Source organism: Mesorhizobium waimense, from assembly GCF_003601975.1.
GTDB lineage: Bacteria > Pseudomonadota > Alphaproteobacteria > Rhizobiales > Rhizobiaceae > Mesorhizobium > Mesorhizobium waimense.
Window position 1 is genome coordinate 1 of sequence record NZ_QZWZ01000041.1, and the last position, 52,493, is coordinate 52,493.

Below are 52,493 nucleotides of genomic sequence, written 5' to 3' on the forward strand. Positions count from 1 at the left end.
GGCTCAACTCGGCCATTTTATTGCTCCTGTTCTCAAGATTGCGCTTCAACAGCCGCAATCCTCCAAAACAGAAGCTTCACCCGCAAACCGACCCGCCAAATGCCGCGTCAGCGGCTTCGTTCAATCCTGAATGTCGATTGGTCCTAGTCCTGTTTCGACGCGCCGGCATTGAACTTGCGCCGGGCGTTTTCCAGATGCTTGCGCATGGCGCCGCCCGCCGCTTCCGGGTCGTGGCGCTCGATCGCCTCGAACACCGCCTGGTGGCCGGCAAAACTCTTACGGTTCTCCACTTCGGTGTTGGCCATGTGGATGCGCTGGTTGATCAGCCATTCCACCAGCGCCTCATGCGCGGCGAGGAAGATCGGGTTGCCGGGGATCTCGGTCAGCACGCGGTGGAAGGCGACGTCGGTGACGGCGAAGGCGCGGGCGCGGGGGATGGCGCGTTCGTTCTCGGCAAGGGCCGCCGCAAGTGCCGCGATCTGCGTGGATGTCGCCACCTCGGCGGCATGGCGCGCGATCGAGACTTCGAGGAACAGGCGCAACTGCTCGAAATGGCCGATGCCGTCCGGCTGGTCCATCAACAGATGCGCCGTTCCGGTCAGCTGCTCCAGCATGCTGCGCGGCGTCGGCCGCGTCACCTTGGGTTTTTCGCCGCTGTTGATGCGCACCAGCCCCATCTTCTCCAGCGCAAACAGCGCTTCGCGCACCGAGGGGCGGCCGACATCGAACATCGTCATCAGCTCGCGCTCGGACGGCAGCGAGCCGCCGACCGGATAGACCTCGTCACGGATCATCTCCTCCAGGCGCAGGCGAACCTCGTCCGACAATTTTTTTCGTACCGGCATATTGTGCATGGTCTACCTTTTAAGCTATTATACCAGTAGCCGCAAGTGAGGACTTGCGGAACCAAGGGTTGGAGGAGGCCGCCGCTGGCTGATGGCGCGGCGGCCGGTGCGACAGGCGAGGCCTGGCGCGGGAGCAGGCCCGGAGCAGGGGCATGGCCCCCGATCTCGGCCGCCGGAAAACAACGGGAGGAGAATTCCATGAGACGATTGTTGATGAGCCTTGTGCCGGCGCTGGCCATGATGTTTGCCGCAGGCTTCGCCAAGGCGGATGGTGGCACGTTCCGCTCGGCAATGCGTACCGGCTGCATCGAGATGGGCACGCTGCACACCACCTGCGGCCATAGGCTCGACGAGACGGTTCTGCAGGGCCTCGTCCACATCAAATGGACGGGCGACGACGTGCAGCCGATGCTGGCCGAAAGCTGGAAGACGCCGGACGGCGGCAAGACCTACATCTTCAACCTGCGCCACGGCGTCAAATGGCATGACGGCACGCCCTTCACCGCCAAGGACGTGGTGTTCAGCCTCAACCTCTACGCCAACCCCAAGGTCGGTTCGCCCTGGTCGCAGAAGCTTGGCGCGGTGGCCGGATACAAGGCGTTTCAGGATGGCTCCGCCTCCTCGCTTGCAGGGGTGAAAACACTTGACGACATGACCGTCCAGGTCGAGCTCGACAGCGCCAAGCCGCTCTGGGTCCAGTTGCAGCTTATCGCCATCAGCATCTTTCCCGAACACATTCTGGGCAAGGTCGCTCCGCAGGACATCAAGGGCAATGCCTTCTGGGTCAACCGCGTCGGCACCGGCCCGTTCATCTGGAAGAAATACGAGAGCGACCAGTATGTCGAGGTCGACCGCAATCCCGACTATTTCCTCGGTGCGCCCAAGCTCGACCGCATCATCTACCAGATCTACAAGGACGTGCCGCCGATCATCGCCGCGCTGGAGACGAAGGAGGTCGACGCCATGTCCTATGAGGGCGGCGGCGTCCCGATCTCCGAACTCGCCCGGCTGCAGAAGCTCGACTATCTGACGGTGCTGCCGAAATTTTCCGCCGGCTTGCCGACCTATCTGCAGTTCAACCTGGCCGACAAGCGCTTCGCCGATGTCAGGGTGCGCCAGGCGATGCTCTACGCCATCGACCGCAAGGCGATCATCGACACCGTCAAGCAGGGCGCCGGCGAACTGTCGAACACGCTGTTCCCGCAGGACTGGGCCCGCGCCAAGGACCTCGAACCCTATGACTACAATCCCGACAAGGCCAAGCAACTGCTTGCCGAAGCGGGCTGGGACGGCGGCCAGCCGGTCGATTTCATCTACTATTATTCCGACCAGATGAACGTCGATACCGTCACCGCCATCCAAAGCTATCTGGCCGCAGTCGGCGTCAACATCCAGCCGCGCCTGCTCGATCCGGCGGCCATCAACCAGGTCTATGCCGACGGCACTTTCCAGATGGGCTTTTTCGCCAACGGCATGGGGCTCGATCCCTCGCTCGGCTCGCCTTTGGTGGTCTGCGGCGCCAAGCCGCTCGGCTTCGGCTACTGCAATCAGAAGCTCGACGAACTGTTCAACAAGGGACTGGAATCGGCGGATCGTGAGGTGCGCGCCGAGGCGTACCAGGAAGCCTCGCGCATCCTGAACAAGGAATTGCCCAAGGCCTGGCTGTGGAACGAGGTGCGTCCGCTCGCCTTCAACAACCGCATCGTCGGCCTTGCCCAGCACTTCAAGGAGCAGCCGCTCGTGATATTCAACCACGCCGTCTACAACGAAGTCGAGAAGTGGGAGGTGGCCAAGTAGGCCGCCGAGCATGCTCGACTGCCATGGGGCTCCGGCCCAGCGGAGCCCCATGATTCCCCGCCTTCAACACTCGCGCTTGGCATAGGAGAGGCCGGTGCTCAGCTACCTCTTGCGCAAGCTCCTGCTCGGCGTGCCGGTGCTGTTCGGCGTCACGATCATCGTCTTCGCCATCGCGCATGCCATGCCGGGCGACGCCGTACTGGCGATGATCACGGCCGAGGCGCCGTCGAGCGAGGAACTGATCGCCATGCGGCGCGGCGAGCTCGGCCTCGACCAGCCGCTCTACATCCAATACCTCAACTGGATCGGCGAGATCCTGCACGGCAATCTCGGACGCTCCTTCGTCAATGGCCGCGGCGTCGCCGCGATCATCGGCGAACGCCTGCCGATGACGCTGGAACTGATGGGCGTGGCACTTCTCGCCGCCTTCGTCATCGGCACCACGCTGGGCGTCATCTCGGCGCTCCGGCAATACAGGCTGACTGACTATTCGCTGACGCTGGGCGGCTTCGTCGGCGTCTCGATCCCTGATTTCTTCATGGGCCTGCTCTTGGTCTATGTCTTTGCGCTGGAACTGCGCTGGCTGCCGTCTTCCGGCATCTCGACCGCGGGCGACAGTTTCTCGATCGCCGACAATCTCAGACACCTGATCCTGCCGGCGGCGGCGCTCGCTCTGTTCCGCGCCGCGATCTTCATGCGCTATGCCCGCGCCGGCATGCTCGAAGTGCTGAACCAGAGCTATATGCGCACCGCCAAAGCCAAGGGGCTGAGGCCCAGCATCATCGTGCTGCGCCATGGTCTGCGAAACGCGCTGATTCCGCTGGTCACCGTTTTTGGCCTCGCTCTGCCGACGCTGTTTGGCGGCTCGGTGGTGATCGAGACCATCTTCCAGTGGCCGGGCATCGGCCTGATGTTCATCGACGCGGTGGTCAACCGCGACAGCCCGGTAATCATGGGCTACGTGCTGATCACCGCCATCATCGTCATGTTGGCCAACCTTGCCACCGATCTCGCCTACAGCGTGCTCGATCCGAGGGTGAGCTATGACTGACGCCACCGCCATCGACGCCGGTATTGCCGCCGGCGCCTCGCGCGGCCTGTGGGGCGAGGCGGCGCGCCGCTTCCTGCACCACCGGCTGGCGACGATCGGGCTGGTGGTGCTCGCCATCATCGTGCTCGCCTGCATTTTCGCGCCGCTGATCGCCCATTACGGGCCGAACGACATCGACCTCAGGGGCCGCAACCAGCCGCCTGGCGGCGTCCATTGGCTTGGCACCGACGGCACTGGGCGCGACATCTTCGCCCGCATTCTCTACGGCGGCCGCATCTCGCTGACGGTCGGCTTCGTCGCGGTGTCGATCTCGGCGGCAATCGGCATCTTCATCGGGGCGGTCGCCGGCTATTTCGGCGGCAAGGTCGATCTCTTCCTTATGGGACTGATCGACATGGTGCTGACCTTTCCGCGCCTGGTCATCATCATCGCCTTTGTTGCCGTGGTCGGCCCCAGCATCCTCAACACCATGCTGGTGATCGGCCTGCTCAGCTGGCCGTCCATCGCCAGGCTGACGCGCGGCGAGATCCTTTCGCTGCGCAACCAGGAATTCATCCTCGCCGCACGCTCGCTCGGCACCTCGCCCTCGGTCATCATCCTCGAACATATCTTGCCCAATGTGTTGAGCCCGATCCTGGTGGCGATCACTCTCGACGTCGCGACCGTCATCCTGCTCGAAGCCTCGCTCTCCTTCCTCGGTCTCGGTGCGCAGGCGCCCGCCGCCAGCTGGGGCAACATGCTGCGCGACGCGCGCACCTTATCGATCCTGGAGAGCCAGCCCTGGATGTGGATCCCGCCCGGCGCCATGATCGCCGTCGCCGTGCTCAGCATCAACTTCGTCGGCGACGGCTTGCGTGATGCGCTCGACCCGCAGCACATCATGGGCCAAGGCAAATGAGGCGCACCGATACCTTGACCCGTGACAGGCCTGAGATGGTCGGGCAGGGGCCGCTGCTCTCCGTGCAGGGACTGAGCGTCGAGTTCGGTCCGAGCGGCAATTCCGTCTACGCCGTCAACGACGTCTCCTTCGACCTTGCCGAGGGCGAGTCACTGGCCATCGTTGGCGAGAGCGGCTCCGGCAAGTCGGTCACCGTGCAGACGCTGATGGGCCTGATCCGCAAGCCGCCAGGCCGGGTGACATCAGGCCGCGCGCTGTTTCGTGGCCGCGATCTTCTCACCATCCCCGACAGCGAGTTGCGGCACATCCGCGGCCGCGACATCGCCATGATCTTCCAGGACCCGATGTCGTCGCTGAACCCGGTGCTGACCATCGGCCTGCAATTGACCGAGGCGCTGCGCGAGCATCAGGGGCTCAGCGAAAAGCAAGCCGAGCGCCAGGCACTCGACATGCTGGACCTCGTCGGCATCGCCAATGCCGCGCAGCGCATGCAAGCCTTCCCGCACCAGTTTTCCGGCGGGCAATTGCAGCGCATCGGCATTGCCATGGCGCTCGTCTGCAAGCCCTCGATCCTGATCGCCGACGAGCCGACCACCGCGCTCGACGTCACCATCCAGGCGCAGATCGTCGAGCTGGTCGCCCGCCTGCAGAAAGAGCTCGGCATGGCGATCATCTGGATCAGCCATGACCTCAGCCTCGTCGCCGGCTTCGTCGAGCGCGTCGCGGTGATGTATGCCGGCAGCCTCGTCGAGACGGCACCGGTGGAGCGGCTGTTTGCAGCCCCCACCCATCCCTACACGATCGGCTTGCTCAACTCGATCCCGTCGCTGACGGCGGCAAACACCCGGCTGGTGCCGATCAAGGGGGCGCCGCCCAACGTTATGCTGCCGCCGACCTTCTGCGCCTTCGCGCCGCGCTGCGACCATGCCGTCTCACGATGCCGTGAGGCAAAGCCGGTGCTGGAGCCGGTCGTATCGGGCCATGCCGCCGCCTGCTGGCGCTGGCGCGAGCTGCACGGAGTGTCGCGCGTGCCGGCCGCTGCCGTGGCGACCGATCGGGCATCCAAAGCAGCGCCAAATGAGCCGCTGCTCACCGTCTTCGGCCTGAAGGTACATTTCCCGATCCGTCGCGGCGTACTGAGGCGCCAGGTCGGCGCGGTGCGCGCCGTCGACGGCGTCAGCTTCGAGGTGCTGCGCGGCGAGACGCTGGCGCTGGTCGGCGAAAGCGGCTGCGGCAAGTCGACGACGGGCCGCGCCGTGCTTGGCCTCGAACGGCCGAGCGAAGGCGAAATCCGGTTCGAGGGCAAGGACTATGCCGATGCGTCGGGCGAGCGGGCGAAAGAACGCCGTCGCGACATGCAGATGGTGTTCCAGAACCCGTTCGGTTCGCTCAACCCGCGCATGACCGTAGGCCGCATCATCGGCGAGGGCTTGCGCGCCCAGAAGATCGGCACCCGTGCCTCGCGCGAGGCGCGTGTCAGCGAGCTGCTGGCGCTGGTCGGTCTGCGCGAGCCCCTGCGCGACCGCTATCCGTTCGAGCTCTCTGGCGGCCAGCGCCAGCGCGTCGGCATCGCCCGCGCGCTTGCCGGGAGCCCGAAATTCATCATCGCCGACGAACCGATCTCGGCGCTCGACGTCTCCATCCAGGCGCAGATCGTCAACCTGCTCGACGATCTGAAGGCGCGGCTTGGCCTGACCTATCTGTTCATCGGCCACGATCTGTCGATGATCCGCTATCTCAGCGACCGTGTTGCGGTGATGTATCTTGGCCGCATCGTCGAGACCGGCACCACGGCTTCGGTATTCGGCACGCCGATGCATCCCTATACGCGGGCGCTGCTGTCGGCGATCCCCGTTCCCGATCCGAAGGCCGGCGGCACGCGCCGTCGCATTGTGCTCGGCGGTGGAGTGCCCGATCCGTCGAAGCCGCCATCCGGCTGCCATTTCCATCCGCGCTGCCCGAAGGCGACTGAGATCTGCGCCCGGGTTGCGCCCGAGCCGCGCGATTTCAGCTCATCCAACGCCGCGCAGCACATCGTCACCTGCCACCACGCAGGGGAGGCTTAGGAGATGCCACTGATGCGCAGCCGACTACCAGAAAAGATCGCGCCGGAACAAGACGATAGAGCCCGATCCGGAATCAGAGGATCAGGCTTAGATGATCCGGACAAAATTCTGAAAGCACCGAGGGTCCAACAATGACGAGAGAATTGGCCGGCATGTATGCCGCCCTGATGACCGGCCTCAGCGACGCGGGCGAGTTCGATCCGCAGCGCCAGCGCAACATCAACGACTATGTGCTGCGCCAGGGGCTGGCCGGACTCTATGTCGGCGGCAGCAGCGGCGAGTCAGGCCTGCTGACGGTCGACGAACTGCTGGCCCAGCAGGAACTGGTCGTCGCCCATGCGGCGGGGTCGGGCACCACGCTGATCGCCCATGTCGGCATGCCCAATCTGCGCGACTCCGTTCGCCTGGCGCGGCAGGCTGAAAAACTCGGCTACCATGCGCTGTCGGCGCTGCCGCCGCATTCCTACCCGTTCTCCGACGAAGAGGTGTTTGCCTATTACCAGGCGCTGGCGGCGGCCACCGACCTGCCGCTGATCGTCTACGAGATCCCCTTGCGCACCGGCCGGCCGCTGCCGCTGGCGCTTCTGGTGCGGCTGCTCGATCTCGCCAATGTCGTCGGTATCAAATACACCTCGACCGACCTGTTCAAATACTCGCTGCTGCGCAAGCGGCAGCCGCAAAAGCTGTTCTACTACGGTTTTGACGAGATCTACGCCGCCGCCGGAATGCTCGGCACCGAGGGCGGCATCGGCACCACCTACAATCTGCTGGGCAAGCTCTATGTGGCAGTCGACCGGGCAGTCCGCGCGGGTGACCTCGGCCGTGCCCGCGCCTTGCAGATGGTATCGCAGGATTTCGTCGAGGCGCTATTGGAAACCGGCGTGCTGCCCGGCATGAAGGCGGCCTTCCGCGTCATCGGCGTCGATTGCGGCCCGACCCGCGCGCCGATGGCGCTTGCTGTCGCCGACGCCGAAGCCCGCATGCGCGAGGTCCTGGCCCGCCCGGCGGTCCGGGAATGGCTGGCCTGAGCACTTGAGGCTCAGGCCGGGGCGTAGCGCAGCAGCGTCACGCCCTGCGAAAGGCTTTCCGTACCAAGCGGCGTTAGCCTAAGCGACAGGTCGGCGTGGAAGTACGGCTTGCCGCCGCCGAGCACCACCGGATGCATGTAGAGCCGATACTCGTCGATGAGGCCCGCGCGTGCCAGATACGCGGCAAGTTCGGCGCCGCCGACGACGATTTGGCCATCCGTCTCTGCCTTGAGATCCCTGGCCACGGTCTCGGCGTCACCGCTCGCCAGCCGGGCGTTCAAGCCGACCTCCCGCAGCGTCGTCGAAAACACGATCTTCGGCGTTTCCCGCCACGCGCGGGCAAAATCCCGCTCGACTTCGGCGCCGGTCTCGCGGTCCGGGCTGTCCCAGAAGTGCATCGCCTCATACAACCGCCGTCCGCAGAGCATGATCGAGGTCTGTCTCATCTCGTCGTTGAAATGCTGGTGCAATTCTTCTTCGGGCACCGGCAAGTCGATGTTTCCGTCCGCCCGGCAATGTAACCGTCCAGCGACATCAGCATGGAATAGATGATCTTGCCCATCGGGGTCTCCTTGTCTCACCAAGGATACAAAACAGATTGCATTTTGCAATCGGTTTCACAGAACGGATGGAAATCACCCGGCGCGGCGCAGCGCTGAAAGGAACAGCAAAAGCAGCGCCAGCGCATTGAGGCAGGCGGCGGCCGCATGCGAATATTCCCACTGCCGCCGCAGCATCTCCCAATTGTCGGGCAGCATGGTCCAGTTGCGCGTTGCCCGGTTGACCGGGAACGTGAACGTCCAGAAGGCGAGCTGCGTGGCGCCGATGGCGATGAAGGCGAGCGCGGCGAGGCCGAACGCGCCGCCCAAGCGGTAAAGCAGCACCGCAAGTGCTGCGGTCGACAGAAGCGCTCCCAGCACGACGATGCCGAACAGGCTCCAGCCGTCATAGGCGCGCTGCGCGGCAAGATAGCTCGTGCCGTCGAGCTTAAGCTTGTTGAACATCGCAAAGACATGCGCGCCTGCCGGTACGAAGGCGAGCGCCGCGAAGATGAAGCTCACCACTCTCAGACCATAGATCGCCATGCCGATCCTCCTGTCCCAGCGAAGCTAGGGCGGAGGGCAGGGATTGGGAAGCAGGCGAGGGAGTTGGCCGAACCGCCGAAGACGGAAACCGCCCGGTCGCCCCGCCGTTGTCCAGAAGTGTCCAGAAGCCAAGGAGATGCGTTATGAACAAGTTCGCCAAGGACAACATTCCGCGAGACGATCAGACCATCGACCCGGACAACGTGCTGGACGTCGAGGCGCTGGCGCTGCGAACCGGCATCACCGGCGATCAGGCGCAGGCGCTGGTCGACCGCATCGGCAATGACCGCGCCGCATTGGAACAGGCGGCACGAGAGCTGAAGCAGCAGGAAAGTGAAATATCGTGACGGCCAACCGCAAATCCGTACGCAAGCCGAAGACCGAAAGCGGGAAGCGGAAGGCAATGCGCTTGGCCGAGACCACCGATGTCTCGCCCAAGCAGGCCAGGGACCTGATGCGCGAGCACGGCAAGGACAGCGAAAAGGTCGACAAGGAGGCGAGGAATTTCAAGGCTGAAGGCTGAGCCTTCGACGCCGGTTCAGAAACCGAAGAACTGCTTGCCGACCATATAGCCGAGCGCCGCCACCGCCAGCGGGAACAGCGCCGGCGCCACCTTGCCGAAAGTCGACGGCCTTGTCTCGTTTGCAGGAGTATTGGGCTTGGCGTTGTTGAGGTTCTTGGTCATGGTTCGTGGCCTTTGATCTGTCTTATTAGCATTCGCTCATTAATTTTCTCCAAATGGCGACAGCCCGGGCCTTGCTCCGGGCAGGTAGGCCGGCTCATCGCCTCAATTCTCGGGCGAGCGAAACCTCTCGTGGCAGCCGTTGCAGATTTTCCGGATCTGTTCGAAAGAAGCCGCGAGCGCGTCCCTGTCGCCAAGAGGCGCGGTCGCGGCGAACTTCTCGGTCGCGTTGTGCAGTGCCTGCATCGCCTCCTGGAATGCCTCCGGCCTTTCCCAGATTGCCGGCAGGGCTTTGCTGTGGTGATCCGCGCTGCCAGGCGGAAACAGGATTGCGGTTCGGTGGCAATTGCTGTCGGCGTGCCGAGCCACGGCCGCCGCATCGAACGGCGCATGTCCTCCGAACATGTCTCCGATAGCCTTCAACTCGCGGCTCATGTCCTTCATCGCCGCCATGCGCTCAGCGACAATACCCGTCGCGCCCTTGTGGGCCAGAGCCGCACCTGCAGCAAGCACGGCTGCCAGCGTCACGGCCGCGAGCTTCAACAATCAGGCTTCCCGTCCACGAGAGTGACCTGCCGCCACTAGGTGGCAGGTTCTGGACTATTTGACCGGTATCATCAGGTGCGCATAGGGCGTGTCGGGGAACATGACATAGGGCTGAGACGGGTCTGGTTCATGGGGATACAGGGCCATAATGGCCGGCGCGTTCATGACCATCACGTGGGGACCGTCATGCAGCCAGTCGGCCCCTTCCGGCGGCTTGGTTGCAAAGGGGTCGGTATTGCTGGCCGCGGCCCCTCCCTTCAGCATATAGGCGAAAGCAACCTTGCCTTCCGGCGGCGCGCTCTTGGACATGATCGCGTGCATCCACGCCATTCCGTTCTCATCCGTGCACATCGGGTCGTCGACCGGAGTACCGGGGTCGTCGGGAATGCACGTGAAGCCGTTCGTACCCTTCCGCAACGTCTTCATCTCCCAATTCACCACAGCGGCATTTTTGCCGACAGCCTCCGGTGCCGCGGACACCGCATTCTCGATCAGCTTCTCGTTGCTCGTATCGGCAGCAGGTGCCGCCGATGCCCAGGCGACGGCGATAACTGCCAGGAAAATAGGGCTGGAATGGATGCGCATTGCCTCCTCCTTTACGAGCGTCTGATTTGCCGGCGCGACGAGCCCAGCTCCCGCTCTTTGGAGTTGGCTGCTGCTCTAGTGTCTAGAATGCTCCGGGGAAAACATTACACCCAATATTTCATTAGTGAAATCTAATATGATTGGTTCGAAAGACCGTTCTGCGCATTCGCTCATGCCTTTCGTCTTCGTGATGCCGGACCTGGTTAAGTCTCGAAAGACATGCGTCACCCCCGTTTTTCTGCCGGTGCATGAGTGTTGCCGCCGCCTCCGGTGTTAACCAAGGTCGGCCCGTTGGCGGGCATCAGCCCAGGCAACCCGCCGCAGGCTTTCTTGACTCAGCGGTTAAAAACGGGCAGCAAAGCTGGTCATGGACGGGAATTCAGCCCGGTTCATCGCCTTGGAGGGTGCATTTTCAGCATGACCGCCGCCAAATCGGCGACCGGTGGAGGGATTGGTTAACCAACTTTGTCCATCTTTTGAATCAATCGGCAACAGACGCAGGAAGGTGCAGGGGGCACCACGCGAACTGTAATCGAGACGGATGCGAGGCCCACAAGCCGGCAAGCCGATTGAGAGTGGTTGTATGGCGTTTGTGCGTTTGACAGACCGGGGTGACAATCCTGAGCGTGGATTGACTTCGAAGAAGCCCGGCTTGCGCTGGGTCGCGGTTCCCGCCGTCGGCGCGGTGATCGCTCTGTGGTCGGTGGCGACGATGGCCGGCCTTGATTCCGTCGGCACCTCGCTCACTGCCGCTTCCAACGGGCTGCCGCAAAGCCTGCTTGCGCCCAGAACCATTGCGCTTGCCGACGCGCGCCGGGCGCTCGCCTGGGCGCCGCAGCTTTCCGCCAATGGGCGGCGGGCTTCGCTGCTCGGCCAGTGCGATGCCGGCTGCCTGCGCGCGGCTTCCAGCTTCGGCCACGACGGCAAGATGGCGCGGCTGCAGCCGGCGGCAAAGCCGGACATCATCGCGCCGAAGACACCGAATGCCGTAGCGCTTGCCGCTCTGCCCGGCGACCGCTTCGACGGCGTGGTGGCGAGGGCAAAACTGTCGCCGCAAAAGCTCGCCGCCGTCTTCGCCCGCGCCCAAAACGGGTCCTTCATGCTGGCAAGCCTGCCGTCCGATGCCCGCTTCGCCGAGCCGGTTGTTCGCATGCCTGACCAGAACGGCCCTGCATCGGTGCGCTTCGGGCCGCAAGTGGCGGAGATAGAACGCTCGTCGCGCCTGGCCCTTGCGCTGGCCAATGCTATGCCGGAGGCCGATATGTTGTCGCCGCCGCCGTCCGTTGCGCTGGCACCACCCGACGTGCAGCAGGAACCGCAACAGGCTGAGGTTCAACTGGCCTCGCTGCCGCCGCAGGACGAGATGCCGGAAATTCCGTTGCCGACCGGCCGGCCGCAGGCGGAGATCGACCAACCGGCCCAAGCCCCCGAGGCCGAGTCCCCCAAGCCCCAGGCCTCCAGGACAGAGGCACCCAAGACCGAGGCGCCAAAGGCTCAAGCCCCCAAGGCGCAGGCGGCAAAGACCACCAAGGCCCAGTCGGCCAAGGCCGCGGATATGCCACCGGCCGGGACACCCCGCGCGCCGGCCCTGTCGCCGCGTAGCGCCGAGCACGGGGCCTTGCCGGGCGTGCAGGTCAGCCAGGGCGTGCAGGGCAGCCAGAGCAAGCAAGCCAGCCAGGGCAAGCCGGCCAAGCCAGCCAAGCGGTCGAAGGCCCAGGACGGGGAAATGCTGGCCTATGCCAAGCCTGACATGCCCGAGCGCGGCGCAGGTGGGGTCTTCGGCAATTTGTTCACCAGCAGGCCCAGCATGGGCAACGGCGTTGCCGTCTACGACATCTCGGCCAAGACCGTCTACATGCCGGACGGCTCGCGGCTCGAGGCACATTCGGGGCTGGGCTCGATGGTCGACCAGCCGCGCTTCGTCCACAAGAAGAATGTCGGCCCGACACCGCCCGACACCTACAATCTGTCGCTGCGTGAATCGCGCTTCCACGGCGTCGAGGCGATTCGCCTGACGCCCGCCAGTGGCAACAACAAATATGGCCGCGACGGCCTGCTTGCCCACACCTACATGCTGCGCGGCGGCCGCGCCGAATCCAATGGCTGCGTCGTCTTCAAGGACTATTCCCGCTTCCTCGCCGCCTACAAGAAGGGCAAGATCAAGCGTCTCGTCGTTGTGCCGCGCATGTCCAAGCCCTTGACGCAGGTCGCCCAGGAAGGCCGCGCGGGCTAGCTGGACATCATTGCGTCATTTCCGTCAGCGCCCGCTGCAGTGGCGCCGGCGAAATCTGGATCGGGCCCGAGAACGGCAGGTCCATATCCAGGATCAGATAGAGTGCCGAGGCGACCAACGCCGCCGACACGATGAAGGTGCAGACGACGGTGGCGTTGCGCGGCGCCCTGAAGCCGAAACTGGCGAAGATCAGCGTCAGCCAGGCGACGAGCAGCGCGATCAGCGGCGCGGGGATCGCGCCTTCCGACTGTTCGATAAGCACCCAGCGTCGCTCGATTACTTTCTGCAGCTGCTGGGTCGCATTCTGCAGCAGGGCCGCATGCCTGGCCTCCGGCGGTGTCAGTGCCGCCAGCATATCGCCGACCTGGTTGAGCAGCAGCTCGGACAGCCGGTTGGCGACGGCCGGGGTCTGCTGGCTGGGGGAGGTGGCATCGACAACCCGCTGCGCATAGGCGGCAAGCGACTGGCGCGCCGCATCGGTCTCGGGTCCGTATTGCCTGAGCGAGCGGTCGAGCAGGATCAGTTCCGTTGCGAAGGCGTGGACGTTGTGGTCGATGGATTCGAACGTGTTCTTGGCCGAGTTGATCATCAGGCCGAGCACCAGCGAGGACATCACTACGAACAGGTTCGCGGCATGTCGCACCACGGCGCTGGTATCGTCCTGGCGATGGTGGGCCGGGAAGCGCTCATAAATCATCAGGCTGACCAGCGAAGCTCCCGCCAGACAGACAAAGATCGCCACCCCAATGAGCGCCTCGCGCATGGCCGGTATTGTAGACGAGACGTGGCAATTGCCAATGGATGCCGGGCGAGCCTGAATCAGCTTGGCAGGACTGGCCGCTATCGCGTTGTTTGAAAAGGAATTTTCGATTTGGGTTGGCAAGGCCATGCCGCTATGGATTCGCCATCCCAAGGTCTCCGCGACGTCGCTTCGCTCCTGCTTCGATGACGAAAGCTTCGGCAAAACTTCCGCGAAAACGTTTCCATTCCGCGCCCAGCAGACTATGACTGGGCCGGGCGGGTCGGCTCCGATTTCACCACGAGGATGTCATGACAATACGTGCTGTCGTCTGGGGCGAGAATATCCATGAGCGCACCAATGAGGTGGTCGCCTCGATCTATCCCGAAGGCATGCACGCCACCATCGCCAAGGCGTTGAACACGGACACTGGCATTTCCGCCTCGACTGCGACGCTGGAGCAGCCCGAGCACGGCCTGTCGGCCGCGCGCCTGGCCGAGACCGACGTGCTGGTCTGGTGGGGCCACAAGGATCATGGCGCCGTCGCCGACGAAGTGGTCGAGCGCGTTGCGCGCCGGGTCTTCGAGGGCATGGGGCTGATCATTCTGCATTCCGGCCATTTCTCAAAAATCTTCAAGCGGCTGATGGGCACGCCCTGCACGCTGAAATGGCGCGAGGCCGGCGAGCGGGAGCGGCTCTGGGTCACCAGCCCGAGCCACCCGATCGCCGAGGGCGTCGGCGAATATTTCGAGCTCGAGAACGAGGAGATGTATGGCGAGCAGTTCGCCGTGCCGGAGCCGCTGGAGACGGTGTTCATCTCCTGGTTCCAGGGCGGCGAGGTGTTCCGCTCGGGGCTGACCTACAGGCGCGGCGCCGGCAACATCTTCTATTTCAGGCCGGGCCATGAGACCTATCCGACCTATCACGATGCCACCGTGCAGAAGGTGCTGCGCAACGCCGTGAAATGGGCGCACAACCCGCAAGGCGCGAAGCCGGCCATCCTCGATGCGCCGAACGTGCCGATCGACAAGGCGCTGGAGCCGATCGTCGAGCGCGGAGGCAAGCTGCACGCGGCAGGCGAGGCCGGCTTCCGCTGAGCGGTTCTCCCGCCGGCTTACGTCCCTCAATTTTACCCTAGGCAATTCGCTCGGAGGAGCAAAAATGCGACTTCTGATACTCGGCACCGGCTGGATGGCTCAGGAGCATGCCCGGCAGTTCGGCAAGATAAAGGGCGTCGACATCGTCGCCGCCGTCGATGTAGACGCGGCCCGCGTCGGCGAATTCGCCGACAGCTTCGGTATCCCCAACCGCTTCGCGTCGCTGGAGGAGGCGCTGAAATGGGGCGCCTTCGACGCGGTCGCCAATGTCACGCCGGACCGCATCCATCACCCGACCACCATGGCGCTGATCGCCGCCGGCAAGCCGGTGCTGTGCGAAAAGCCGCTGGCCGAGAGTTTCGGCAAGGCCAATGAGATGGCCGACGCCGCCGCGGCCGCTGGCATCGTCAACATGGTCAACCTCACCTATCGCAATGTCGCAGCACTTCAGAAGGCTCGCGCCATGGTGCTTGCAGGCGAGATCGGCACAGTCAGGCACGTCGAGGCGTCCTATCTGCAGAGCTGGCTGGTGTCGAAGCATTGGGGCGACTGGCGCACCGATCCGAAATGGCTGTGGCGCCTGTCCCGCGACCACGGTTCCAACGGCGTCCTCGGAGATGTCGGCATCCATATCCTCGATTTCGCCAGCTACGGTGCCGCCCTCGACATCGACCATGTGTTCTGCCGCCTCAGGGCCTTCGACAAGGCGCCCGGCAACCGCATCGGCGAATACAGGCTCGACGCCAATGACAGCTTCGCCATGACGCTGGATTTCGCCAACGGCGCCTTCGGCGTCGTGCATGCCAGCCGCTGGGCGACCGGCCACTTCAACGAACTGAGGCTGCGCATCTATGGCGACAAGGGCGGCCTTGAAGTGGTGCACAATCTGGAAGGATCCGAGCTCAAGGCTTGCATCGGCGAAAACATCGAGGCCGCCAAATGGCAGGTGCTCGATCCCGGCACGGTGCCGACCAACTACCAGCGCTTCGTCGACGCGGTGCTGAGCGGCGTCCAGCCCGAGCCGTCCTTCCACCATGCCGCCGAATTGCAGAAGGTGCTGGATCTGGCGGTGGTGTCGGATGAGAAGCGCGCGGAGCTGAGGGCCCACGCCGATACGCAGTAGGCTGAAACTGCCGATCTCCCCCGCAAGGGGGAGATTAGCCATCATCGAGGCCGGTCGCCTTTTTCGCAGGAAACCAACAAGAGCGCCATTCCCGGGCGCTGCGCGCAATTCTTTCAATCATTTCTTGAAATGGCGACCGGCCATTTCATGATTTGAAGGCGCTTGCAAACTGGGAGGCGTCATTGGTCGACTACATCGGACTGCCGAAAGCCGAAGTGCATATCCACGTCGAGGGCTGCTTCGAGGCCGACGATGTGATCAGGAATTGCGGGGAAGCCGGCATTCCGCTACGTGCGCCGCGCGACAGGCTCTTCGAGGCGCACGATTTGAAGAGCTTCCTCGAGATGCTCGACTGGTTGTGCGGGACGTTCCGGACGCGCGAGCAACTGGCCACCACGGCCTACAAGTTTGCGCAGCGCATGGGCAGAAGCGGCGTGCGTTATGCCGACGTTATCGTCAACCCGACGCACTGGCCGCATTGGCATGGGAATATCCCCGGTATGATCGACGCTTTCGATGCGGGTTTCGCGGCCGCCGAGCAGGACGGACACCCGCCGGTCGGCCTTTGCGTCAGCCTGCTTCGCACCCAGTCGGCGGCGGAAGCGATCGAGCTGGTGGAGTTGCTGAGCGAAATCAGGCATCCGCGCGTCGTTGCGCTGTCGATCGACGGCAACGAGGCGGCTGCCGGCCGCACCGGTCCGCGCTTTGCCGAGGCGTTTCGCCGTGCCGCGGCAGCGGGCCTGCGACGCACCGTTCACGCGGGCGAGTCGAGCGGCCCGGAAGGCGTCCGCGACGCAATCGAACTGCTCGGCGCCGACCGCATCGACCACGGCGTGCGCGCGATCGAGGAACCGGACCTTGTCGACCTGCTGGCGCGGAGGCAGATTCCCCTGGGTATCTGTCCGATCTCCAACGTGGCGCTCGGCGTGTATCCCTCGCTTGTCGAACATCCGATCGACGCCCTGCGCAAGGCCGGTGTTCCGGTCTCGATCAACACCGATGATCCGACGCTGCTCGACACGACCCTCGAAGCATCCTATGCCGCCTGCGCCGAGGCCTTCGCCTGGGACAGCGAAACCATCCGGCAGCTTGCCGCGACATCGGTACGCGCAAGCTACGCCGATCCTGCGGTAAAGGCGCAAATCCTAGCGGATTTGGATGCTTGGCAGACCTGACAAGGCCCACCGTCGGTCCGTGTCTCACTTGCGCCGGATCCGCCAGGCGCCGAAGCTCCTTGACGAGGAGAAGCTGAACGGCGAGGCGTCCCCTCCGCTACGCCCACGAACCCCATAAGGTCCTCGATCTCTGGTCGGTCTCGGGTGAGAAACAGTGAAGCTGAAAAGGAGCCAGCCATGGTCACGCGTCCGCGCGGAATGTTCTTGCGGCCAGCTGTCAGCCACTTGCGTGGGCGAACCGGTGCGCATCTCGGTCTGCCATTGCCTCGACTGCAAGCGGCGCACCGGCAGCGCCTTCAGCTTCAATGTCCGGTTTGCCGAGGAGGGCGTATCAATCCACGGGCGATTGGCGGAATTCGGCGAAGCGGGCGGCCGCGTCACATACAATTTCTGCCCCGATTGCGGCACACGGTGCATTACCGGATCGATGTCCAGCCCGGCGTGATCGCCATCCCCGTCGGCGCCTTCGCCGACCCAGCGTTCCCGCCACCCTTCCAATCTTTCTATCACGACAGCCAGCGCTGCGAGTGGGTCGATATCCGCATTGAGCTTCGGGCGACGTTCGGCTGAAGATATCGGCCGGCTGAAGCCTAGTTAGACGCCTAGTGCCGCAGGATCTTGCTGAGGAAGGCGCGGCTGCGGTCGGTCTTGGGCTGTGAGAAAAACTCCTCTGGCGTGCCGCTTTCGACGATGGCGCCGGCATCCATGAAAACGACGCGCTGCGCGACCTTGCGGGCAAAGCCCATCTCGTGTGTCACCACCATCATGGTCATGCCTTCCTCGGCCACCGCGACCATGACGTCGAGCACTTCCGAGATCATCTCGGGGTCGAGCGCCGATGTCGGCTCGTCGAACAGCATGATCTTGGGGCGCATACCGAGGCAGCGGGCGATCGCCACGCGCTGCTGTTGGCCGCCGGAGAGTTGCGCCGGATAGGCATGGACCTTGTCGGCAAGGCCGACCTTGGCCAGCAGCTCGCGTCCGGCCTGCTCGGCTTCGTTGCGCGGGATCTTGCGCACATGGATCGGCGCCAGCGTCACGTTCTCCAGCGCTGTCCTGTGCGGATAGAGGTTGAACGACTGGAAGACGAAGCCGATCTCGGTGCGCAGCCGCGTCATGTTGGTGGCGGGGTCGCCGAGGCGCTGGCCGTCGACCACCAGATCGCCGTCCCTGATTGTCTCCAGCCCGTTGATGCAGCGGATCAAGGTGCTCTTGCCCGAGCCGCTCGGGCCGCAGACGACGACGACCTCGCGCGGCTCGACGCTGAGCGTGATATCCCGAAGCACGTTGAGCGCACCGAACCATTTGTTGACGCCGCGAAACTCGATCATGCCGGTACCATTCTTGCTGGGACTCGCCGTCACAACTGCACCTCGCCATGTGCCGCACCCATGCGGCGTTCCAGCCGGCGGGCCAGCATGATCAGTGGGTAGCAGACGATGAAATAGCCGAGGCCGACGAGGAAGAACACCAAGAGGCCGTTCGGCACGCGCTGCACCACCAGCCAGCCGACCCGGGTAAGGTCGGTCAGCCCGATGGCCGAAACAACAGAGGAATCCTTGATCAGCAGTACATATTGCCCGACCAGTGGCGGCAGCACGATGCGCATCGCCTGCGGCAGCACCACCTGGCGCATCCGCTGCCAGCGCGACAGGCCGGACGCCAGCGCCGCCTCGACCTGGCCGGTCGGCACAGAGCGGATGCCGGCGACGACGATCTCACAGATGAAGCAGGCCGCCAGATTGGTCAGCGCGATGATGCCAGCGGTGAAGGCGTCGAGCTCGATGCCGAATTCCGGCAGGATGAAGAAGATCAGGAAGATCTGCACCAGGAACGGCGTACCGCGGATCAGGTCGACCCAGGCGCCGATCGCCGCACTGATCAGCCGATTGCCGCCGGTTCGCAAGATGCCGAGACCAAAGCCGAGCAGCGTGCCCAGCACCAGGCTGATCAGCGACAGCACCACGGTCACGCCGAGGCCGCGCAGAGCGAGGGGGTAGCTTCCGACGAGGCTTTGCAGCTGCTGCCAGATCATGTGCTGCTCCTTGCCGGCTGCAAGCCGAGCCAACGACCGGAGAGCGCCGCCAGTCCCTTGAGGCCGTAGTAGAGCAGGAGGTAGAAGGCGGCGATGGTGATGAAACCTTCTGCCGGCATGAAACGGTCGGAAGCGAGCAGTTGGCCGGCGCGCGTCAGCTCGGAAACCGAGATCAGCGACAGCAGCGCCGAATCCTTGACCAGCACGATCGCCTGACCGAGCAGCGGCGGGATTGTCACCTTGAACGCTTGCGGCAGGATGACCAGGCGCATGCGCTGGACATAGGTCATCCCCGACGCGACGCCGGCTTCCACCTGGCCACGCGGGATCGACAGGATGCCGGCGCGGATGATCTCGGCGACATAGGCGCCGCTGTTCAACGACAGCGCGAGGATGCCGACGACAAGCTCGGGCAGCACGAAGCCAAGGTGAGGCAGGCCGAAATAGAGGAAATAGAGCTGCGCCAGCAAAGGGGTGGCGCGCACAGCGTCGATATAGGCCTTGGCCGGCACGCGAAACAGCCAGCCGCGCTGCAGGCTCATGGCAGCGAGCACGATGCCGACGGCAAGCGCCCCGGCAAAGGACAGCGCCGACAGCCACACGGTCGTGACGAGGCCCTGCCCGAACAGAGGCAGATATTCGACGATGGTGCGGAAGCTGAAATTTTCGAGCATGCTAAACGAAGTCCCCGAGACGAGCGAAGCGGTGGACAAAGCGAATTCCGAGCGGTTTCGCGCCGTCGAGGCGCGCGAAGCCGCTCGGATCTATCGCTGCTTAGTGGTCTTTCTTCCAGGCGTCGGAATTGACCCAGTAGTCGAGGTTCTTCTGCAGACGGCCGTCGACGCTGACCTGGTCGAGGAACAGGTTCATCCAGACCAGCAGGTCCGGCTCGTCATAGCGTGTGGCGAACGCAAGCGGCTCCTTCGACAGGAGGTCCGGCATGATAGTGAAGCTGCCGGCCGGATAGGCGGTCGACTGACCCTTGACCGCCGAGACGTCGTTGACGCCGCAATCGGCCTGGCCGTTGTTGACGGCGTCGAGCAGCAGCGGGCCGCCGCCCTTGTAGCTCTTGATGTCGGCATCGGGGAAGGCGGTCTTGGCCTCCTTCTCGCCGGTGGCGCCAAGCAGCACGGCGATCTTGGTGCCCTTGGCCTTGCAGTCCTCGGTGGTCTTGAACTTGCCGTCGGCCTTGGTGAAGACGGTGCTGCCCGTATACATGTAAGGTTTGGTGAAGGCGACCTTCATGCCCCGCGCCAAGGTCGGCGTCATGTCGGCGACCAGAAGATCGGCCTTGCCCGAGAGCAGCGCCGGGATCAGCCCGTCCCAGTCGAAATCGAGGAAGGTGATCTTGACCCCCATTTCCTTGGCCATCAGCTCGGCGAGTTCGACCGAACTGCCGGTGCGTTCGCCAGCGGCGCCGACCAGCGAGAAGGGCGGTCCCTGCGTCTGCACCGCGACGCGCAACTCGCCGCGCTTGGTGATGTCGTCCAGCGTTCCGGCACTGGCAGCGGCGGTAAGGCCTGCAAGCGCAAGTCCGGCGATGAAAAGCTTGGCAATCTTCATGTGGCATTCCTCCTTGTTGTCGTTTGTTATTTCACCCTTCGGGGTGCCTTTTTGAGCAGCAGCGCCGTTGCCGGCGGCGACCACCGTCCGAAAATCGTCTCTTCAGTCCCAGTCGACCGTTTCGGTCACCCGGATGCCGCGCTTCGCCAATTCGCCGAAGAAGCGGCCTTCGGGCACATGCAGCAGCGGGTTGAGCAGGCCGGGCTTGGCGATTTCGCCTCGCGCCAGCATCTGCGCCACGATGCTTGCGGGGTAGCCGACGCCGAGGCTCATGCCGAACAGGCCGGAGGCGAGGTCGCGTTCGATGACCAGCTCCGAGGTCACTGTCTTGCGGCGGCCGGCTTCGATGCCGGAAAAGACATTGCGCATCACGCACAAATCCTTCTCGTCGGCGCTATACTGCAATTGCGGGCCGAGCAGCCGGCCGAGAAATTCGCGCGGGCTGGCGCTGGTGCCGGGCACCTTGTCTTCGGAGAGGAAGCCAAGCTCCTTCAGCGGCGCCCAGAACGCCGACCATCCCGGCCAGCGCAGCGTGTAGCGGCCTGAGCGCTGTAGCCCCATGGCGGCGGCCAGCATCTCGACGTAATGCAGCGCGTCGCCATTGGGGAAGGCTTCCAGCCGGCCCAGGCCCGTGACCTCGATCTCGTGGATGAAGCGGTTGTCATGTTGCTGGCCGGCCGGCACCGCGACCCGCTCGCCGTCCTCGATCATCACGCTGTCGCGGTTCTGGCTGACCAGAACCATGTCGAAGTTCCAGCTCACCTTGTAGCAGAGCGGCCTGGCCATCGCCTTTGGTTCGGGGATGCCGCCGCAATAGGAATCGATTGATGCAATGGTGTCGAACTGCCTTGCGGCGCGCGCGTAAAGCACAAGGTCGATGCCGGGGTCGAGTCCGCATTCGGTCATGATTGAAACGCCGGCTTTTTCCGCCGCCGGTGCGAGATCGGCGATGGCCTTGCCGTAATTGGTGGTGACCAGCGGTGTGCGCGTCGCGATCGCCGCTAGCACCGCCTCGCGCCGTCGCCAGTGTCGGTGTCGAAGAAGTCGTCTGCGTCGACACCGCCTCTGACGGCCCTGCCCGGCTTGAGGGCCTGACCGACCTTTCACGCCTGCGTTTCGTCGTGCCCGATGGCGCGATCGGCCCGGCACTCGTCAATGTGCTGGCCGATGTCGATGCGGTCATCGATCTGTTGCCACAGCCGAGATCGGCGATGGCCGCCCGGCCTTGCAGGCCGAGGCCGCCGAGAACCGCGATCTTCATGTCGGCTCCTTGCGCGCCGGTGTTTCTTCCGACCAGCAGCCTTCCGGCAGGCTGACCCATTTGTTGCAGGAGGCCATGACGACGAAGGTCTCGCTGCGCACGACTTCGCCCGGAATGCCCGCGCCGGGAATCAGCTCGCTGGTGATGCGGTAGAGGTCGGCGACATCGCCGGCCACAGTCACGTCGACGATGATGTCGAAGCGCCCGGTGACGACGGAGGCCGAGTTGACGAAAGGCAGTTCCGAGATGCGCTGCGCCAATTCGCGGGCGCGACCGCGCCCCTGCGCATTGATACCGACAATAGCCGAGATCAATTCGGGGCGCTCGGTCAGGTTGAGCAGCCCGACGATCTTGAGCAGGTTGCGGTCGAGCAAATTGCGCAGCCGCGTGCGCACCGTCGGCACCGAGACCGCCATTGTCTCAGCGAGCCGATTGATGCCGGGCTGGGCATCCTGCGACAGCAATTTGACCAGTCGCCGGTCGGTCTGGTCGAGATGTTCCCGCAATGCTCAGACTTTCATAAAAGAGAATAATGATGGCACATTTTGTTTCTGATATGAAAATATCATAGGGATAATGTTTTAAAACAGCAAGAGCGGTTCCGGAGGTTGTCAACAAGGCCGGATACAGCCGACGCCCGACCAGGCCGCATCGGTGCGCGAAGCATCGCTTCGACGCCAGGGGCATACTTGGATGGATCAGCGACTATCGGCCAGCCCGGAAGATCGCCACTGCGGCCGCCGTCAGCGCCGCGTTGCCCGCTGCCACCGTGCCGTCCGGCAACTCCTTGCCGTCTTCCAGCCCGACACGCGTCGACCACTTGCGCGCCGCAGCCCGCTCGACGAAGGGCCACACGGTCGCGTTCTCGCCATGCAGCAGGATGGCGCGGCGGATGCCGGCGCGCTCCAGCACCTTTTCGATGCCGCCTGCGACGGCGAAAGCCTCGTCCAGCGTCTGCTCTGAAATCTCGATCAGGATGCGCAGCACCCGCCCGCCATGGTCGAGGCTGACAAGCCGCTCGGCGTCGGCGATCGACGCAAGCCCGGCCTCGATGCCGATGCCGCGCTGGCGCAGGCTCTCCATCACCAGCGGCGCCGCCGCCTCGCTGAGATTGACCGAGGCATAGTCCGGCAATTCGCGCCAGCCGGCGATGGCCACAAGCGTGCGCTGGCCGTCGTTCTCGATCCAGGCGCCGGTGGAGACGCCGATCAGCGTTCCCGGGCAGGCGCGGCGCAGCGCGAGCACCGTCGCGTCCATCGCCGCCGGTGCCAGGCTTTCGCGGCCGTCGAGCCCGCGCGCATGCACATGCAGCTCTGCCGCACCGGCCGCGACAGAGGCCGCGCCATCACGCGCCATGGCGTCCGCGTCGAGCGGCAGCTGCGGATGAAAATCGGCGCCACGCGCGCCGTTGATGCAGGTCTGGACGATCATCGGAAGAACAGCCCGGTTGCGGTTGAGATCAGTCTAGCCGAGGCCGACGAAAACCGGAATCGGGAAGCCAATCATTCCTGACAGCGAGGCGCCGGTGGTTGAATCGCTTGCGCAGGATACGCGCTGCTATTCTGTTGTTCCATCACGGCTTTCCCGGCGCTAGGCCTGCCTCAGTCTTCTTCATCCGTCCAGATGAGCCGCAACAGCCGCAGCAGCGTCGACCGTTCCTTGGCTGTCAGCTTGTGCAGAAACCGATCCTCGTGCCCGCGCACCTGCCGTCGCCATGCCGGCATGGCTTTTCTCGCGGCCTTGGTCAGGGCCAGCACCCGGACGCGCCTGTCTTGCGCATGGTCGTCGCGCTCGACCAGGCCACGCTCCTCGAGTTCGGCGAGCAGCGGCGCCATGTTGGCGCTTTTCATGCCGAGCAGGCGGCAGAGCTCGGCGGCGCTGATCCCTGGTCTTTCGTCGATCAGCGCCAGCATGCCGTAGGTCACCGGGCGCAGCGCGGCACTCGCCATCTCGACCGTGAAATCGTTGAGCGCCAAGGCTGAGGCGCGCCTCAAATTGTAGCCGATCTGCGCATCGAGCGCGGTCTCGGCTAAGTCGGGATCGCCAGCGCGAAGTTTTGTCTCTGCCATGTCCCAACCGATCGCCGGGACCGAGGGTCTTGTCAAGCGAAAAAGACTATGCGGCATAGCGAATATAGTTGCTATGGTACATAGCGATTTTTGCCGACGGATTGAGGTCAACTGACCGACAGGACACAGGGCAGGGGAGAAGCGGCATGCAGCGCCTGCCTCCCGGCAAGCAACAGGAGGAGAGTTGCCATGAGCGAAGAGACCGTTGCCTTCGACATCGAGAACGGCATCGCCTGGGTGCGCTTCAATCGCCCCGAAAAACGCAATTGCATGAACCCGGCGCTCAACCGGCGCATGATGGAGGTTCTCGACCAACTCGAATTCCGCGACGATGTCGGCGTGCTCGTGCTGTCCGGCGAAGGCAATGCCTGGTCGGCGGGCATGGACCTCAAGGAATATTTTCGCGAGACCGAAGCCAAGGGCCTTGGCGCCGTGCGCAAGGTGCAGGCGGAGGCCTATGGCTGGTGGCGGCGCCTGCGCTGGTACCGCGTGCCGACCATCGCCATGGTCAATGGCTGGTGTTTTGGCGGCGGCTATGGCCCGCTGTTCGCCTGCGATCTCGCTTTCGCCGCCGACGAGGCGCAGTTCGCGCTGTCCGAGATTAACTGGGGCATCCTGCCCGGCGGCGGCGCCACCAAGGTGGTGGTCGACCTCCTGTCGATGCGCGACGCCATGTATCATGCGCTGACCGGCGAGCTCATCGACGGCAGGAAGGCCGCCGCCTGGAAGCTGGTCAATGAAAGCCTGCCGCTGGAAGGCCTGAAGGCGCGTGTCACCGAGGTCGCCAACACCTTGCTGAAGAAGAATCCCGTGGCCTTGAAGGCGACCAAGGACGCCATCCGCCGCGTTGCCGAGATGACCTACGACAATGCCGAGGACTATCTGGTGCGCGCGCAGGAGGCGGCGAACTCCTTCGACAATCAGGCCCGCAAGGAAGGCATCCGCCAGTTCATCGACGAGAAGAGCTACAAGCCCGGCCTCGGCGCCTACGACAAGGCAAGGTGAGCCGATAGACGACGCAATCTGGGAGGAGTTGCGAATGCCGGCCTGGACGACATCAGACTCTGTAGCCCTGCATGCCAGGACCCAGCCCGCGCGCACGGCGTGCGTCGATCTGGCTTCCGGTCGGAGCTGGACCTATGCGGCGCTCGACGAAGCCATCCAGCGTGCGGTCTCGGTGCTCGAAACCGGCTTTGGCATAAGAGCGGGGCAACGGATCGCCACGTTTGCCCGCAACGGCGCCGATCTCCTCATCCTGCAGCAGGCCGCGATGCGCATCGGCGCCATTTTCGTGCCGGTCAACTGGCGCCTCGCGACGCCCGAGCGGCAGGCGATCCTTGCCGACTGCGATCCAGTGCTTCTGCTCCATGACATCGAGCTCGACATTGCGCTGCCCCCCGCCTGTACACCACTCGATACCGGGCGCTTCCAGACGGCAGTGGAGCAGCAGCCGCCGGCGCCACGTCGCGCATTGCCGGCCGCCGACCGGCCATCGATCATCCTCTACACTTCCGGCACATCGGGTCGTCCCAAGGGCGTCATCGTGACCGAGGCCAATGCCTTCGCCACCGCCGTCAACTTCAGCGTGCTCGGCCGCGTCGGCCATGCCAGCGTCTTCCTCTGCGACGCGCCGATGTTCCATGTCATCGGCCTCATCACCTGCCTGCGTCCGGCGCTGCTGCACGGCGGAACGGTGCTGATTGCGCCCGGCTTTGATCCCGATCTCACCAACCGGCGCCTAGCCGATCTTGCACTCGGCGTCACCCACTATTTCTGCGTCCCGCAAATGGCAAGGATGCTGCGAAATGGCGCGGATTTCGAACCGGCGCGCTGGACATCGCTGACCGCGATCTTTACCGGCGGCGCGCCGAACCCCGCCGCCGAGATTCGCTGGTGGCTAGCGAACGGCATCCGCATGGCCGACGGCTACGGCATGACCGAAGCCGGCACCGTGCTTTGCATGCCCCCGGAGGCGGACCTGATCGCCCGCAAGGCCGGCTCGTCCGGCCTGCCGGGGCCGTCAGTCTCGCTGCGTGTCGTCGACGATGGCGGGCGCGACGTTGCCGTGGGCGAGGCGGGTGAGATCTGGCTCAGCGGACCCAGCATCACGCCGGGCTACTGGAACCGGTCGCAGGAGACGGCGCCGGTCTTCACCGAAGACGGCTGGTTGCGCACCGGCGATATCGCGCGCCGCGACGAAGACGGCTTCGTCACCCTGGTCGACCGCCGCAAGGACATGTTCATCTCGGGCGGCGAGAACGTCTATCCGGCCGAGGTCGAAATCGTGCTGCTAGACCATCCCGACATCGCCGAAGCGGCCGTCATCGGCATCGCCGACGAACGCTGGGGCGAGGTCGGCCGTGCTTTCGTCGTGGCAAAGCCCGGCCGCGTGCCCGATCCGGCGGCGCTCGCCAGCCACTGTGCGGCCCGCATCGCCCGCTACAAGGTGCCGAAGGAATTTCTGCTCACCGAAACCTTGCCGCGCACCGCGTCCGGCAAGATCCAGAAACACATCTTGCACGGGTGGATGCGCTGAGGGGCGGTCCCATCGTTGCAAATCTCGGCTGGATGTAAACGCGTTTCCCTATCCCACAAGCAGGAGAAGGGAAGCGGCCGGTGGCGCGGGCGGTCTAGCCAAAGGCCGTGAGAACCGGAATCCGTGCCAGCAAGCATCCTGGCAGATGGGCGGCCGACTGATGGTTGCCCCATGCGGCTCCGATTACAGGTTCCGGTTCGACCAGGCACTGATGCGCGCCCGATGGATTGCTTTTCCGCCATGAGACTTCATCATTTGCTACGGCGGCGAACCATTGAGCCTCACTCAACGTCAAACCAAAAAGGACGCGACCGGCATAGTCGGTGGGCTCGTCGACGGTCGTGTCAAACACCGCCCAGGTGCAATCCGGCTCCTGCACTGCGACGAACCTCATTTGAGCCTCCATTGTGCGAAGAGGCTAATATAGCAGTCAGTGCCCTGCGGCCGTGTGAATGAGCCCACATATGGAAGCTGCGCCTTCGCGCTTGTTCGTATCGGCTTGAAATCGGGCAATTTTTTATACCCTGGATGCACCCAGGCGTCGCTCTCAGTGTCACTCGATCAGCAGCAAGCCGCGCTTTTTATCGCCATCGCTGTCGATCGTGTCCATAGCCGAGAACAGGCGTTCACGCTCGACCAGCCAGGGCTTGTAGCGCTCGTTGACATCGAGGACGAAAACCATGTCCTCGGCCTCCAGATAGCCACCGATCGGGGAAAAATGACCGCTGCCAGCGCCGAAGATCTTCTCGCGGGTAAAGTTGATGATGTAGCGGCGGCCCGGGTCGTTGGCATGCTTCAAGTGTTCGCGGAATTCTTCGGCGCTCAGGTCCCTTAGCACGGAGACTTTCCGACTGGTCTTCGTTCGGGTGACTTCGGCAACCTCGTCCAGCGTCAGCCCGACGATGCAAAAACCTGTCCAGCACTTTCCCGTGCCCTCGAGGACTTCGGCCTCGCTTGTCTCCTCCTCGCCGATGGAGCGGAATGTGTTTGCGACGCTGGCCGGACCGCACCGCGAGCCGTTCGTTTGCCAGTCGAGGCCGGCGTTGAACGTGGCCGCCACCGGCAACTTCCAGGCGCTGTCGATCAGCGCAGGAGTACGGATAACCGACGACTGGATTGCGTCCGGCGAAACCGCGGTCTGACCAACAAGCAATAATGCGCCGCCGCCGAGCAGGCCAACGCCGGCAACTGCAATCAAACCAAAGGCGAGACTGCGCTTCATTGCCGAACCTCGGAACAGTGCAGCAAAAGGGCAATTCTGAAGGTGTCACAGCGTAGCGAAATTGAAGTCAACAGTCGATGTTGCGGCGCAGACCCCAAGCGTACCATATAGCGGCAACAGGGCAGGGCGCGCACCACGGCAGCTGCGCCTTTGATTTTTGCCGCGACCGAAAAGGATTTGCCATGGGTGAACTCAAGGTGAGGACGCGCGTCACCGGTGCGCTGGCCGTCCTGCCGCCGGGCGGCCTGCCGGTCGTCACCACGCCGACCGGCGGCACGGTCGATGTCGTGACCGCGGTCGGCGCGCCGGGCTTCAATCCGCTCGACCTGCTCTACGCCTCTTTGGCTGCCTGTATGGTGCTGAGCGTCCGCATCGCAGCGACACGCCTGGGCGTTGCCGCCAGCCTTGGCGAGGTGCGCGCCGATGTGTCAGGCGAAAAGGCCGAGGGCGACCCTTCCCGCGTCGGCCGGATTTCGATCACGCTCGACATTTCGGGCGACCTCGATGAAGCGACGAAGCAGCGGATTGTAGAGGACGCCGAGACGATCTGCACTGTGAGCAACACGCTGCGCACGCCGCCGGATCTGCATGCCACGCTTGGCGGGAGCTTCTGAGGGCCTTGGTTCCTCAAACGGCCGCCACCAAACCAAGGACCATCCCATGGCCATGATCCCGCCGATCGACTACGCCACGGCATCCGAAGAAATCCGCGCCGCGCATGACGAGGAGCTTCGCCTGCGCGGCCGCATGACCAACATGAAGCGCATCCAGCTGCACTCACCGGCAGCCCACCACATCTATGCCGAATGGTTCACCCTGCGCGACCTGCTCCGGCCCACGCTCGGCGATCGCGCGATCTGGCTGCTGTCGCTGGCGATTTCCGAGACCTGCCGGGCCGAAATCCCCGTCACCTTCTTCCGTCGGGCGCTGATCGACAGTGGGTTCGACCCCAAGAACATCGAACGCACCTCTGACGAGGCGCTGCTGATCGACTTCGGTACAGCGATCGCCACTGATGCCAACGCCATCCCCGACGGCATCTGGTCGCAATTGAAAGCCCGTTATGACGAGGCGCTTCTGGTCAATCTCGTCGCCTTCGCTGGCATCATGGTGGCGACCTGCGTGTTCACCAACGCAGTGCGGGTCGATCTCGATCCGGAGCTGGAGGTCTATCGCCGGAAGGCTTGAGGCGAGCGGCGCCCGTCTCAGAGGCCGGCAGGCGTGCTGCCCAACAGGCGGGCAGGCAGGGTCACATGGGCGGCGAATCGGGGTCGAGAGACTGTCGGGCCGTTGCTTTGGCCTGCCGCATGCGGATAGACTGATACCGGGACGAGCGATCGGGGGTCCTCGATGCGTTGGCGTGTGGGCTGGCTTGCGTTGGCAGGAACGCTGCTGGCCGGTTGCGTCGGCAACGATGTCGAGCCCATCAACACCCATGTGACGCAAGTCGGACCGGGCTCGCCGGCCTACATTCCTGATGCCCCCGGCGATGGCTCGACCGTGGTCGCACTGTCCTTCTCCGGCGGCGGTACGCGCGCCGCGGCTTTCAGCTATGGCGTGCTGCAGGCGCTCGACGGTGTCGTCGTCGGCAGTGGTCCGCGCGCGCATACGCTGATCGACGATGTGCGCGTCGTCGGCGGCGTTTCCGGCGGCGCGGTGACGGCGGCCTATCTCGGCTACAAGGGGCATGGCTACCGCGACCTGCGCGAACGCTTCCTGCTGCAGAACGCCGAGAGCTCCCTGCATACGGCCAAACTGGCCCCTGCCAACCTGGCGCGGCTTTGGAAGGGCGGCATCAACGACCGCAGCACACTTGCCGCGTGGCTCAACAGCAACCTCTTCGACGGCGCCACCTACAGCGCCTTCAAGCGCCCCGGCGCACCGCTGGTCTGGATCCACGCCTCCGACATCTACAACGGCACCGCTTTCGGCTTCACCTACGACCGCTTCGCGGCGATCTGCAGCGATCTCGACAGGCTGCGTATCGCCGACGCCGTTGCGGCCTCGGCGGCGTTTCCGGTAGTGTTCGCGCCGCTGGTCGTCTCGACGACGACCCCGAAGACCAAATGCAACTACACGCAGCCGGACTGGATTAGACGCGGGCTGCAGGATCCGGAAGCGCCGTTGCGGGTCAAGGCGGCGGCCCTCGCCTTGGATTCGTATCAGAACAACGACCGCGTCAGCTACATCAAGCTGCTCGACGGCGGATTGACCGACAACATAGCGGTGGTCGGCTTCGCGGAATCGATCGACACTGCCGACTCCGCGCACAGCCCGCTGTCGCCGGCAGCAGCAGTGAGGATGCGCACCCTGATCATGATCGTCGCCGATGCCGGGCGCAGGATCGAACCCGACTGGGTCACGGTCAAGCAAGGGCCTGGCCTGGTCGACATGATCGATGCCACCGCCGGCACCTCGATTGCGTCCTCGGTGCGCGACGAATTCGACGCCCTCAAGTTGGAATTCCGCTTGTGGCGCGAAAAGCTGGTCAAGTATCGCTGCAGCCTGCCGCCGGCGACGGTGGCGCGCTATCGCGGCGGCCATTCCGGCTGGAATTGCCGCGACGTGCGCATGACGGTGGAGCTGGTCTCCTTCGCCGACCTGCCGCCAGCCGAGGGGACCGCGCTGAACGCCATTCCGACGCGGCTGAAGCTGACGCCCGAACAGGTCGACCGCACCATCGATGCCGGCCGCGAGGCGGTGCGCGCCAATACACGCCTGCAGCAGGCTTTCGGCCGTGCGCAAGGCCGGCCCGGCATCGTCATGGCGGTGTTGCCGTAATCGGTTCAGCTTGGCCGGTGCTCACCATAGCCTGGCAGGAAACGGGTGGCTTTTCCGGGCGCCCCATCGGATTCTGGCGCGACGCAACAAGGATCGGCGGCAGCGACCATTGTCGACCGCCATTCACGGTCCAAGAGGAGGCCAGGCCATGACCATCCATTCGATAAGCGCAAGGCGGGCGGTGCGTTCGGCGGAAGCGCGCGTCGCTGATCAGGACTGGAGCGAACTGGCCAGCGAGCTGAACGGCCATGGCTGCGCCGTTATGGAAAAGCTGCTGTCGCCCGACGAGTGCCGGGAGATCGCCGAGCTCTATCCCCACGAAGAGCACTTCCGCAGCCATGTCCACATGGCACGCCATGGCTTCGGCAAGGGCGAGTACCGCTATTTCCGCTACCCTCTGCCTGATCTGATCGGCGCCTTGCGCGCCGCGCTCTATCCACGCCTGGCCGAGGTCGCCAATGACTGGAACGGGCGCCTGGGGCTGGCCCAGCGCTATCCTGCGGACCACGCCGCATTCCTCGAGCAATGCCACGGCAACGGCCAGACGCGACCGACGCCGCTTTTGCTGCAATATGTCCCCGGCGACTTCAACTGCCTGCACCAGGATCTCTATGGCGATCTCGCCTTTCCACTGCAGGTGGCGATCCTGCTGTCGGAGCCGGGCAGGGATTTCACCGGCGGCGAGTTCGTGCTGACCGAGCAGCGCCCGCGCATGCAGAGCCGCGCCGAGGTCGTGCCGCTCACCCAGGGCGACGCGGTGGTCTTCGCCGTCCACAATCGCCCGGTGCAGGGCACCAAGGGCCACTATCGCGTGAACCTCAGGCACGGCGTCAGCCGCCTGCGCTCGGGCATGCGGCATACGGTCGGCATCATCTTCCACGACGCGAAGTAGAGGCCCGGCGCCGCGGCTGCCAATCTCCCCGCGAGGGGGAGATTGGCTGTCACTGCCGCCGTCGCTAGTCTTCACTGTCGGTGCTGCGGCGCTTCTGCCTCTTTCCCCGGCACCCTCATTCGCGTATGGCCCCGGGCGAATCCCTCAACCTCGCATCGGCCTCCCGGAACACCCCATGATTCGTCTCGAAAGCATCGGCAAGCAGAACGGCCGGCAGATCGTCTTCATCGAGGCTTCGGCCGCGCTGCAGAAGGGCGAGAAGGTTGGCCTTGTCGGCCCCAACGGCGCCGGCAAGACGACCCTGTTTCGCGTGATCAATGGCGAGGAACAGCCCGACGAGGGCCAGGTGCAAGTCGATCGCGGCGTCACTATTGGTTATTTCAGCCAGGATGTTGGCGACATGGCAGGCCACAGCGCGGTGGCCGAAGTGATGAACGGCGCAGGGCCGGTCAGCGACGTGGCGGCCGAAATGGCGGAACTCGAGGCGGCCATGGCCGATCCCGACCAGGCCGACCAGATGGATGAGATCATAGAAAAATATGGCGAGGCGCAGCACCGCTTCGAGGAACTCGACGGCTATGCGCTGGACGGCCGCGCGCGGGAAGTGCTCGACGGCCTCGGCTTCAGCCAGGAGATGATGGACGGCGACGTCGGCAAGCTGTCGGGCGGCTGGAAGATGCGCGTGGCGCTGGCCCGCATCCTTCTGATGCGCCCCGATGTGATGCTGCTCGACGAGCCGAGCAACCATCTCGACCTCGAAAGCCTGATCTGGCTGGAGCAGTTCCTGAAGGGTTATGACGGTGCGCTGCTGATGACCTCGCACGACCGCGAGTTCATGAACCGCATCGTCAACAAGGTAGTGGAGATCGACGCCGGCTCGCTCACCGCCTATTCCGGCAACTACGAATTCTACCAGCAGCAGCGGGCGATCGCCGACAAGCAGCAACAAGCGCAGTTCGAGCGCCAGCAGGCGATGCTGGCCAAGGAGATCGCCTTCATCGAGCGCTTCAAGGCGCGCGCCTCGCATGCCGCCCAGGTGCAGAGCCGGGTGAAGAAGCTGGACAAGATCGACCGCGTCGAGCCGCCGAAGCGCCGCCAGATCGTCCATTTCGAATTCCAGCCGGCGCCACGCTGCGGCGAGGATGTCGTCACGCTGAAGAACGTCCATAAGGGCTACGGCAGCCGCACCATCTATGAGGGGCTGGATTTTCAGGTCCGCCGCCGCGAGCGCTGGTGCATCATGGGCGTCAACGGCGCCGGCAAGTCGACGCTGTTGAAGCTGGTCGCCGGCGCTTCCGATCCCGACGCCGGCACGGTGGCGCGCGGCCCGAGCGTCAAGATGGGCTATTTCGCCCAGCACGCCATGGAGCTGCTGGAGGGCGAGCGCACCGTCTTCCAGACGCTGGAGGACAATTTCCCGCAGGCCGGCCAGGCGCCTCTCAGGGCACTCGCCGGCTGCTTCGGTTTCTCCGGCGACGAGATCGAGAAGAAATGTCGGGTGCTTTCAGGCGGCGAGAAAGCCCGCCTGGTGATGGCGCTGATGCTGTTCGACCCACCCAATCTGCTGGTGCTGGACGAGCCGACCAACCACCTCGACATCGCCACCAAGGAGATGCTGATCACGGCACTCTCGCAATATGAGGGCACCATGCTGTTCGTCTCGCACGACCGCCACTTCCTGGCGGCGCTTTCGAACCGCGTGCTCGAACTGACGCCCGAAGGCATCCACACCTATGGCGGCGGCTATACGGAATATGTCGAGCGCACCGGGCAGGAAGCGCCGGGGTTGAGGAGCTAGAGGCTAGGCGGCAATTGGCACAAGGCGGACGTCCGCTCGCGTCTGCCGTCTCTGACCGGAGCGGCCCTTGTCAGCCGGTTGATGCGGCGGTGAAAACCGCCAATTGGGCGTCGAAAGCACGCTTGAAGGCCGGCCGCGCTTCGCCTCGGGCGACATAGGCGGAGAGGTTCGGATATTCGTCCAGCAGAGCCGATCGGTTCAACCTGCGCAGCACCATCACCATCAGAAGGTCACCGGCGCTGAACGCACCATCGAGCCAGTCGGCATCGCCAAGGCGATCGGAGAGTTCGCTCAGCCGGCCACGGATACGATCCTCGACCATGTGCAGGCGCTGCTTGTGCCAGGCCTCGTCGCGCTCCAGCAGCATGGCGGTTTCCCGATCCACGATCGGCGGCTCCAGCGTGCTGACCGCGGCAAACATCCAAGTGATCGCGCGTGCCCGGGCATCCGCATCGTCCGGCAGCAGGCCCGCATTGCGCTCCGCGATATGGAACACGATCGCCCCCGAGTCGAACAAAGCGAGATCGCCTTCCTCATAGGTCGGAATCTGCCCGAAAGGCTGAAGCGCACGATGCGCGTTTTCCTTCATCGCGCTGAACGAAACGAGACGAACGTCGTAAGCTTGGCCCACTTCTTCGAGCGCCCAACGAACACGCATGTCACGTGCCTGTCCCTTGCCGCGGTCGGGCGACCGTTCAAAGGCTGTGATGGTGGCGGTCATTGGAAGGCTCCGGGTGATTGCATGACGCTGTCGATGTGCGTGATTGCGGCGTTCTTTCTCATGGTTCGATATCCGGTTCTTCATCCAGAGGACGAACGACCGGCGCGGCTCCCGACAACTTATCTCGTTTTCTTTGGCCATGGGATTTCGCGGTCCGAACCTTTCTTCGTGCCGTCATTACCAGCGAACGACCTGAAACTCTTCCGTCGGCGAAGGTCTCAAAATGGTGCGAAGCGGCTATTTTAGAACGGCCGGACTTGGGCCGTTGCGGACTATCGTTTTCGGGATGGAGAGACTAGAAAGCGGACTGACTCGTCCATATCGCGGACCGCTTGTGCCAAGAGCGGGATTGAATAGTCGCCCGACAGCGACTTCAGGTTTCGCGGCACGGATAGCGCGTCCTGATTTGCCGGTCGCTCTCGTGGGTTTGACTGGTACAACCACTATCGGCCCGGTGATGGCGAGGGCATTATCTAGCCGCCCCCGCCATTTGGAACAACAGTGCTCGACGCCGCCAGTTACCCCGCTGTGCTTGGTTGGAATTCGTCGCTAAGAGCGCGTTCGTTGGGATCTATCGGACCCAAGTTCTTCACGACCCGGAATCGACCGTCGCGCGCCTGCGCGATGTACATGTTCATGCGAACATGGTGCTGGCTGGGGACCATTTCGGCGGGGCCTCCCGGTCCCTCGCTGATCCGAGCGTGGTCGAGTGCCCGGATGACTGCGTCGCGCTCGACCGTGCCGGCTTCGTCGACCGCCGCTTCCCACATCTTGATCGCCCGGTAGTGGCCGGTGCAGCCGCTGCCCGCGGTCAACATCGCACTGCCGGGGAATCGGTCCTGGTAGCGGCGCAGGAGCGCGCGGCCAAACGGATCGTCGAGCTCCTGATAATAGTCGAGGCAGCTGTAGAGGCCCTCGATCTGCTCGGATGGCACGAGATTGAAGAAATTCTCGTCGAAGTAGGTGCAGATGATTGTGCCGCCCCGCTTGCCGAAACCGGCTTTGTGAAGTTCGTCGAGGAACGGCGTCAAGCCCGGGGGAACGAGGGTATTGAACACCACCTCGGCGCCGCTCGCCATGATCTGCTGGACCGTGCGCCGAAAATCGACGGTGTCGAGCGGGAAATACTCCTCACCGACGATCGCGCCGCCGTTGGCGCGCACCACCCGGCTCGCCGCCTTGTTCAGCAAATGCGGCCAGATGTAGTCGGCCGATGGCAGATAGAACTTCTTCGCCCCGGTGCTCTTCATGATCCATGGGATCAGCGGCTCGACCTGCTGCGCGGGCACTGGACCCGTGCAGAAGATCAACGGATCGTTTTCCTGCCCCTCATATTGTTCGGTGTAGATGTAGAGCGTCCTGCCGCGCGCGACTGCCTCGCTCTTAATGGCCTGGCGGGTCGAGCTGTAGATGCCGCCGACGACCAGATCGACTTTGTCGACGTCTATCAGTTTGGCAGTCCTCGCCTTGGCAACGCTGTCGGTGGTCTCGCCGTCCTCGATGACGACCTGCACCGAACGGCCCAGCAAGCCGCCCCTGGCATTAATGTCGTCGACGAGCATGGTCGTGAGGTTTGCGTTGGCGATGCCCATGAAGGACAGCGGGCCGGTGAGTTCGGCAATAAGGCCGATCTTGATGGGTTTCTGGTCCATCTCATTTCTCCGATCTTGTGGTTTCGTGGGCGCGCCGCCGCCTATGGCAGGCGGCGCGAAGGGCACGTCAGGCCTCATAGTGGCCAAGCAGCATAGCCGCCTGCGGCTTGCCGACATGGCCGGCTTCCTGGAGGATCGCCGGCACTTCGGGGTCCGACACGAAGTTCTTCCAGCCCTCGGCGTCCCAGTCGAAGATCGCCCAGACGCGGTCGGGCTCGCTGGGATCGCGGAACACGGTTGCGCCGTTCGAACCGTGCAGCCGGCGCTTGTCGGCGCCCTTGGTCGAAAAGATACGGATGAAGCGGTCGACGTCCGCCACCTTGGTCGTTGCGAGAAGCATTTGATTTCCTCCTGTCGGTCGCGGCCACCATCGGTCCGTCGACAGGATCACGATGCGCGCCCTGGAGCAGGCGCACATGGGGAGTATTCCCTATTCCTGCATCTCTCCCGGCCGGACAAGGCCATGCTCGACCGCATAGAGCGCGGCGGCGGCGCGGGTGGCCACACCGATCTTGGCATAGACGCCCTGGATATGGTGGTCCGCGGTCTTGGGCGAGATATCGAGCTTCCGCGCCACTTCCTTCGCCGTAAGGCCGGAGGCGATCAGGCGCAGCACTTCAATCTCGCGTGGCGTCATTCCGGCCAGAGGCCGGGGCGGCGCCCGGCGCGACGGCTGCCCCGCGAAGGACAGCACGGCCTCGGCGGCGTCGGGGCAGATACAGCCCTCACGTACGGCGGCGCGTAACTTCGTCGCCGCCGCCTCGCTGGACAGCGCCCTGCGGTGAGGACGTTCCTCTCGCGAGGTCTGGAACGCTTCGGCAGCGGCCAGGATCCTCGCCGCCGGAGTTAGGTCGGAGCCGCCGACCTTGCGGTGATAGCCAGAGCCGTCTAGGCGTTCGTGATGGCGCAGGACGAGCGCGGCCATCGCTTCGCCCTCGCGACCGAACGAGGCCAGGGCCCGCTCGCCGTAATAGGCGTGCAGTTGGGCTGCGTCGCGTTCGCGCACCGACAGCGGACCATTGCGCATCCAGGTCGCTACCGGCACCACGAGCTCGCCCATGTCGTGGATGCACCCTGACCAGCGCAGCGCGCGGACGTCAGGGTCGGGCAGCCCGATCCGTTTCCCCGCTCCCGTGGCCAGTTCCGCCACCATCCGCGAATGGCCCTGCGTAAACGGCATGCGCATGTCGATCATGTCGGCGATGGCGAGGAACGCCTCATCGCAGGCTGCCTCGTCCAGCGTCACCGGCGGATCGGGCTCGAGCGCCAGGATCGTCTCGCGGTCGACCGTCGCGCCGATGCCCTCCATCAGTGCCGACGCGTTGGCCGAGACGAGCCTGGCCAGATCAGCTTCGTAAGGGCCGTCAGCGCGGCTGGCGACGACTTCGGCCATCCCGTCGATACCGACGGCTTCGCTGAGCGCGATGGCATCCTGCGCCAGCGTGATCAGGCGCACGGCCGGCAGGACGTCCTCGCCGCTCAGCCCACGCGGCAGGCCCTTGCCGTCCCAGCGCTCGTAGATCTGTCCAAGATTGCGCCGCATCTCCTCGGACAGGCCCAGCCGCTCGCCGATCCGTTGCGCGACCTCGCAATGCGCGGTGAGCACCGGGCGGGCCACCGCGAGCGCCTGCGACAGCCCAGCCTCGATCGCCTTCGCTTGAGCGTCGGGCTCAAGATCGTAGTAGAGCCGCTTGAAAGCTTGCACGAAGACCCTCCCCAGTTCCGCACGATTGCCCATGTCGAGACCGACAAGATCCTGGCGGAGCGCGATTTCGTCGCCGAAGGTGGCCGAAAGAAGGTCCGTGTCGGCATTGCAGCCGACATAGCGCAGCATGGACTGATGGTAGGCGTTGCGCCGAATCTCATCGGAAACACCCGCAAGCTCGGCGATCCGCATTGCAAGCACGCAGGACTTCAGTGCGAAGTCGCGAGAATGGCCAGTGGCGAGGTCCGAAGCATAGGCCAGGACCATCATGAAATCCGCCCGGCGGATCGAGACTTTTGTCATCGCCCACCTCCCAGTAAACATGTTAGCCCCGGGTGCCGTTAATACCTAGGGGAAAGATTCCAAGCCTGATGTAGATCCTGCGAGAACAGAACGTTCTGTTTGTGGGCCGCGAGCAGACTGGCAGCTTTTCGCGCCTCGAAACGAATCAGGGACGTTCAAGGGGCAAGTGCCTCCTTTTGTGCGCAAATCAGCCGCTCCGGCCCTACCAATCCTGCGCCTGACGAACCTGTTCGCAGAGCCAGGCGCAGAAGCCGCGCGGCGCCGGGCGCTGGTCACCTTCGCGGATCAGGGCGAAGTACCAGTCTGGTCCTTGCAACACAGTTGCAAGTGGCGCCACGAGCAGTCCATCGTCTAGAAGTGGCCGAAAGAGCGTCGGCGACAGCAAAGCCACACCGAGGCCACTCACGGCCGCATTGGCGATGAGCTCGAAGATTGAGTAATCGACAGCTGCGAAGCGTAAGCCGCTCGGCATTGGTCGCTCGGCTCGTGCGAACCACTTTCCCCAATCAGGATGAGGCAGGAGGTTGAGGTCTGCGAGATCCTCTGGCGCAGTGAGGGTCCGCGACCCGAGCAGAGTCGGTGCCACCATAGGCGTCACGTCGACAGGCGTGAGAGGGTATTCGTCAAGCCCGTCCCATCCCCCTCGTCCCGTCCGGATGGCAACATCGAACGCAGTCGGATCACGTACGTCTGAGGAAATGTCGAGCTCGATGGTAGCACCGCCCGTTGCTCGATAGCCCGATAGTCGCGGAGCCAGAAAGCGGGATGCAAATGTCGGTGGTACTGTCACCCGCAGCGGCGTGATCCCTGCTTGAAACGCGTCGAGAGCATTGTTGATATCGTCCAGGGCATGCCGAACCTGGCACGCCAGTGTCACAGCGGCTGGAGTGGGAACAACCCTGCGACCCACGCGAGTGAACAAACGTTGACCGAGCTCTGCTTCGAGGCTGCGAATGCGAAGGCTCACGGCGGCGGGCGTGAGTGCCAGACGATCCGCCGCGCCGGCAAAGCTGCTTACGCTGACGCACATCTCGAAAATTCGGAGGGATTCAACAGAAGGTCGAATGATTAGTTTCCCTTATCATTTGGCCAAGCAATGCGCGTTTTGTCGCTGAGGTGCTTTGGTGCACAGTCCTTCTTGTCAGAAGAATAGGAGCTATGCCTTGTCGCCGCAATCGAGCACTGCAGTTCTAACAGCCGGACTGATCGACGTCTTTGCGGACACCTCGTTAAGTGGCAACCCTCTGGCCGTCGTCGAAGACGCTGATGGACTTTCCGAGACGCAGATGCGCCGGATCGCCGGCGAATTCAACCAAGCTGAAACGACCTTCATCATGCGCAGCGATCGGGCCGATCTGAAGCTCCGGTCGTTTACTGCAGCCGGTGCGGAAGTTGGTGGTGCCGGCCACAACGCGCTGGGAGCGTGGCTTTGGCTGGCGGAAGAAGGCAAGCTTGGCCCTATCGAAGCCCCTCGGGTCTTCCAGCAAGAAATTGGAGGTGAGGTTCTGCCGATTGAACTTCGGCCCGTCGATGGGCGGATCTTTGGTCATATGAAGCAGTCCGCGCTCAAGCTGGGACCCGCGCTGGCCGACGTTCGGCCCCTGGCGGCAGCACTGGGTCTGGCGCCAGAAGATATTCGCGCCGAACCGGCTCCTCGCGTGGCGGATACGGGAGTGGCGCACTTGCTTGTTCACCTCCGCGACGCTGCGGCGGTCGATCGTGCCGAACCTGCCACCAAGGGACTACTCAAGGTCCTGAGCGCGGTGTTTGCCGAGGGCTGCTACGTCTATGCCTTTGACCGCTCTGCGCCACATCGCGCGTATGCGCGGTTCTTCAACCCCACGGTTGGGTTGTGGGAAGATGCGGCAACCGGCACGGCAGCCGGCCCGCTCGGCGCCTACCTTGAGAGCGAAGGCTTGATCTCGGGTGCCATCGAGGTCGAACAGGGCACTAAGATGGGGCGGCGGAGCGTCCTTCGAGTCAGCCTGGCTCCTGAGCCTGAGGTTTCCGGCGCCGGCATCATCGTTATGCGCGGCAGGCTTTCTCTCTGAATCGCAAATCCGCGAGCCACTGAACGGCCGGGCGCCGCGACATACGCTGGCCGCACTGCGACGGAGCCGCTGGATCATCCTCGCCTGGCCTCAGTCGCATGTTCATAGACCATCTGCCGTTGCCGGCCTTCGCCATCGACGGCCAAGGCGCCATCAAACTCGTCGCAAAGGGATGGCAAGACCGTACCCGTCGCACCTTCAATAGGCGCGCGCTTTCGCTCCTCGCCGCCATCGCAAGCATGCCCACAATCGCACAATCTCAGGAGGAGGCCAAATGCTCTCAATAAAGTCGTTCAAGATTCAGATCAGCGATGCAGCGATTGCTGACCTGAAAGATCGTCTCGGGAAGGCGCGTTGGCCTCACGCAATCACGGACGATTGGTCACGGGGCCAACCCATCAAGCTAATCATGGAGCTGACCGATCAATGGAGGAACAAGTACAACTGGCGGGAACACGAGCGCGATCTCAACCGCTACCCTCACTTCATGACAGAGATCGACGATCAGCCGATTCATTTCATGCATATCAAATCGCCGATGCCTAATGCATTGCCTTTGATCCTCAGCCACGGCTGGCCCGGCAGCTTCGCCGAGTTCCTTGACCTCGTAGGGCCGCTGACTGATCCAAAGGCGCATGGACTCGACGAGTCGATCGCTTTCGATCTGGTCATCCCATCGCTGCCGGGTTTCGGTTTCTCGAGCCCAATGTCATTGCCAGGATGGGACAGCGCAAAGACGGCCAAAGCCTGGGACACCCTGATGAAAGGGCTCGGATATGAGCGCTACGGCGCGCATGGCGGAGACGCTGGTGCTCTTGTCGGCCGTGAGCTGGGAATTCTGGCGCCGAAGGGTCTCGTGGGAACGCATCTTCTTCAAATCTTTGCATTTCCATCGGGGCAGCCGGGCGAAATGGAGAAGCTGTCACCCTTCGAGATGGAGGGAATGGCAAACCTGGCCAATTTCGAAAAGTACGGCGGATACCAGGCCATTCAGTCGAAACGCCCCGGAACGCTTGCGTTCGCCCTAGTCGACTCGCCAATCGGCCAGCTGGCCTGGAACGCGGAATTGTGGTTCGGCTTCGAGGGCATCGGTGCAGACCATGTGGATCGCGAACGCTATCTGACCAACAACTCCATCTACTGGTTCACGGCCACCAGCGGGTCTGCCGCGAACGTCTATTATGAGGACACGCAGACCGGGGCAGGATATCGGGAGTTAAACAATCCGACACCCACTGGCGTGGCCGTGTTCCCCCAAGACTTTCGATCTGTTCGCAGCTTCGCGGAGCGCTCAAACAATATAGTTCACTGGACCGAAATGCCACGCGGCGGGCACTTCGCCGCTTCCGAGGCGCCCCACCTGCTCGTCGAGGATATCCGCAAGTTCTTCGGGAGGCTGATCGTCGGCTAGATCCGTCGATTTTTCCGTTCACGGATAGATGGCGTGCACCTTGACCGTGGGAATACGTGGGCACTTGGCAAGACGCTTGTGCCGATCGTCCCTGCTCGTTCAAGTAGAGTAATCTATCGCTCTACGCGGCATCCGCCCGATCAAATGTCTGCTCCTGGGAGGCGGCTGTCGACTGCCTGGTGACCGTGCATGAGGCGCATAGCCGCCGTGGGCTGAGGGCGTGGGGCGGCTGCTACCCCGCCGCCAGCCATTTGCGCGACTGGGCGAAGACCTTGAAGGCCTTGGCGTCCATCGGACGGCCGAAGGCGTAGCCCTGCAGGATGTCGCAGCCCAATTCCTTCAGGATGCGCGCGTGTTCCATCGTTTCGACGCCTTCGGCCACCACTTCGATGCCGAGCGACTTGCCGATCTCGATGATTGACGACACCAGCCGCCGCTGCGCCCTTGAATCGATGATCGGCGTGATCAACTGGCGGTCGATCTTCAGCCGGCGCGGCTGCAGCTTGAGCAGGCTGACGATCGAGGCGTGGCCGGTGCCGAAATCGTCGATCTCGATGTCGATGCCGAGTTCCTTGATCTGCTCGATGTTCCAGGAAACGAAGTCGTCGTTCTCGTCGAGGAAGATCGACTCCACCAGCTCGAACGACACGGTCCCTTCCTTGATGGCGAGCTTGCGCAAACCCTTGATCAGGTCCCGGTCCTCCAGGCGCCTGGCCGAGACGTTGACCGACACGCGCGGGATGTTGAGATGCGACCAGCGCTCGAAATTCTCCAGCGCCTGTTTGAGAGTGACGCGGTCGATCAGCGCCACGACATTGAGCTCTTCGGCCACTTTGAGATAGGCGGCGGGGGCGAGGATGCCACGCCGCGGATGCTTCCAGCGCGATAACGCCTCGACGCCGACGATCTCGAGCGTCTTGGCGTCGAACTGCGGCTGGTAGTAGGCGATGAATTCGTTCCGTTCCAGCCCGCCCAGGATCTCATCGGCGGTCTGCTTGGTTCGAACGATCTCGCTCTGCAGCTCCTCGTTGAAGAATTCGTAGCGATTGCGGCCATGGCTTTTCGCCCGGTAAAGCGCGAGATCGGCATTGACGAGCAGCTGCTTGGCATCGACGCCGCTATTGGCGGCAATGCCGATGCTGACGCCGAACCGGCACTGATGGCCCTGATAGGTGATCGGCTGGCGCATCTCTTCGATGATGCGGTCGGCAAGTTCGGCAAGCTTGTCGTCGCCACGTCCATGGCTCACCACCACGAACTCGTCGCCGCCGATGCGCGCCACGAAATCGGCAGCCCCGGCGTTGGCCTTGATGACCTTCGAGGCATGCAACAGCATGGCATCGCCGGCTGCGTGGCCGAGCGTGTCGTTGATCTGCTTGAAGCGGTCGAGGTCGAGATGCAGCAGCGCCGTGCGCCGGCCGGCTTCGCCGCTTTCGGCCAGCATTTCGTCGAGGTAGCGGCGATTGGGCAGGCCGGTCAGCGAATCGTGAAGCGCCACATGTTCGATGCGGGCCTTGGCGGTCTCCAGCTCGGCGTTCTTCGATTCCGACAGCTGCCGCTCGCGCACGAGGTTCTCGTTGAGCAGCACGTCGCTGGTCACGTCCCATTCGGCGCCGATCATCTTCGGCGTGCCGCCGGTGTCCTGGAAGAAGGTCGCGCGCGTGCGGACATGGCGGATATGGCCGTCAGCATGGACGAGGCGGTATTGCGAGGAGTAGAGGCCCTTGGTCGCCGCGGCCTGGTCGAAATCCTGTCGCGCACGCGCGATATCGTCGGGATGGATCGTCCCCGACCAGTCATCATAGGCGCGCGGCTTGCCGTCGGCGGGCCTGCCGTAGATCTCGTTGACGCGGTCGTCCCAAACCAGTTCGTTGGTGGCTAGGTCGTGCTCCCACACGCCGATGCCCGAGGCCTCCAGCGCCAGCTCCAGCCGCCCCGACAGGCGTCTCAGCTCGGCATAGTTTTCCTGCCTTTCGCCGAACAGCCGCCCGGCCACCAGGATCGGCAGCACCACCAGCACGCCGGCGAGCGCCATGAGCGCCTGCAAGGTCCGCTCATTCTTCGGGCCTGCTGGCCAGCCGCCCTTGGGAATGGCCGAAATCCGCCAGGAGCCTGAAGGCAGCTGCACTTCGGCCGTCACGGGTTTGCCGGCGATGACATTGTCGCCGCCGAAGAAACGTTCGCCGCCACCCCCCAGCGCATCCTTGCCGGTCAGCGCGACATCGATGTCGAGTTGGGGGTCGGTGAGGCCGCTCGCCGCGTAGAGCCGGTCGACATCGACCACAGCCGAGACGATGCCCCAGAAGCGGTCGCCGCCGCCCGCCGTCGGCACGAAGACCGGGATGCGGCCTATGAAGCCGCGTCCGCCTTGCGCCAGGTCGACCGGACCGGCGAACACCAGCGTGCGTCCGTCGCGCGCCCGAAGTGCCGCCGTGCGTTGCGCCTCGTTCTTGCGGTAATCGAGCCCGATCGCCTTCTCGTTGCCTTCCATCGGGTACATCAGCGAGATGACGAGGGCCGGCGCGCCGGCAATGTTGCGCAATTGCGATTTCTGCTCGAACAGATTGCCGGTGAGCGCGGCAAATCTCTGCTGGCCCATATAGGGCTCGGTGACGATGGCCGATACCAGGCCGCGCACGAGCTGAAGATTGCCGTTTATGTTGCCCTCGAGCTTGGCGCGGATGATGTTGACCTTGGCCAGGACATCGGCTCGCGCCAGTTGATCGGACACTTTTCTGTTCTGCTGGTCGGCAAACACGGCGCAGATCAGAAGCACGACGAAGGCTATCGCCGCCGGCAGGTTGGCGGCAGAGAAAACGGCCTGTCTCACACGGCCGAGATTGAATCCCGTTCTGGCCAATTCGACCCGAATACCTTTCCTGGACAACAGCCCATCGGGCGAACCTAGTAGAAAGTGCTTAAATTTAACCTTCCGGGCCGGCCGCAAGTTTCAGCATCGGGCCTATCCTGTCACGCCGGCTATACGGAAAATATCTGGCGTACCGGCCAAATAGCGCCAGAACCGCGGGACTGAGGCGCACACTGACGGCGCCGGCCGATCAGTCGAGCCCGGCGACTCGCAGCCCCTCGATATAGCGGGCCCGATCCTTTTCGTGGACGATGGGGTGGTATTTTTCGACCCAGTCCACGGACACGGATGGATGTAGGCGCCTTGTCTGCGCCAGGGCGTGAGCGGCGGCGGCGCGATCGCCCGCCATGCCGGCCGAGGCGGCGTATGTGCGCCAGGCCGTCCCGAAATTCTGCCTTAGATCCACCGCCCGCCGCTCGAATTCGGCTGCCTCGGCATAACGCCCGGCCATGAAATGACAAAGCCCGGCAACGGAAAGGCTGCCCGCCTGCGTGAAGTCGCGCGGACTGAGCCGGTCGGCCAGAGCGATATGATGCAGGCCGTCGTCCGGCATGCCCGCATAGGCATAGGTCGATCCAAGGATCATGTGCGCATAGGCGAGGCTCGGATTGAGGGTGATCGCCTCGGTCAGGGCTTTCACGGCCGGGTCGAAGCGGCGCGAAGCCATATGCACGAACCCCGTGACGAAATGCGTCCAGGGATCTTCCGGATCGCTGCGGATTGCCCTCTGCGCCATGTCGTGGGCGGTCGGCAGGACGGCTTCGGTGTCGGCCAGTCCAAGCATCGACTTTGCGGCGAGGCCCCAGGCAATCAGGCAATTGGCGCGCGGATAGTCGGGGTCGATGTCGATGGCCTTTTTGAGCAGCCGCTCGGCGATCTCGAAATCCGGCAGCGAGGCCCAGGTCCAGACATAGGGCATCGCCTTCATCACGAATCCCCAGGCGTCGAGATTGCCGGGCGACCGGCTCTGGAAACGCTCCTGCTCGGCCACGTAGAGCCTTGGCTCGATGGCGCCGATCACGCTCTCGGCGATCTGGTCCTGCAGCGCGAAGAAGTCGGCGATCTCCGCATCGTAGCGCTCGGCCCAGATCTGGCGCCCGGTGTCGGCGTCGCTCACCCTGGCGTTGATCCTGAGCCGCTGCCCTGAGCGGCGCACGCTTCCGTCGAGCACATAGCGCACGCCGAGCTCGCGCCCGATCTGCTTCACGTCGACCGGCTTGCCGCCATAGGTGAAGGACGAATTGCGCGCCGAGACGAAGAGCCAGCGCAGCCGCGCAAGGCGCGTGATGATGTCTTCTGCGAGGCCGTCGCCGAAATATTGCTGCTCGGCGTCGTCGCTGAGATTGGCAAAGGGCAGCACGGCGATCGAGGGGCCGGCCTCCGCGCCGTCCGGTGCGGCCGCGGCCGCGTCGAGGCAGTCCACCGCGCCACCGAAGCGGTAGCCGATACGGGGGATGGTCGCGATCCACTCGGCGTCGTCCGACCCCGACCCAAGCAGTTTGCGCAGCGACGCGATCTGGACCGAGAGGTTGCTTTCCTCGACGGCCGCTTGTGGCCACGCCGCATCCATCAGTTCGGCCTTGGAGAGCACCTCGCCGGGCCGCTCGACCAGCGCCGCCAGCAGCAGCACGCCGCGATAGCCGACGGCAACGGGAAGGCCCTGCCGGAGCAGCGTTCCTGCCTCCGGGTTAAGCTCGAACGGACCGAAAGCGAACCGTTTCCCCACCATGGCGCAAACTAGCATCTTTTTGGGGCTTTTCGGAACTATTCGGCGGCGCACCGGGGACGACACTGCGCGTCCGGCCCATCCTGTCACTGCGTTTCAAGACAGGAGATGAAAATGTCCGCTGTTGTTTTCGACCGTGTCGGGTTTGAGACGGAGACCAGCCAGGCGGCGCCGGTGAGCCGCCCGCGTCCACGCGAAGAAGAATTCCGCGCCGCTCTCGATCGCTATATGGCGGTTTACATCGCCTGCCAAAAACGCTGCGCTGAGGCCAGGAATGCCGCCTCGCAGTAGTGTCTCAGTTGCCGATCACGTCGGCGGAGCACTTCGGCCTTTAGATCTATCCGCTCGCAGCGCGATGGGGCATGATGCAGGCAAGCATCGAGATCAGGCCCGTCATCCTACCTCAGCTGTTCTTCCCGCACAAACCCAGCCTAGACGACGCCACAGCCGACGCGCCGGGACATTGATCCGGGAACGGATGGCGAGCCCGGACGCTTCCGCGGCGATGACGGTGAGGTGAGGGGGCTTCTACGGAGTTGGTGGGGGCTGATGGCGTTCACCAACCCCACCAGATTTCTCCATGCGTGGATCACGCAGGCCTATTCAAGCAGATCGGGCTGCTGTCTGAGGATGCGGTCGTGCAGCGGCTGGCATTGAAACCAGCCCGCCTGGGCCGTGCCGTTCACCGCGCGGGCGGCACGGGCGTTTTCCGGGTCGACCTGCAGCGGCGTCCCGACGCTCTCGGCGAGGAACTGCGCCTGGCAACAGCGTTCCATCGAGATGAACCACCAGACGGCCTCGTCGACGGTCTGGCCAACCGTGAGCAGGCCGTGATTGCGCAGGATGGCCGCCTTGTGGGCACCAAGGCGCTCGGCGATCAGCGCCGCCTCGCTTGCCTCCGTGATCATGACCCGCGTGTCATCGAAAAAGACGTGATCCTCGTAGAACGCACAGGCGTCCTGCGTGATGGGGTCGAGCAACCGCCCCACCGCCGACCATGCCTTACCGTAGATCGAATGGGCGTGCGCGGCCGCGACGACATCCGGCCGCGCTACATGGATCTGATGATGAATGGCGAACGCGGCGACATTGACCGGCATCGTGCCCTCGACCACATCGCCCGCGCCATCAACGCGGATGAGATCCGAGACCGTGACATGGGCGAAATGCATGCCGAACGGATTGACCCAGAATGTGTCGGTGAATTCCGGATCGCGTGCCGTGATATGACCGGCGACGCCTTCGCTGAAACCCAGCGCTGCGAAGATGCGGAAGCCGGCGGCAAGCCGCTCCTTTCGGTATTGCCGCTCCTGTCCAAGGTCTTCGAAGCGCGGCGGTCCCCGGCGTTTGAAGAGGGGTTCATAGGCCGCCTGCTTGCTGACAGCCAAATCGGTTTCGGTGTCTGGAATTGACGTGACGATGTCCATGGCGTCCTCCCTGGGTTCCGCACCGTCGGCTTGACGGGCAGGCCTCAGATTGGGGAAGCTTGGGGCCGGCGTCTCAAAGGCCGTCCCAAATGTTCCGAATTCTTCCGAATAGATGCGAAATTGTCCGATGTCGCGACGCTCCAAGGCCAGGTGCTGATGCCTGCGTGGCATTGGAGTGAGGCGCTACAGTGAGATCGTTGGCAAATTGGGTGGCCTACCCCACTTACCCGCCCTTCCGCTTCTCCACTTCCGCCTTGCGCAACAAAAACCGCTGGATCTTGCCGCTTGGCGTCTTCGGCAGTTCGGTGACGAACTCGACCTCGCGCGGATAGGCATGCGCAGACAGTCGCTTCTTGACATGCTGGGCGAGTTCCTCGGTAAGATCCTCGCTGCCCTTGTAGGTGGGCGCCAGCACCACGAAGGCCTTGACGATCTCGGTGCGCTGCGGATCGGGCACGCCGACCACTGCCGCCTCGTTGACCGCCGGATGCTCGATCAGCGCGCTTTCGACGTCGAACGGGCCGATGCGATAGCCGGCCGAGGTGATGACGTCGTCGGCCCGACCAATGAAGCTCACCGAGCCATCCGGCTCGTACTCGACCGTGTCGCCGGTGCGGTAGTAGCCGCCTGAGATCGCCGGCGTCTCCGCCTGGTGATAGCCGTCGAACCAGAGCAGCGGCGACTTCGCGATGTCGACGGCGAGGATGCCGGGCTGGTTGGGGCCAAGCTCATTGCCGGCTTCGTCCAATACGACCATGCGATAGCCCGGCATGGCAAAGCCCGCCGAGCCAGGCCGCACGGCATGCGACAGGCCATGGTGGTTGTTCACCATCATGCCGTTCTCGGTCTGACCGTAATGGTCATGGATGGGTGCCGAGAGATGGGCATCGAACCAGCGGATCACTTCAGGGTTGAGCGGCTCGCCGGCGCTGCTCGCCACGCGCAGGCGGCCCTTGATGCGGGCGGCGGCTTCCGCCCCTTCGGCCATCAGCAGGCGATAGGCGGTGGGCGAGCCGGCGATGCTGGTGACGCCGAGGCGTTCGACGATGTCGTAGGTGCTCTTGGCGTTGAAGGCGCCTTCGTAGAAGGTGGTGGCGATGCCGAGCTGCAAGGGGCCGGTGATGGCGTAATAGAGCCCGTAGGCCCAGCCCGGATCGGCAATGTTCCAGAACACATCGTCGGGGCGAAGCCCGATCGCGTCGCGCATATAGGCGCCGAAGGCGAGCAGGGCGTTGAGCGGCACTGGCACGCCTTTCGGGTGTCCCGTCGTCCCGGATGTCGACATCATCATGAACAGGTCGGAGCCCTTGCGCATCACCGGCGGACAGTCGGGGGAGGCGGCGGCCAGCGCCACGCGGAAATCGATGTCGCCTTCGGGCAGGGCATCGCCTGCAGCGAGAATGGTCGCGACGCGCGGATGGTTCTCGACCTCGTCGAGCTTCCCACGATTGGCCGCGTTGGTCACCACCAGCTTCGCGCCGCTATAGCCCAGCCTGTGTTCGATGGCTTTCGGGCCGAAGGCGGTGAACAGCGGCTGGTAGACCGCGCCGATGCGCCAGGTGCCGAGGATGAGCGCCACCAGCTCGGGAATGCGCGGCAGCATGCCGGCGACGACATCGCCGGGGCCGACGCCCACGTCCTTCAGCAGAGTGTCGACGCGCCCCGACATGTCGGCGAGATCGTCGAAGCTCAATTCCCGCAGCTCGCCGGCGGCGGACAGGGCGCGTAGCGCCAGCCTGTTCTCGCCAGTGTAACGGCCGCAGCATTCGACATAGGCATTGATGCCGGTCGCGAGGTCGCCATGCAGCCGGGCGACCTCATCCTCGATGCGAAAACGCTGAACGGCATCCTCATAGCGCGGCACACCGACCGAAGCTCTGGTCATGGCAGTCCTCCCTCGGCGGGGCACCTTTTCCCCATGAGCGCCATCATCTGCCAGATTGCCTGAAATCGTGGCGGCGGTCGATTGTGGCGGCAAAAGAACGAGATTTGCGCGCTAGCCGCCGGGCCTCACCCGGAGCGGGTCTTTCCAGACTGGAATTGTACTGAACCGAACAAAAGCGATTTCACGCAACCAACTCAGTTTGCCGAGCATTAATTTGTGAAAGCATCGGGAGGAAGTCCATGCTGCACTTTAACATGCCTCGGGAATTTGAGATCGGTGACGAGGTCGCGCTGACAGGTACCGTCGTCGCTATTCTCCCTAGCGGACGCGCCAGAGTGAGCATTCCATCGTACGACCACCCTTATGCGGTTGATCCGCCACCTAAGACCCGTGCCGGAGAAAAGGTTCTCCTTGTTGGTGACGTTACCCGCATTGATCGCGAAGCCAATAAACTGACGGTGCGGATTGACTGCGGCGGCGTGATTACGGTCGACAAGTCGGCGATCACCAGGCTGAGAAAGCACGGCCGGGCATCAGCGCGCTGACGGTCGCCGGCCGTTGCATTGCCGTGAACGTCGATGAGCACGCGCGACAGAGCGCGTACCCTTCGGTTACCACTCTCTGGCCTGAGAGACCGGAGGTTCGGCACACTCACAACCGATGGGAGAGTTGGCCTCGCCCGCGCCGGCCTGTACTATGGCCAGGTGAATGCAGGGGAGGAGGGCTCGATCGTGCGGCTGGATCGGAATCTCTGCCATTGGCGCGTCTGGGCCTTCATCGCCTTCATGGCGCTCTGGCTGCATGCGGCATCGGCCGACGATATCACACCCGAGCGCGTCGCGGCTGCCCTGTCGAAGCTCGAAGCGCTCGCCGAAGCCGCCGTCGCGGACGGTACTGTGCCTGGTCTCGCCGTCGGCGTCGTACATGGCGACGAGGTGATCTTCCTCAAGGGTTTCGGGCATCGCGAGGTCGGCAAGCGTGAGGCCGTCGACGCCGACACCGTGTTCCAGGTCGCCTCGCTCTCCAAGCCGGTCTCCGCCACCATCGTGGCGGCGCTGGTCAGCGACGGGATTGTGTCCTGGGATACGAAGATCGCAGACCTCGATCCGGCCTTCCGGCTCGCCGATCCCTATCCGACCAGCCAGCTCACCGTCCGCGACCTGTTTTCGCACCGCAGCGGGCTTCCGGGCACCGCCGGAGACGACCTCGAGGACATCGGCTACGACCGCGCCGAAATCCTGCATCGGCTGCGGTTCGTACCGCCATTGTCTAGCTTTCGTGCCGGCTACTCCTACAGCAATTTCGGACTGACCGAGGGTGCCGTTGCTGCCGCCAAGTCGACAGGCAAGCCCTGGGAGGAGGTCGCCGAGGAAAAGCTCTACCGTCCGCTTGGCATGACCTCGACCAGTTCCCGCCATTCGGACTTCATCAGGCACGCCAATCGCACCGCGCTCCACGTCAAGGTCGATGGCGCCTGGGCAGCGAAGATAAAGCGCGATCCGGATGCGCAGGCGCCGGCGGGCGGTGTCAGTTCCACGGCACGCGATCTCTCGCAATGGGTGCGCCTCATAGTCGGCAACGGGGTCCATGCCGGCAAGACGCTGATTGCCGCCGACGCGCTGGACCAGACGCATGTGCCGCTGATGACGCGCGGCAAGAACCCGGTCTCCGGCGGTGAGAGTTTCTACGGCCTCGGCTGGAACATCGAATTCGGCCGCCACGGATTGAATTGGGGCCATGCCGGCGCCTTCAGCGTCGGCGCGCGCACCCTCGTGACAGTCTTTCCGAAGGAGAAGCTTGGCATCGTCATCATCGCCAACGCCTTTCCGACAGGCGTGCCCGAGGGCCTGTCCGACAGTTTTGCAGACCTCGTCTTCGACGGCACGGTCGAGAAGGATTGGGTCAAGGCATGGGACGGGATCTATGCCGGCCTGTTCGGTCCGGCGGTCGAGGCGGCCAAGGCTGCCTATGCCGCGCCGCCGTCTCCGGCAAGGCCGGCCGCGCCGGCCAGTGCCTATGCCGGCCGCTACGCCAACGACTTCATCGGCGACGCGGTCGTGTCGAGTGCGGGAGACGGCCTCGTGCTCAAGGTCGGCCCGGCTGGCGCCCGGTCCTATTCCTTGACGCATTTCGACGGCGACCTCTTCCTGACCTTCCCCGATGCCGAGACGCCGGACAGGCCAACGGGCGTCCGCTTCGTCGTCGGCCCAGACGGCAAGGCGTCGGCCATGACCATCGGTTTTCTCGACGACAATCATCTCGGCACGCTGCGCCGCGTCGGCGACTAGAAATGGCCGGGGCGCCAAGGGCCGTATTTGACTCTATGTTCCCTTCACGATTCTCGGTTTAGTCGGTCGGCGGGATTGAGCCGCGCTCTCGAGGGCCAAGGCCAACCGCTTCTCGTCTTCGATGGCGCGATCGACTGCCTCAATTTCCTCCTGGAGCGCCTTCAGCTCGGCTCCGTAGCTGGAGCCGTCGCTGTCGCCGATCTGAAAGCCACTTGCCCGCATTGCGTCGCGAGTATGGTGCACGTTACGGATTCCTTCGCGTCGAGTCGCGACCAGGATTTCCCTGAACTCTCCAAGACGTTCAACGTGATTGCGAGCCATTGCGTTCTCCTATTTCGTCGTCATCGTCGCTGACGGCGATTCAGCCCGGCTAAAACTTACGGCGCAGAAGGTTTAAGCGACTCTAAGAGACACGCTCGACAAAGCATGAATGCGGAAGCTCAAATTTGAACGTCTTGCAATAGCGTGGAGCGCGGCAGCGGGAAATTGGCTGCGGGATCGTACAGTGAAAGTCCCATGATGTTTCTCCTTTGGCCACCACGGCCGGAAGGAAACGGATGGAACGCAGAGCTCGCCTCCGAGTGGCCGGAACCGGGACGGCAGCTTCTGGCTTCGCCACGAAAATGGGAGACGCCCAGCCTGCTCGGACGGAGGCCTCGCTATCGCTGAGTCGATCGAATCTGCATCGAAAATGGGGGCGGTTTGGGGAAGGCGGCCCCGGCAACACAGCGCGCTCGGTCTCCCCTTGTATGCCGCTAATCCATGCGCTAGATACTGAACCACATGGTTCAGTATACGACAGCCTGCCTCGATGCATCGTTCGCCGCGCTCTCGGACGCCACCCGACGCGGCGTTTTGGAGCAGCTTGGGCGTGCAGACGCTTCGATCACGGATTTAGCCGAGAAGTTCCACATGACCCTCACAGGTATGAAGAAACACGTCGGCGTCTTGGAGCGGGCTGGGCTCGTCATCACGGAGAAGGTTGGGCGCGTGCGGACCTGCAAGCTCGGCCTACGCGCACTCGAGGAAGAGGCGGGATGGATCGACAGGTACCGCCAGCTCTGGGACGCACGCTTCGACGAGTTGGACAAGGTTGTCGAGGAATTGAAACGGAAGGAGAAAGTCGATGGACGAAACAAGAGCTAGTGAGCCCACCCCTATGAAGAACCGTACGACGGTGGAACGGAAGTCAGAGCGAGAGCTAGGACCAATCGACATTCAGGATTGAACGAAGCCGCTGACGCGGCATTTGGCGGGTCGGTTTGCGGGTGAAGCTTCTGTTTTGGAGGATTGCGGCTGTTGAAGCGCAATCTTGAGAACAGGAGCAATAAAATGGCCGAGTTGAGCC

52 protein-coding genes and 2 pseudogenes are annotated in these 52,493 nt (G+C 63.9%); 27 read left to right on the forward strand and 27 right to left on the reverse strand.

Going from position 1 to position 52,493, the window contains the following annotated elements; genetic code table 11:
* Window positions 1-143: 143 nt before the first annotated feature.
* Window positions 144-854: a transcriptional regulator NanR gene (nanR, locus tag D3227_RS31595; protein WP_167480934.1), complete on the reverse strand. Its 711-nt coding sequence runs from the start codon at window positions 852-854 to the stop codon at window positions 144-146.
* Window positions 855-1,043: 189 nt separating this feature from the next.
* Between nanR and D3227_RS31600 the strand changes: the two genes are divergently transcribed.
* The 5 genes from D3227_RS31600 (at window position 1,044) to D3227_RS31620 (ending at window position 7,685) form a co-directional block, all read left to right on the forward strand.
* Window positions 1,044-2,642, forward strand: coding sequence for an ABC transporter substrate-binding protein (locus tag D3227_RS31600; protein ID WP_120018113.1), 1,599 nt, complete (start codon window positions 1,044-1,046; stop codon window positions 2,640-2,642).
* Between the two features lie 94 nt (window positions 2,643-2,736).
* Window positions 2,737-3,693, forward strand: coding sequence for an ABC transporter permease (locus D3227_RS31605; protein WP_120018114.1), 957 nt, complete (start codon window positions 2,737-2,739; stop codon window positions 3,691-3,693).
* On the forward strand, window positions 3,686-4,591 hold the full coding sequence (opp4C, locus tag D3227_RS31610; RefSeq protein WP_120018115.1) for an oligopeptide ABC transporter permease: 906 nt from the start codon (window positions 3,686-3,688) through the stop codon (window positions 4,589-4,591). The genes D3227_RS31605 and opp4C overlap by 8 nt, the downstream gene beginning before the upstream one ends.
* Window positions 4,588-6,657 carry an ABC transporter ATP-binding protein gene (locus D3227_RS31615; protein WP_120018116.1) on the forward strand — a complete coding sequence of 690 codons (2,070 nt, stop codon included), beginning with the start codon at window positions 4,588-4,590 and terminating at the stop codon, window positions 6,655-6,657. Before opp4C ends, D3227_RS31615 begins: the two co-directional genes overlap by 4 nt.
* A 131-nt stretch (window positions 6,658-6,788) precedes the next feature.
* Window positions 6,789-7,685 carry a dihydrodipicolinate synthase family protein gene (locus D3227_RS31620; protein ID WP_167480935.1) on the forward strand — a complete coding sequence of 299 codons (897 nt, stop codon included), beginning with the start codon at window positions 6,789-6,791 and terminating at the stop codon, window positions 7,683-7,685.
* Window positions 7,686-7,696: 11 nt separating this feature from the next.
* Here D3227_RS31620 and D3227_RS31625 read toward each other — a convergent pair whose 3' ends face one another.
* Together D3227_RS31625 and D3227_RS31630 are read right to left on the reverse strand one after the other, a co-directional pair.
* Window positions 7,697-8,170: a dihydrofolate reductase family protein gene (locus D3227_RS31625; RefSeq protein WP_245451960.1), complete on the reverse strand. Its 474-nt coding sequence runs from the start codon at window positions 8,168-8,170 to the stop codon at window positions 7,697-7,699.
* Window positions 8,171-8,320: 150 nt separating this feature from the next.
* Window positions 8,321-8,770: a hypothetical protein gene (locus D3227_RS31630; RefSeq protein ID WP_120018118.1), complete on the reverse strand. Its 450-nt coding sequence runs from the start codon at window positions 8,768-8,770 to the stop codon at window positions 8,321-8,323.
* A gap of 143 nt (window positions 8,771-8,913) precedes the next feature.
* Here D3227_RS31630 and D3227_RS31635 point away from each other — a divergent pair, with 143 nt between their 5' ends.
* Together D3227_RS31635 and D3227_RS31640 are read left to right on the forward strand one after the other, a co-directional pair.
* A complete protein-coding gene (locus D3227_RS31635) occupies window positions 8,914-9,117 on the forward strand; it encodes a DUF3606 domain-containing protein (RefSeq protein ID WP_120018119.1) in 204 nt (67 codons plus the stop codon).
* Complete coding sequence (locus D3227_RS31640; protein ID WP_120018120.1) at window positions 9,114-9,293, forward strand: hypothetical protein; 180 nt, start codon at window positions 9,114-9,116, stop codon at window positions 9,291-9,293. The genes D3227_RS31635 and D3227_RS31640 overlap by 4 nt, the downstream gene beginning before the upstream one ends.
* A 15-nt stretch (window positions 9,294-9,308) precedes the next feature.
* On the opposite strand, the gene D3227_RS41905 is transcribed toward D3227_RS31640, so the two are convergent.
* The 3 genes from D3227_RS41905 to D3227_RS31650 form a co-directional block, all read right to left on the reverse strand.
* Entirely contained in the window at window positions 9,309-9,455 is a 147-nt protein-coding gene (locus tag D3227_RS41905) for a hypothetical protein (RefSeq protein WP_167480936.1), read from the reverse strand.
* Between the two features lie 102 nt (window positions 9,456-9,557).
* Window positions 9,558-9,980, reverse strand: a complete 423-nt coding sequence (locus tag D3227_RS31645) for a c-type cytochrome (protein WP_342634024.1) — start codon at window positions 9,978-9,980, stop codon at window positions 9,558-9,560.
* Between the two features lie 72 nt (window positions 9,981-10,052).
* Entirely contained in the window at window positions 10,053-10,583 is a 531-nt protein-coding gene (locus D3227_RS31650; RefSeq protein ID WP_245451957.1) for a hypothetical protein, read from the reverse strand.
* Window positions 10,584-11,295: 712 nt separating this feature from the next.
* Between D3227_RS31650 and D3227_RS31655 the strand changes: the two genes are divergently transcribed.
* Window positions 11,296-12,816: a tlde1 domain-containing protein gene (locus D3227_RS31655; RefSeq protein ID WP_342634025.1), complete on the forward strand. Its 1,521-nt coding sequence runs from the start codon at window positions 11,296-11,298 to the stop codon at window positions 12,814-12,816.
* 7 nt (window positions 12,817-12,823) lie between these two features.
* On the opposite strand, the gene D3227_RS31660 is transcribed toward D3227_RS31655, so the two are convergent.
* Complete coding sequence (locus D3227_RS31660) at window positions 12,824-13,579, reverse strand: bestrophin-like domain (RefSeq protein WP_120018122.1); 756 nt, start codon at window positions 13,577-13,579, stop codon at window positions 12,824-12,826.
* A gap of 287 nt (window positions 13,580-13,866) precedes the next feature.
* Here D3227_RS31660 and D3227_RS31665 point away from each other — a divergent pair, with 287 nt between their 5' ends.
* From D3227_RS31665 to D3227_RS43110, 5 genes are all read left to right on the forward strand, one after another.
* Window positions 13,867-14,652, forward strand: coding sequence for a ThuA domain-containing protein (locus tag D3227_RS31665; RefSeq protein WP_120018123.1), 786 nt, complete (start codon window positions 13,867-13,869; stop codon window positions 14,650-14,652).
* A 64-nt stretch (window positions 14,653-14,716) separates the two neighbouring features.
* Window positions 14,717-15,775, forward strand: a complete 1,059-nt coding sequence (locus D3227_RS31670) for a Gfo/Idh/MocA family protein (RefSeq protein ID WP_120018124.1) — start codon at window positions 14,717-14,719, stop codon at window positions 15,773-15,775.
* Between the two features lie 182 nt (window positions 15,776-15,957).
* On the forward strand, window positions 15,958-16,950 hold the full coding sequence (gene add, locus D3227_RS31675; RefSeq protein WP_120018157.1) for an adenosine deaminase: 993 nt from the start codon (window positions 15,958-15,960) through the stop codon (window positions 16,948-16,950).
* 241 nt (window positions 16,951-17,191) lie between these two features.
* Entirely contained in the window at window positions 17,192-17,395 is a 204-nt protein-coding gene (locus tag D3227_RS43105) for a GFA family protein (protein WP_245451961.1), read from the forward strand.
* On the forward strand, window positions 17,362-17,520 hold the full coding sequence (locus D3227_RS43110) for a hypothetical protein (RefSeq protein WP_245451962.1): 159 nt from the start codon (window positions 17,362-17,364) through the stop codon (window positions 17,518-17,520). Before D3227_RS43105 ends, D3227_RS43110 begins: the two co-directional genes overlap by 34 nt.
* 32 nt (window positions 17,521-17,552) lie before the next feature.
* On the opposite strand, the gene D3227_RS31685 is transcribed toward D3227_RS43110, so the two are convergent.
* The 5 genes and pseudogenes from D3227_RS31685 to D3227_RS31705 all read right to left on the reverse strand — a co-directional run.
* Window positions 17,553-18,281 carry an amino acid ABC transporter ATP-binding protein gene (locus D3227_RS31685; protein ID WP_120018125.1) on the reverse strand — a complete coding sequence of 243 codons (729 nt, stop codon included), beginning with the start codon at window positions 18,279-18,281 and terminating at the stop codon, window positions 17,553-17,555.
* A gap of 29 nt (window positions 18,282-18,310) precedes the next feature.
* Window positions 18,311-18,985, reverse strand: coding sequence for an amino acid ABC transporter permease (locus D3227_RS31690; protein ID WP_120018126.1), 675 nt, complete (start codon window positions 18,983-18,985; stop codon window positions 18,311-18,313).
* Complete coding sequence (locus tag D3227_RS31695; RefSeq protein WP_120018127.1) at window positions 18,982-19,659, reverse strand: amino acid ABC transporter permease; 678 nt, start codon at window positions 19,657-19,659, stop codon at window positions 18,982-18,984. The genes D3227_RS31690 and D3227_RS31695 overlap by 4 nt, the downstream gene beginning before the upstream one ends.
* A 100-nt stretch (window positions 19,660-19,759) precedes the next feature.
* Entirely contained in the window at window positions 19,760-20,548 is a 789-nt protein-coding gene (locus tag D3227_RS31700) for an ABC transporter substrate-binding protein (protein ID WP_120018158.1), read from the reverse strand.
* Between the two features lie 102 nt (window positions 20,549-20,650).
* A pseudogene (locus D3227_RS31705) lies at window positions 20,651-21,568 on the reverse strand (saccharopine dehydrogenase family protein); the annotation flags it as partial.
* On the opposite strand from D3227_RS31705, the pseudogene D3227_RS44465 reads away from it, so the two are divergent.
* Window positions 21,529-21,750, forward strand: a pseudogene (locus D3227_RS44465) (hypothetical protein); the annotation flags it as partial. The pseudogenes D3227_RS31705 and D3227_RS44465 overlap by 40 nt on opposite strands.
* Before the next feature lie 55 nt (window positions 21,751-21,805).
* Here D3227_RS44465 and D3227_RS31710 read toward each other — a convergent pair.
* The 3 genes from D3227_RS31710 to D3227_RS31720 form a co-directional block, all read right to left on the reverse strand.
* A complete protein-coding gene (locus tag D3227_RS31710) occupies window positions 21,806-22,315 on the reverse strand; it encodes an Lrp/AsnC family transcriptional regulator (protein ID WP_120018128.1) in 510 nt (169 codons plus the stop codon).
* A gap of 199 nt (window positions 22,316-22,514) precedes the next feature.
* Window positions 22,515-23,240: a 3-keto-5-aminohexanoate cleavage protein gene (locus D3227_RS31715; RefSeq protein ID WP_120018129.1), complete on the reverse strand. Its 726-nt coding sequence runs from the start codon at window positions 23,238-23,240 to the stop codon at window positions 22,515-22,517.
* 170 nt (window positions 23,241-23,410) lie between these two features.
* Window positions 23,411-23,878 (reverse strand): MarR family winged helix-turn-helix transcriptional regulator, encoded by a 468-nt coding sequence (locus tag D3227_RS31720; protein WP_120018130.1) that lies wholly within the window; start codon window positions 23,876-23,878, stop codon window positions 23,411-23,413.
* 189 nt (window positions 23,879-24,067) lie between these two features.
* Here D3227_RS31720 and D3227_RS31725 point away from each other — a divergent pair, with 189 nt between their 5' ends.
* Together D3227_RS31725 and D3227_RS31730 are read left to right on the forward strand one after the other, a co-directional pair.
* Window positions 24,068-24,883 carry a p-hydroxycinnamoyl CoA hydratase/lyase gene (locus D3227_RS31725; RefSeq protein WP_120018131.1) on the forward strand — a complete coding sequence of 272 codons (816 nt, stop codon included), beginning with the start codon at window positions 24,068-24,070 and terminating at the stop codon, window positions 24,881-24,883.
* A 34-nt stretch (window positions 24,884-24,917) separates the two neighbouring features.
* Complete coding sequence (locus D3227_RS31730) at window positions 24,918-26,414, forward strand: AMP-binding protein (RefSeq protein ID WP_120018132.1); 1,497 nt, start codon at window positions 24,918-24,920, stop codon at window positions 26,412-26,414.
* Between the two features lie 94 nt (window positions 26,415-26,508).
* Here the strand turns inward: D3227_RS31730 and D3227_RS31735 are convergent, their stop codons facing one another.
* Together D3227_RS31735 and D3227_RS31740 are read right to left on the reverse strand one after the other, a co-directional pair.
* Window positions 26,509-26,808, reverse strand: coding sequence for a hypothetical protein (locus tag D3227_RS31735; RefSeq protein WP_120018133.1), 300 nt, complete (start codon window positions 26,806-26,808; stop codon window positions 26,509-26,511).
* Between the two features lie 159 nt (window positions 26,809-26,967).
* A complete protein-coding gene (locus D3227_RS31740; RefSeq protein WP_120018134.1) occupies window positions 26,968-27,636 on the reverse strand; it encodes a phytochelatin synthase family protein in 669 nt (222 codons plus the stop codon).
* Window positions 27,637-27,818: 182 nt separating this feature from the next.
* Between D3227_RS31740 and D3227_RS31745 the strand changes: the two genes are divergently transcribed.
* The 5 genes from D3227_RS31745 (at window position 27,819) to D3227_RS31765 (ending at window position 33,107) form a co-directional block, all read left to right on the forward strand.
* Window positions 27,819-28,250, forward strand: a complete 432-nt coding sequence (locus D3227_RS31745) for an OsmC family protein (protein ID WP_120018135.1) — start codon at window positions 27,819-27,821, stop codon at window positions 28,248-28,250.
* Between the two features lie 46 nt (window positions 28,251-28,296).
* Window positions 28,297-28,824 carry a hypothetical protein gene (locus D3227_RS31750; RefSeq protein WP_120018136.1) on the forward strand — a complete coding sequence of 176 codons (528 nt, stop codon included), beginning with the start codon at window positions 28,297-28,299 and terminating at the stop codon, window positions 28,822-28,824.
* A 162-nt stretch (window positions 28,825-28,986) separates the two neighbouring features.
* Window positions 28,987-30,417, forward strand: a complete 1,431-nt coding sequence (locus tag D3227_RS31755; protein WP_120018137.1) for a patatin-like phospholipase family protein — start codon at window positions 28,987-28,989, stop codon at window positions 30,415-30,417.
* Between the two features lie 148 nt (window positions 30,418-30,565).
* Window positions 30,566-31,309, forward strand: coding sequence for a 2OG-Fe(II) oxygenase (locus D3227_RS31760; protein ID WP_120018138.1), 744 nt, complete (start codon window positions 30,566-30,568; stop codon window positions 31,307-31,309).
* A gap of 175 nt (window positions 31,310-31,484) precedes the next feature.
* On the forward strand, window positions 31,485-33,107 hold the full coding sequence (locus D3227_RS31765) for an ABC-F family ATP-binding cassette domain-containing protein (protein ID WP_120018139.1): 1,623 nt from the start codon (window positions 31,485-31,487) through the stop codon (window positions 33,105-33,107).
* Between the two features lie 70 nt (window positions 33,108-33,177).
* Here D3227_RS31765 and D3227_RS31770 read toward each other — a convergent pair whose 3' ends face one another.
* The 5 genes from D3227_RS31770 to D3227_RS31790 form a co-directional block, all read right to left on the reverse strand.
* Entirely contained in the window at window positions 33,178-33,828 is a 651-nt protein-coding gene (locus tag D3227_RS31770) for a glutathione S-transferase family protein (RefSeq protein ID WP_120018140.1), read from the reverse strand.
* 518 nt (window positions 33,829-34,346) lie between these two features.
* On the reverse strand, window positions 34,347-35,480 hold the full coding sequence (locus tag D3227_RS31775; protein ID WP_120018141.1) for a substrate-binding protein: 1,134 nt from the start codon (window positions 35,478-35,480) through the stop codon (window positions 34,347-34,349).
* Window positions 35,481-35,547: 67 nt separating this feature from the next.
* The gene (locus D3227_RS31780) at window positions 35,548-35,820 is read right to left on the reverse strand and encodes a hypothetical protein (RefSeq protein ID WP_120018142.1); all 273 of its coding nucleotides are present in this window, start codon (window positions 35,818-35,820) and stop codon (window positions 35,548-35,550) included.
* A 90-nt stretch (window positions 35,821-35,910) separates the two neighbouring features.
* Window positions 35,911-37,488 carry an HD domain-containing phosphohydrolase gene (locus D3227_RS31785; protein WP_120018143.1) on the reverse strand — a complete coding sequence of 526 codons (1,578 nt, stop codon included), beginning with the start codon at window positions 37,486-37,488 and terminating at the stop codon, window positions 35,911-35,913.
* A 202-nt stretch (window positions 37,489-37,690) separates the two neighbouring features.
* Window positions 37,691-38,554 (reverse strand): LysR substrate-binding domain-containing protein, encoded by an 864-nt coding sequence (locus tag D3227_RS31790; protein ID WP_120018144.1) that lies wholly within the window; start codon window positions 38,552-38,554, stop codon window positions 37,691-37,693.
* Between the two features lie 97 nt (window positions 38,555-38,651).
* On the opposite strand from D3227_RS31790, the gene D3227_RS31795 reads away from it, so the two are divergent.
* Together D3227_RS31795 and D3227_RS31805 are read left to right on the forward strand one after the other, a co-directional pair.
* Window positions 38,652-39,539 carry a PhzF family phenazine biosynthesis protein gene (locus tag D3227_RS31795; RefSeq protein ID WP_120018159.1) on the forward strand — a complete coding sequence of 296 codons (888 nt, stop codon included), beginning with the start codon at window positions 38,652-38,654 and terminating at the stop codon, window positions 39,537-39,539.
* A gap of 274 nt (window positions 39,540-39,813) precedes the next feature.
* Window positions 39,814-40,950 (forward strand): epoxide hydrolase family protein, encoded by a 1,137-nt coding sequence (locus D3227_RS31805; protein WP_120018146.1) that lies wholly within the window; start codon window positions 39,814-39,816, stop codon window positions 40,948-40,950.
* Between the two features lie 232 nt (window positions 40,951-41,182).
* Here D3227_RS31805 and D3227_RS31810 read toward each other — a convergent pair whose 3' ends face one another.
* Both D3227_RS31810 and D3227_RS31815 read right to left on the reverse strand, forming a co-directional pair.
* Window positions 41,183-43,780 carry a bifunctional diguanylate cyclase/phosphodiesterase gene (locus D3227_RS31810; RefSeq protein WP_208646504.1) on the reverse strand — a complete coding sequence of 866 codons (2,598 nt, stop codon included), beginning with the start codon at window positions 43,778-43,780 and terminating at the stop codon, window positions 41,183-41,185.
* Window positions 43,781-44,009: 229 nt separating this feature from the next.
* Window positions 44,010-45,548 carry a winged helix-turn-helix domain-containing tetratricopeptide repeat protein gene (locus D3227_RS31815; RefSeq protein WP_167480937.1) on the reverse strand — a complete coding sequence of 513 codons (1,539 nt, stop codon included), beginning with the start codon at window positions 45,546-45,548 and terminating at the stop codon, window positions 44,010-44,012.
* Between the two features lie 111 nt (window positions 45,549-45,659).
* Between D3227_RS31815 and D3227_RS41910 the strand changes: the two genes are divergently transcribed.
* Entirely contained in the window at window positions 45,660-45,836 is a 177-nt protein-coding gene (locus D3227_RS41910) for a hypothetical protein (RefSeq protein ID WP_167480938.1), read from the forward strand.
* 308 nt (window positions 45,837-46,144) lie between these two features.
* Here D3227_RS41910 and D3227_RS31825 read toward each other — a convergent pair whose 3' ends face one another.
* Together D3227_RS31825 and D3227_RS31830 are read right to left on the reverse strand one after the other, a co-directional pair.
* Window positions 46,145-46,972, reverse strand: coding sequence for a class II aldolase/adducin family protein (locus D3227_RS31825; protein WP_208646505.1), 828 nt, complete (start codon window positions 46,970-46,972; stop codon window positions 46,145-46,147).
* Between the two features lie 223 nt (window positions 46,973-47,195).
* Window positions 47,196-48,857 carry an acyl-CoA synthetase gene (locus D3227_RS31830; RefSeq protein WP_120018150.1) on the reverse strand — a complete coding sequence of 554 codons (1,662 nt, stop codon included), beginning with the start codon at window positions 48,855-48,857 and terminating at the stop codon, window positions 47,196-47,198.
* Between the two features lie 239 nt (window positions 48,858-49,096).
* On the opposite strand from D3227_RS31830, the gene D3227_RS31835 reads away from it, so the two are divergent.
* Window positions 49,097-49,402 carry a hypothetical protein gene (locus tag D3227_RS31835; RefSeq protein WP_120018151.1) on the forward strand — a complete coding sequence of 102 codons (306 nt, stop codon included), beginning with the start codon at window positions 49,097-49,099 and terminating at the stop codon, window positions 49,400-49,402.
* A 186-nt stretch (window positions 49,403-49,588) separates the two neighbouring features.
* Window positions 49,589-51,145, forward strand: coding sequence for a serine hydrolase (locus D3227_RS31840; RefSeq protein WP_120018161.1), 1,557 nt, complete (start codon window positions 49,589-49,591; stop codon window positions 51,143-51,145).
* Between the two features lie 33 nt (window positions 51,146-51,178).
* Here the strand turns inward: D3227_RS31840 and D3227_RS31845 are convergent, their stop codons facing one another.
* A complete protein-coding gene (locus D3227_RS31845; RefSeq protein WP_120018152.1) occupies window positions 51,179-51,466 on the reverse strand; it encodes a hypothetical protein in 288 nt (95 codons plus the stop codon).
* Between the two features lie 462 nt (window positions 51,467-51,928).
* Between D3227_RS31845 and D3227_RS31850 the strand changes: the two genes are divergently transcribed.
* Complete coding sequence (locus tag D3227_RS31850; RefSeq protein ID WP_120018153.1) at window positions 51,929-52,291, forward strand: ArsR/SmtB family transcription factor; 363 nt, start codon at window positions 51,929-51,931, stop codon at window positions 52,289-52,291.
* Window positions 52,292-52,493 lie beyond the last annotated feature (202 nt).

Bases quoted from the DNA above. Each gene is read 5' to 3' on its own strand.
- D3227_RS31660 (WP_120018122.1), bottom strand. From the start codon at position 13,579: ATGCGCGAGGCGCTCATTGGGGTGGCGATCTTTGTCTGTCTGGCGGGA.
- D3227_RS31750 (WP_120018136.1), top strand. From the start codon at position 28,297: ATGGCCATGATCCCGCCGATCGACTACGCCACGGCATCCGAAGAAATC.
- D3227_RS31695 (WP_120018127.1), bottom strand. From the start codon at position 19,659: ATGCTCGAAAATTTCAGCTTCCGCACCATCGTCGAATATCTGCCTCTG.
- D3227_RS31730 (WP_120018132.1), top strand. From the start codon at position 24,918: ATGCCGGCCTGGACGACATCAGACTCTGTAGCCCTGCATGCCAGGACC.
- D3227_RS31830 (WP_120018150.1), bottom strand. From the start codon at position 48,857: ATGACCAGAGCTTCGGTCGGTGTGCCGCGCTATGAGGATGCCGTTCAG.
- D3227_RS31720 (WP_120018130.1), bottom strand. From the start codon at position 23,878: ATGGCAGAGACAAAACTTCGCGCTGGCGATCCCGACTTAGCCGAGACC.
- D3227_RS31650 (WP_245451957.1), bottom strand. From the start codon at position 10,583: ATGCGCATCCATTCCAGCCCTATTTTCCTGGCAGTTATCGCCGTCGCC.
- D3227_RS31805 (WP_120018146.1), top strand. From the start codon at position 39,814: ATGCTCTCAATAAAGTCGTTCAAGATTCAGATCAGCGATGCAGCGATT.
- D3227_RS31770 (WP_120018140.1), bottom strand. From the start codon at position 33,828: ATGACCGCCACCATCACAGCCTTTGAACGGTCGCCCGACCGCGGCAAG.
- D3227_RS31670 (WP_120018124.1), top strand. From the start codon at position 14,717: ATGCGACTTCTGATACTCGGCACCGGCTGGATGGCTCAGGAGCATGCC.
- opp4C (WP_120018115.1), top strand. From the start codon at position 3,686: ATGACTGACGCCACCGCCATCGACGCCGGTATTGCCGCCGGCGCCTCG.
- D3227_RS31715 (WP_120018129.1), bottom strand. From the start codon at position 23,240: ATGATCGTCCAGACCTGCATCAACGGCGCGCGTGGCGCCGATTTTCAT.
- D3227_RS31835 (WP_120018151.1), top strand. From the start codon at position 49,097: ATGCTGCACTTTAACATGCCTCGGGAATTTGAGATCGGTGACGAGGTC.
- D3227_RS31600 (WP_120018113.1), top strand. From the start codon at position 1,044: ATGAGACGATTGTTGATGAGCCTTGTGCCGGCGCTGGCCATGATGTTT.
- D3227_RS31740 (WP_120018134.1), bottom strand. From the start codon at position 27,636: ATGAAGCGCAGTCTCGCCTTTGGTTTGATTGCAGTTGCCGGCGTTGGC.
- D3227_RS31745 (WP_120018135.1), top strand. From the start codon at position 27,819: ATGGGTGAACTCAAGGTGAGGACGCGCGTCACCGGTGCGCTGGCCGTC.
- D3227_RS31700 (WP_120018158.1), bottom strand. From the start codon at position 20,548: ATGAAGATTGCCAAGCTTTTCATCGCCGGACTTGCGCTTGCAGGCCTT.
- D3227_RS31635 (WP_120018119.1), top strand. From the start codon at position 8,914: ATGAACAAGTTCGCCAAGGACAACATTCCGCGAGACGATCAGACCATC.
- D3227_RS31655 (WP_342634025.1), top strand. From the start codon at position 11,296: ATGGCCGGCCTTGATTCCGTCGGCACCTCGCTCACTGCCGCTTCCAAC.
- D3227_RS31825 (WP_208646505.1), bottom strand. From the start codon at position 46,972: ATGGACATCGTCACGTCAATTCCAGACACCGAAACCGATTTGGCTGTC.
- D3227_RS31690 (WP_120018126.1), bottom strand. From the start codon at position 18,985: ATGATCTGGCAGCAGCTGCAAAGCCTCGTCGGAAGCTACCCCCTCGCT.
- D3227_RS31725 (WP_120018131.1), top strand. From the start codon at position 24,068: ATGAGCGAAGAGACCGTTGCCTTCGACATCGAGAACGGCATCGCCTGG.
- D3227_RS41905 (WP_167480936.1), bottom strand. From the start codon at position 9,455: ATGACCAAGAACCTCAACAACGCCAAGCCCAATACTCCTGCAAACGAG.
- nanR (WP_167480934.1), bottom strand. From the start codon at position 854: ATGCACAATATGCCGGTACGAAAAAAATTGTCGGACGAGGTTCGCCTG.
- D3227_RS41910 (WP_167480938.1), top strand. From the start codon at position 45,660: ATGTCCGCTGTTGTTTTCGACCGTGTCGGGTTTGAGACGGAGACCAGC.
- D3227_RS31685 (WP_120018125.1), bottom strand. From the start codon at position 18,281: ATGATCGAGTTTCGCGGCGTCAACAAATGGTTCGGTGCGCTCAACGTG.
- D3227_RS31620 (WP_167480935.1), top strand. From the start codon at position 6,789: ATGACGAGAGAATTGGCCGGCATGTATGCCGCCCTGATGACCGGCCTC.
- D3227_RS31630 (WP_120018118.1), bottom strand. From the start codon at position 8,770: ATGGCGATCTATGGTCTGAGAGTGGTGAGCTTCATCTTCGCGGCGCTC.
- D3227_RS31845 (WP_120018152.1), bottom strand. From the start codon at position 51,466: ATGGCTCGCAATCACGTTGAACGTCTTGGAGAGTTCAGGGAAATCCTG.
- D3227_RS31760 (WP_120018138.1), top strand. From the start codon at position 30,566: ATGACCATCCATTCGATAAGCGCAAGGCGGGCGGTGCGTTCGGCGGAA.
- D3227_RS31765 (WP_120018139.1), top strand. From the start codon at position 31,485: ATGATTCGTCTCGAAAGCATCGGCAAGCAGAACGGCCGGCAGATCGTC.
- D3227_RS31775 (WP_120018141.1), bottom strand. From the start codon at position 35,480: ATGGACCAGAAACCCATCAAGATCGGCCTTATTGCCGAACTCACCGGC.
- D3227_RS31615 (WP_120018116.1), top strand. From the start codon at position 4,588: ATGAGGCGCACCGATACCTTGACCCGTGACAGGCCTGAGATGGTCGGG.
- D3227_RS31755 (WP_120018137.1), top strand. From the start codon at position 28,987: ATGCGTTGGCGTGTGGGCTGGCTTGCGTTGGCAGGAACGCTGCTGGCC.
- D3227_RS31850 (WP_120018153.1), top strand. From the start codon at position 51,929: ATGGTTCAGTATACGACAGCCTGCCTCGATGCATCGTTCGCCGCGCTC.
- D3227_RS31735 (WP_120018133.1), bottom strand. From the start codon at position 26,808: ATGAGGTTCGTCGCAGTGCAGGAGCCGGATTGCACCTGGGCGGTGTTT.
- D3227_RS31785 (WP_120018143.1), bottom strand. From the start codon at position 37,488: ATGACAAAAGTCTCGATCCGCCGGGCGGATTTCATGATGGTCCTGGCC.
- D3227_RS31665 (WP_120018123.1), top strand. From the start codon at position 13,867: ATGACAATACGTGCTGTCGTCTGGGGCGAGAATATCCATGAGCGCACC.
- D3227_RS31815 (WP_167480937.1), bottom strand. From the start codon at position 45,548: ATGGTGGGGAAACGGTTCGCTTTCGGTCCGTTCGAGCTTAACCCGGAG.
- D3227_RS31780 (WP_120018142.1), bottom strand. From the start codon at position 35,820: ATGCTTCTCGCAACGACCAAGGTGGCGGACGTCGACCGCTTCATCCGT.